49 protein-coding genes and 1 pseudogene (2 of these 50 cut by a window edge) are annotated in these 57671 nt (G+C 43.5%); 25 read left to right on the top strand and 25 right to left on the bottom strand.

The features are described 5' to 3' along the window. A protein-coding gene (locus F0364_RS16430; protein ID WP_153798895.1) for an ABC-F family ATP-binding cassette domain-containing protein crosses the window boundary here: on the top strand, positions 1 to 1099 show its 3' portion. 524 nt of this gene lie to the left of the window's left edge; 1099 of the gene's 1623 nt are visible here — the last part of the coding sequence; the start codon falls outside the window, past its left edge; it ends in the stop codon at positions 1097 to 1099. 824 nt (positions 1100 to 1923) lie between these two features. Then, the gene (locus F0364_RS16435) at positions 1924 to 3795 is read left to right on the top strand and encodes a tail fiber domain-containing protein (RefSeq protein WP_207632725.1); all 1872 of its coding nucleotides are present in this window, start codon (positions 1924 to 1926) and stop codon (positions 3793 to 3795) included. 335 nt (positions 3796 to 4130) lie between these two features. Here F0364_RS16435 and F0364_RS16440 read toward each other — a convergent pair whose 3' ends face one another. Next, positions 4131 to 4367, bottom strand: coding sequence for a hypothetical protein (locus F0364_RS16440; protein WP_153798897.1), 237 nt, complete (start codon positions 4365 to 4367; stop codon positions 4131 to 4133). 167 nt (positions 4368 to 4534) lie between these two features. Beyond that, complete coding sequence (locus F0364_RS16445) at positions 4535 to 5161, bottom strand: Zn-dependent protease (protein WP_153798898.1); 627 nt, start codon at positions 5159 to 5161, stop codon at positions 4535 to 4537. Positions 5162 to 5232: 71 nt separating this feature from the next. Between F0364_RS16445 and F0364_RS16450 the strand changes: the two genes are divergently transcribed. Further along, positions 5233 to 5964 (top strand): class I SAM-dependent methyltransferase, encoded by a 732-nt coding sequence (locus tag F0364_RS16450; protein WP_153798899.1) that lies wholly within the window; start codon positions 5233 to 5235, stop codon positions 5962 to 5964. Positions 5965 to 6338: 374 nt separating this feature from the next. Here the strand turns inward: F0364_RS16450 and F0364_RS16455 are convergent, their stop codons facing one another. Next, the gene (locus F0364_RS16455; RefSeq protein WP_153798900.1) at positions 6339 to 6659 is read right to left on the bottom strand and encodes a hypothetical protein; all 321 of its coding nucleotides are present in this window, start codon (positions 6657 to 6659) and stop codon (positions 6339 to 6341) included. A gap of 85 nt (positions 6660 to 6744) precedes the next feature. Then, entirely contained in the window at positions 6745 to 7017 is a 273-nt protein-coding gene (locus F0364_RS16460; RefSeq protein ID WP_153798901.1) for a hypothetical protein, read from the bottom strand. A 368-nt stretch (positions 7018 to 7385) separates the two neighbouring features. Between F0364_RS16460 and F0364_RS16465 the strand changes: the two genes are divergently transcribed. Beyond that, complete coding sequence (locus F0364_RS16465; protein ID WP_153798902.1) at positions 7386 to 8165, top strand: SseB family protein; 780 nt, start codon at positions 7386 to 7388, stop codon at positions 8163 to 8165. 72 nt (positions 8166 to 8237) lie between these two features. Next, positions 8238 to 9020, top strand: coding sequence for a PLDc N-terminal domain-containing protein (locus tag F0364_RS16470; RefSeq protein WP_235921132.1), 783 nt, complete (start codon positions 8238 to 8240; stop codon positions 9018 to 9020). Between the two features lie 403 nt (positions 9021 to 9423). Here F0364_RS16470 and F0364_RS16475 read toward each other — a convergent pair whose 3' ends face one another. The 14 genes from F0364_RS16475 to F0364_RS16540 all read right to left on the bottom strand — a co-directional run bounded on the left by F0364_RS16475 (position 9424) and on the right by F0364_RS16540 (position 29310). Continuing rightward, on the bottom strand, positions 9424 to 10551 hold the full coding sequence (locus F0364_RS16475; RefSeq protein ID WP_153798903.1) for a TIGR03364 family FAD-dependent oxidoreductase: 1128 nt from the start codon (positions 10549 to 10551) through the stop codon (positions 9424 to 9426). Beyond that, positions 10544 to 11809 (bottom strand): DUF5690 family protein, encoded by a 1266-nt coding sequence (locus F0364_RS16480; protein WP_153798904.1) that lies wholly within the window; start codon positions 11807 to 11809, stop codon positions 10544 to 10546. Before F0364_RS16480 ends, F0364_RS16475 begins: the two co-directional genes overlap by 8 nt. 271 nt (positions 11810 to 12080) lie before the next feature. Continuing rightward, positions 12081 to 12773 carry an HAD-IA family hydrolase gene (locus tag F0364_RS16485; RefSeq protein WP_153798905.1) on the bottom strand — a complete coding sequence of 231 codons (693 nt, stop codon included), beginning with the start codon at positions 12771 to 12773 and terminating at the stop codon, positions 12081 to 12083. A gap of 464 nt (positions 12774 to 13237) precedes the next feature. After that, positions 13238 to 13819: an HD domain-containing protein gene (locus tag F0364_RS16490; RefSeq protein WP_153798906.1), complete on the bottom strand. Its 582-nt coding sequence runs from the start codon at positions 13817 to 13819 to the stop codon at positions 13238 to 13240. Positions 13820 to 13823: 4 nt separating this feature from the next. Further along, the gene (locus tag F0364_RS16495) at positions 13824 to 14897 is read right to left on the bottom strand and encodes an alkaline phosphatase family protein (protein ID WP_153798907.1); all 1074 of its coding nucleotides are present in this window, start codon (positions 14895 to 14897) and stop codon (positions 13824 to 13826) included. A 111-nt stretch (positions 14898 to 15008) separates the two neighbouring features. Next, positions 15009 to 16541 (bottom strand): SusD/RagB family nutrient-binding outer membrane lipoprotein, encoded by a 1533-nt coding sequence (locus F0364_RS16500; RefSeq protein ID WP_153798908.1) that lies wholly within the window; start codon positions 16539 to 16541, stop codon positions 15009 to 15011. A gap of 32 nt (positions 16542 to 16573) precedes the next feature. After that, positions 16574 to 19831: a SusC/RagA family TonB-linked outer membrane protein gene (locus tag F0364_RS16505; RefSeq protein ID WP_207632726.1), complete on the bottom strand. Its 3258-nt coding sequence runs from the start codon at positions 19829 to 19831 to the stop codon at positions 16574 to 16576. A gap of 207 nt (positions 19832 to 20038) precedes the next feature. Further along, a complete protein-coding gene (locus tag F0364_RS16510; protein WP_153798910.1) occupies positions 20039 to 20611 on the bottom strand; it encodes an XRE family transcriptional regulator in 573 nt (190 codons plus the stop codon). Positions 20612 to 21093: 482 nt separating this feature from the next. After that, positions 21094 to 22539 carry a TolC family protein gene (locus tag F0364_RS16515; protein ID WP_153798911.1) on the bottom strand — a complete coding sequence of 482 codons (1446 nt, stop codon included), beginning with the start codon at positions 22537 to 22539 and terminating at the stop codon, positions 21094 to 21096. 638 nt (positions 22540 to 23177) lie between these two features. Next, positions 23178 to 26333, bottom strand: coding sequence for an efflux RND transporter permease subunit (locus F0364_RS16520; protein ID WP_153798912.1), 3156 nt, complete (start codon positions 26331 to 26333; stop codon positions 23178 to 23180). Between the two features lie 259 nt (positions 26334 to 26592). Next, positions 26593 to 27720, bottom strand: coding sequence for an efflux RND transporter periplasmic adaptor subunit (locus F0364_RS16525; RefSeq protein WP_207632727.1), 1128 nt, complete (start codon positions 27718 to 27720; stop codon positions 26593 to 26595). A 100-nt stretch (positions 27721 to 27820) separates the two neighbouring features. Further along, complete coding sequence (locus tag F0364_RS16530; protein ID WP_153798913.1) at positions 27821 to 28213, bottom strand: hypothetical protein; 393 nt, start codon at positions 28211 to 28213, stop codon at positions 27821 to 27823. A gap of 132 nt (positions 28214 to 28345) precedes the next feature. Next, positions 28346 to 28945 carry a 5'-methylthioadenosine/S-adenosylhomocysteine nucleosidase family protein gene (locus tag F0364_RS16535; protein WP_153798914.1) on the bottom strand — a complete coding sequence of 200 codons (600 nt, stop codon included), beginning with the start codon at positions 28943 to 28945 and terminating at the stop codon, positions 28346 to 28348. A 20-nt stretch (positions 28946 to 28965) separates the two neighbouring features. Beyond that, complete coding sequence (locus F0364_RS16540; protein ID WP_153798915.1) at positions 28966 to 29310, bottom strand: Rieske (2Fe-2S) protein; 345 nt, start codon at positions 29308 to 29310, stop codon at positions 28966 to 28968. A 392-nt stretch (positions 29311 to 29702) separates the two neighbouring features. On the opposite strand from F0364_RS16540, the gene F0364_RS16545 reads away from it, so the two are divergent. Continuing rightward, on the top strand, positions 29703 to 30392 hold the full coding sequence (locus tag F0364_RS16545) for a DUF3800 domain-containing protein (protein ID WP_153798916.1): 690 nt from the start codon (positions 29703 to 29705) through the stop codon (positions 30390 to 30392). 2 nt (positions 30393 to 30394) lie between these two features. Here F0364_RS16545 and hflX read toward each other — a convergent pair whose 3' ends face one another. Further along, complete coding sequence (gene hflX / locus F0364_RS16550) at positions 30395 to 31582, bottom strand: GTPase HflX (RefSeq protein WP_153798917.1); 1188 nt, start codon at positions 31580 to 31582, stop codon at positions 30395 to 30397. Between the two features lie 376 nt (positions 31583 to 31958). On the opposite strand from hflX, the gene F0364_RS28995 reads away from it, so the two are divergent. Then, positions 31959 to 32210, top strand: a complete 252-nt coding sequence (locus F0364_RS28995; RefSeq protein WP_207632728.1) for a hypothetical protein — start codon at positions 31959 to 31961, stop codon at positions 32208 to 32210. Positions 32211 to 32217: 7 nt separating this feature from the next. Further along, entirely contained in the window at positions 32218 to 32388 is a 171-nt protein-coding gene (locus F0364_RS16560) for a hypothetical protein (RefSeq protein ID WP_153798918.1), read from the top strand. A gap of 152 nt (positions 32389 to 32540) precedes the next feature. Here the strand turns inward: F0364_RS16560 and F0364_RS16565 are convergent, their stop codons facing one another. Continuing rightward, positions 32541 to 33293 carry an outer membrane beta-barrel protein gene (locus F0364_RS16565; protein ID WP_153798919.1) on the bottom strand — a complete coding sequence of 251 codons (753 nt, stop codon included), beginning with the start codon at positions 33291 to 33293 and terminating at the stop codon, positions 32541 to 32543. Between the two features lie 235 nt (positions 33294 to 33528). Between F0364_RS16565 and F0364_RS16570 the strand changes: the two genes are divergently transcribed. From F0364_RS16570 to F0364_RS16595, 6 genes are all read left to right on the top strand, one after another. After that, positions 33529 to 34311 (top strand): response regulator, encoded by a 783-nt coding sequence (locus F0364_RS16570; protein WP_153798920.1) that lies wholly within the window; start codon positions 33529 to 33531, stop codon positions 34309 to 34311. Between the two features lie 46 nt (positions 34312 to 34357). Beyond that, a complete protein-coding gene (locus tag F0364_RS16575) occupies positions 34358 to 34729 on the top strand; it encodes a response regulator (protein ID WP_153798921.1) in 372 nt (123 codons plus the stop codon). 130 nt (positions 34730 to 34859) lie between these two features. Beyond that, positions 34860 to 35234, top strand: a complete 375-nt coding sequence (locus F0364_RS16580) for a response regulator transcription factor (RefSeq protein ID WP_153798922.1) — start codon at positions 34860 to 34862, stop codon at positions 35232 to 35234. 306 nt (positions 35235 to 35540) lie between these two features. Continuing rightward, positions 35541 to 36635, top strand: coding sequence for a HEAT repeat domain-containing protein (locus F0364_RS16585; protein ID WP_153798923.1), 1095 nt, complete (start codon positions 35541 to 35543; stop codon positions 36633 to 36635). Beyond that, positions 36632 to 38068: a glycosyltransferase family 2 protein gene (locus F0364_RS16590; RefSeq protein ID WP_153798924.1), complete on the top strand. Its 1437-nt coding sequence runs from the start codon at positions 36632 to 36634 to the stop codon at positions 38066 to 38068. The genes F0364_RS16585 and F0364_RS16590 overlap by 4 nt, the downstream gene beginning before the upstream one ends. Positions 38069 to 38071: 3 nt before the next feature. Further along, positions 38072 to 40123: an LTA synthase family protein gene (locus F0364_RS16595; protein WP_153798925.1), complete on the top strand. Its 2052-nt coding sequence runs from the start codon at positions 38072 to 38074 to the stop codon at positions 40121 to 40123. Positions 40124 to 40334: 211 nt separating this feature from the next. Here the strand turns inward: F0364_RS16595 and F0364_RS16600 are convergent, their stop codons facing one another. Both F0364_RS16600 and F0364_RS16605 read right to left on the bottom strand, forming a co-directional pair. Beyond that, the gene (locus F0364_RS16600; RefSeq protein ID WP_153798926.1) at positions 40335 to 41651 is read right to left on the bottom strand and encodes a MutS-related protein; all 1317 of its coding nucleotides are present in this window, start codon (positions 41649 to 41651) and stop codon (positions 40335 to 40337) included. Positions 41652 to 41669: 18 nt separating this feature from the next. Continuing rightward, on the bottom strand, positions 41670 to 43010 hold the full coding sequence (locus tag F0364_RS16605; RefSeq protein WP_153798927.1) for a dihydroorotase: 1341 nt from the start codon (positions 43008 to 43010) through the stop codon (positions 41670 to 41672). A gap of 4 nt (positions 43011 to 43014) precedes the next feature. On the opposite strand from F0364_RS16605, the gene F0364_RS16610 reads away from it, so the two are divergent. From F0364_RS16610 to F0364_RS16620, 3 genes are all read left to right on the top strand, one after another. Then, entirely contained in the window at positions 43015 to 44721 is a 1707-nt protein-coding gene (locus tag F0364_RS16610) for a capsule assembly Wzi family protein (RefSeq protein ID WP_235921133.1), read from the top strand. Positions 44722 to 44798: 77 nt separating this feature from the next. After that, positions 44799 to 45149, top strand: a complete 351-nt coding sequence (locus F0364_RS16615) for a DUF6934 family protein (protein WP_153798928.1) — start codon at positions 44799 to 44801, stop codon at positions 45147 to 45149. A gap of 4 nt (positions 45150 to 45153) precedes the next feature. Beyond that, complete coding sequence (locus tag F0364_RS16620; RefSeq protein WP_153798929.1) at positions 45154 to 45318, top strand: hypothetical protein; 165 nt, start codon at positions 45154 to 45156, stop codon at positions 45316 to 45318. Positions 45319 to 45394: 76 nt separating this feature from the next. Here F0364_RS16620 and cysN read toward each other — a convergent pair. The 3 genes and pseudogenes from cysN to cysC form a co-directional block, all read right to left on the bottom strand. After that, positions 45395 to 46681: pseudogene (gene cysN / locus F0364_RS16625) on the bottom strand (sulfate adenylyltransferase subunit CysN); the annotation flags it as partial. Positions 46682 to 46893: 212 nt separating this feature from the next. After that, entirely contained in the window at positions 46894 to 47799 is a 906-nt protein-coding gene (gene cysD / locus F0364_RS16630; protein ID WP_153798931.1) for a sulfate adenylyltransferase subunit CysD, read from the bottom strand. A 5-nt stretch (positions 47800 to 47804) separates the two neighbouring features. Beyond that, positions 47805 to 48440, bottom strand: coding sequence for an adenylyl-sulfate kinase (gene cysC, locus F0364_RS16635; protein ID WP_306452330.1), 636 nt, complete (start codon positions 48438 to 48440; stop codon positions 47805 to 47807). A gap of 287 nt (positions 48441 to 48727) precedes the next feature. Here cysC and F0364_RS16640 point away from each other — a divergent pair, with 287 nt between their 5' ends. The 8 genes from F0364_RS16640 to F0364_RS16675 form a co-directional block, all read left to right on the top strand. Then, the gene (locus tag F0364_RS16640) at positions 48728 to 49675 is read left to right on the top strand and encodes a class I SAM-dependent methyltransferase (RefSeq protein WP_153798932.1); all 948 of its coding nucleotides are present in this window, start codon (positions 48728 to 48730) and stop codon (positions 49673 to 49675) included. Positions 49676 to 50120: 445 nt separating this feature from the next. Beyond that, positions 50121 to 51017 (top strand): NAD-dependent epimerase/dehydratase family protein, encoded by an 897-nt coding sequence (locus tag F0364_RS16645; RefSeq protein WP_153798933.1) that lies wholly within the window; start codon positions 50121 to 50123, stop codon positions 51015 to 51017. Between the two features lie 192 nt (positions 51018 to 51209). Continuing rightward, positions 51210 to 52019 (top strand): polysaccharide biosynthesis/export family protein, encoded by an 810-nt coding sequence (locus F0364_RS16650; protein WP_153798934.1) that lies wholly within the window; start codon positions 51210 to 51212, stop codon positions 52017 to 52019. A 23-nt stretch (positions 52020 to 52042) separates the two neighbouring features. Then, positions 52043 to 54427, top strand: coding sequence for a GumC family protein (locus F0364_RS16655; protein ID WP_153798935.1), 2385 nt, complete (start codon positions 52043 to 52045; stop codon positions 54425 to 54427). Between the two features lie 195 nt (positions 54428 to 54622). Continuing rightward, positions 54623 to 55540: a phosphoglycerate dehydrogenase gene (locus tag F0364_RS16660; protein WP_153798936.1), complete on the top strand. Its 918-nt coding sequence runs from the start codon at positions 54623 to 54625 to the stop codon at positions 55538 to 55540. An 8-nt stretch (positions 55541 to 55548) separates the two neighbouring features. Next, on the top strand, positions 55549 to 56541 hold the full coding sequence (locus tag F0364_RS16665; RefSeq protein ID WP_153798937.1) for a Gfo/Idh/MocA family protein: 993 nt from the start codon (positions 55549 to 55551) through the stop codon (positions 56539 to 56541). A 316-nt stretch (positions 56542 to 56857) separates the two neighbouring features. Beyond that, positions 56858 to 57460, top strand: a complete 603-nt coding sequence (locus F0364_RS16670; RefSeq protein WP_153798938.1) for an SIS domain-containing protein — start codon at positions 56858 to 56860, stop codon at positions 57458 to 57460. Positions 57461 to 57469: 9 nt separating this feature from the next. Further along, positions 57470 to 57671, top strand: the start of a protein-coding gene (locus F0364_RS16675) for an SDR family NAD(P)-dependent oxidoreductase (RefSeq protein WP_153798939.1). 560 nt of this gene lie beyond the right edge of the window; only the first 202 of its 762 coding nucleotides appear in the window; its start codon is at positions 57470 to 57472; the stop codon falls past the right edge of the window.

A 57671-nucleotide genomic window follows, 5' to 3' on the forward strand; every position in this document is an offset into this window, starting at 1 on the left:
TATACTGCTGCTGGATGAGCCCACCAACGGCCTGGATATTGAAACCATCGGCTGGCTGGAAAACTTCTTGGCCGATTACCAGAATATTGTACTGGTGGTTAGCCACGACCGTCACTTTCTGGATGCGGTTTGTACCCACGTTGCCGATGTTGATAAACGGAAAATAAAAATATACACCGGTAACTATACCTTCTGGTACGAAAGCTCTCAACTGGTAGCCCGCCAGTTAACAGATAAGAACAAGAGAACGGAGGAAAAACGCCAGGCATTGCTTGATTTTATTGCCCGCTTCAGCGCCAACGCATCCAAATCCAAGCAGGCCACATCCCGTAAGAAGGCCCTGGAAAAATTAACTATCGAAGAAATAGAACCCAGCAACCGCCGTTATCCCGGCATTATCTTCCAGCCCCTGCGTGAAGTGGGCAACCAGATACTTAATGTTGAAAACCTTAGCAAAAAGGTAGATGGCAGGCCGTTATTCGATAAAGTAAGCTTCAGCATAAACAAGGGCGAAAAAATTGCCATCTTAAGCAAAGACCCGTTAGCTGTTACCAGCTTTTTTGAAATAATCAATGGTAATGCTGTGGCAGATGCCGGGAAGTTTGAATGGGGTACCACCATTACCAAAGCCTACCTGCCGGTAGAAAACAGCGAATTTTTTAAAGAGGGCCTAACCCTTATTGAATGGCTGCGCCAGTTTGTGCCTTCGCATGTAACAGATGCGGATGAGCCATTCCTGCGCGGGTTCCTGGGCAAAATGCTGTTTAGCGGCGATGATATTGTTAAGAAAACAAACGTGCTGAGTGGTGGCGAAAAAGTTCGCTGCATGATTAGCCGCATGATGTTACAGAACCCTAACCTTATTGTTCTTGACCAGCCAACCAACCACCTTGACCTGGAGAGCATCCAGGCGTTCAACGATGGCTGCCAGGTGTTTCCGGGTATTGTGTTGCTTACATCGCATGACCATACTTTTATGCAAACAGTGGCCACCCGTATTATAGAGCTTACGCCTAAAGGCATTATAGACCGCCTGATGACGTTTGATGAATACCTGGAAGATGCACGGGTAAAACAACTGAGACAGGAAATGTATTAATATGCGCAATTGCCAGCTTTAAGCATGGCATAGATGGATGAATATATATAAAGCGCCTGCTGTTACAAACGGCAGGCGCTTTTTTGTTTGCTTCTAAGATGCTGTCCGAATTCAGTTTTGAAGATTTTGCATAAACCTGGAGCCGCCATTATAACTGAAAGATGAAGTGCTTGCGACGCAATCCCGAAGTTTCGGGACCATGAAAAACCGCTGCTGGTATTTGAATGAATTGTCTTTAGAAAACTTATATCCGATTGAATAACGGTAAACCCGGATACTGTAAAAAGCAAAGGAGAAGCATAAAAATACTCCTCCTTCTAATTTATTAACCCCCGTTAATATGATGGAAAGATAAGCTATTTATTATTACTGCGAAGTAATTGTAAACAGCACGTTTATATAAATGCTCCACGCCTATTAGTATTAAGCCCTTAAAACCTTATAGCCAGGCCGTTGGCACTGCAAACGGTATGGCTAAATGTAAACCTTTGCATTACATTTTTATGGGTAATTATCAACAAGTTAGTTATTCCTGTTATATGCGGTAAAGCATGCCCAACCGGCTGTCTTTTATATGTACGTACGTTATTATTAAAGGATATTTTTAGTTTTTTTTAATCCATTTAAAACTGCTTCGTTAAATTTTTACTGCCCTCTGGCGGTTAATAACAGTATTTATTATTTTGTTCGTTCCCCCCGTGCATTAGTTAACCTTTAATTCAATAACCATGTATACCAGGAAAACGCTTGCAAGTATTGCATTTTTCTTGATTTGCTTTACAGCTAATGCCCAGCTTTGCAATCGGCCATTTAAAATTGTAGTGATGGGTTCATCTACCGTATTAGGTATAGGCGCTGAACCCAGGGATAGTGGCTGGGCCCGAAAGTTCAATTTTTATGTAAAAGCAATTAACCCGGGTGCTTCAGTCACCATTCTTTCAAGGTACAGCACCTATATGGTGCAACCTACAGGCTATGTTCCACCTTTGGGCAGGCCTGCTCCGGAGCCTGATTACAACATCACCAAAGCTTTGTCATTACAACCGGATGCGATAATTATCAACTTCCCCTCAAATGATGAAGTGGAAAACTATACCCAGCAGGAACGCCAGGATAATATAAGGCGGCTTACGGATGCAGCGGATAACGCTAATGTACCTGTTTGGGTGGCTACCCCGCAACCGCGTAACTATTTTACTGCGGAGAAAGTGGCTAACCAGTATACCATGATTGCCTGGACCAATAATACCTATGGAACAAAAGCGGTGGATTTTTTCACTGGTTTGGGATCATCAAAGGATAGCATAGCTTACACCTACAATAGCGGGGATGGCGTGCACATGAACAATGCCGGACATGATGTGCTTTTTCAAAGGATACTGGCAGAAGAAATTCTTGATTCTGTTTGTATCCGCAACGGCTCAACCCCGCCACCGGCAGGCCCGCCTGAGGCTCTTGTTGACTCCAGCCTTGTACCTGCCTACAATGATTCTTTAAACCTGGGCAATAGCGCTAAACAGTGGCAAAACCTTTACCTGGGCAACAGCCTTTATTTACAGGATAAGCCGGTATTATCTCTTGGGGGCCTTAATAGTTTCTTTACCGGTCCGGATGCAGGCAGCGCTGCCTCCACCGGTAGTGCCAATACGGCTGCGGGTTATGAAGCGCTTAATGTGCTTGGTACCGGTAACAACAATACTTCTGTGGGCTTTCGCTCTTTGTATAATAATAACAGCGGCAGCAATAATACGGCAATTGGTTACAATGCCCTCTTAAGTAACAGGGGGGCCGCCAACAATACAGCCCTGGGTTACAATGCAGGTTCACTGTATACGGGCAATTCTTACAATTTGTTCCTTGGGGCAAACACACAGGCTTCAGGAACAGGCATCAGTTATTCATCAGCTATTGGGTATGGCGCGGTAATTAACGCCAGTAACAAAATGCAATTGGGCACTTCCGCCACTACGATTGCCACATCGGGTGGGGTAACCATTGTAAGCGACGGCAGGTTTAAAGACAACATTAAGGATAATGATGTGCCCGGGCTTGATTTTGTTAAGCAGTTGCACCCGGTTACTTATAATATGAACTATACCAGGCTGGAAAATTTTCTTCGCAGCAAAAACCCTGGTGAAGCAATGCAATTAACAACGGCTTATACTGCTGCGCTTGCAGAAAAAAGCAGGCAGCGGCAGGCAGGTTTTATAGCCCAGGAAATTGAGGAATTGTGTAAGAAAAAGGGCTACACTTTTAATGCTGTGTATGCGCCACAGAATGAGAATGATAATTATGCCATTGATTACAGCCGGCTGGTGGTGCCGCTGGTAAAAGCTGTGCAAGAGCTGTCGGCAGCAAATGAAAAGTTAAGTGAACGCATTACCCGTCTCGAAGCTGCATTGGAATCAGCTAATTATCATACAGCAATAGCCACAACCGCCACACTTGAGCAGAATATACCCAATCCTTTTAAAGAGGTTACAACCATCAGTTATCACCTGCCCCAAAAATATACTTCCGCTAAAATATTTGTGTACGATGCTGATGGAAAAACACGGCAGCAAATAAACGTAAATGGCTATGGCGCAGGCAACCTTAAGCTGGATGCTTCTTCTATGCCCGCAGGCGCTTACAGTTATGCACTTGTGGTTAATGGAAAACTGGCAGGCGCTAAAAAAATGCTGGTGATAAAGTAGGCAACTAAAGATGTTCTATGTAAAATACGAGATGTACGTACTTGCTTTAGAGGGCAAGCTGTGTAAGTGGCCGGACAAAACTGCTCATCCTCCGGCACAAGGTCCAGGCGTAATACCTCACCGGGGTATCCGCTGCAATCCCTCACCCTAAAGTGTAACACGCTGCTAATCAGTATCATTAAGTTAAGCAATAGACGTCAGGTTGAGCTTGTCGAAACCGTTTTATAGGCCTTACTTTTTAGGCATACGCCTTCGACAGGGTCAGGCTGACATCCTTAACTAAATTACATTGGCGTTAAGCCTGCGGTGAACTGTGCTTAAGGATAGTGAGTTTTTTACAGGCCCTTATTTTTCTCTTTGTAGTCGAGATACTCTTCAATAAGGCAATCGGTGTTTAAAATGGCATAGATAACAAGTAGTAATAGGCTTAAAAGCTGTACGGGAGGTGTGCTTACCGGGCCAATACTTATGGAATTTGTCCTGATGATTGCTGTAACAGCAATGATATTAAATGTTGCCAGCAAAAGATATACGCCCAATAAAATTCTTGCCGCTTTTAAGCGCTTAAACAAAAAGAAACTCACAACTGTAAAAAGCGCAAGACCAATATAATGTCGCCAGGTTGGGGAATAAAAACCAGCTATGAAATTGTACCAGCAATAGGCTAATACAGCGGAAATGATAATGTATGGTATGAGAAGCCTTAAGTTGTTTTTTTGTCATTTGAAGATCAACTTTACTATTTCAGGTTCCAGCCCCGGTTACTCAAAAATAGCTTACAGGAAGCACAAAAGGCTGTTTCTTCGTCCAGGGGGTTGCCGCCTTCCGCATCCCGCATAAAGCAGGTTTTTACAGAACAATGGGGCAGCCCCTGCGTATGCCCCAATTCATGCACGGCCAGCTTATACAACTGGCTGTGCATCTTAGGTTTGGAAACCCGGAAAGCAGATACCACACAGGCATGCCCCGGCAGGTAACCCAGGCCCATTATGCCCCAGTCTGCTTTGCCGTTTTTGGTGGTACTTATGTCTTTGGTGGTAAGGCCAATCAATACCGTATCTGCATTGCCAAATGCACTAAGCCATCGTATCAGCGAATCTGCCCTGTACCTGTGGCGTGGCGCATAATAGGCACTGGCCGGAAGGGCTACAGGCTTGCGGAGGATGGCGCCGGGGCAAACAAGCTGAAGTTGCCGGTAAACCGCTTGTGCCTGGCCTGGTGAAAAATCAGTGAAAGGTTGTATAACCACAACCCGCTTTTTATGTACGGTTACATGCCGGCAGGCAGGTACTAAAAGCAGGAAGAACAAGCCGTATAAAGCATGGCTAAGGCGTAAGTTGCCAGGTTTGGTTGAAACTATTTTCATAACGGATAATTGCTAAGGCTGTAACAAGCCTTATTAAAACTAAAAAAGCTGACATTTGTTGTTCACCATCTATGAAATTCATTCTACTGCCATATTTTTTCCTGTTTACCGGCATGGTGGCCTGCCAGGGACAAACCGGCGTTAAGCCCGGGGGTGCCAAGGACTCGGGTTATGTAAAAGGCCCCGCATCCGCAGGTGGCACCGGCAAGTTTTACCTGGGCCGCGAAATAGCTAAAGTTATGGGCGCATCAGGCTCTGCCTGGCTTGACAGGGAAAGCCGGCCGGATGAAGAGAATACCCAACTATCTATTGACAAAATTAATGTAGGGGATTCCGGCGTTATTGCAGACATTGGAGCAGGCACAGGCTATTATACCTTTCAGCTTTCGCCAAAAGTGCCGCAGGGCAAAGTATACGCGGTAGAAATACAGAACGAGCTGATAGATGAACTAAAGAAACGCAGCCGGCAAAAAGGGGCAACCAATGTTGAGGTTATAAAGGGCAGTGAATTTTCTCCCAACCTGCCGGAGAACAGTGTGGATCTGGCCATTATGGTAGATGTGTACCATGAGCTTGAGTACCCGAGGGAAATGTTGCAGGCCATTAAAAAGTCATTGCGCAAAAAAGGCAGGCTGCTGCTGATTGAGTACCGTGGGGAAGATGATGCCGTACGTATAAAACGCCTGCATAAAACCACTGTTGCCCAACTGACAAAAGAATTAGCCGCCAACGGCTTTACCCTTGCTTACCGCGGCGATTTTTTGCGCATACAGCATTTTTTACTATTTGAGAAAGCTGAATAAACCTGCCCGCAAAAGCAACAGCCTGTTACACTTTCCGGTGAGGGATTGAAGCGGATACCCCGCTGAAGCCTTCGCAGCCCGGCTTTGTGGCGGAGTATGAGCGGAAAGCCCGGCCCGAGGTACGAGGGACACCCCCCATGTGCGAAATTTGAAGTACGAAGTACTTACTTATGTTAGATGTTTGATGTGGGATGTACGATGTAAACAAGTACGAAATTTGAAGTACGAAGTACCTGTAATATGTTAGGTGGATGATGTACGATGTAAACAAGTACGATTTACGAAGTAACTGTAATATGTAAGTGTTAGATGTGGGATGTAATCAAGTACATGTAGGGCTAAATGGATGATAAGTAAAAATGCAGCTTGAAAACTTAGCCTTTAATAAACAACCTTGCACCCTGGTTTGTGGAGGCTACCGGCATATCCGGCCCATGTTTGGTACGCAATTGTTTCAGTTTTCTGATAACATGCTTAATCATTTGGCCATCCTTAAATTTAAGCTGCCGGTATTGCTCCAGTATCAGTTCATAAATTTCGATAGCAGCCATAAACTCTCCATTGTCTTCGCAATGCTGCGCCTCTTTGAACAATTGGTAAACCGGCCTGTCTTTACGGTAGCTGAATAGGAACAAAACCACTACCAGCAGCAGCAATACAGGAACAAGAATATGCATCAACTCAACCTTAGCCATAGTAATTAAACACGGCGGTAAAAATAGTGCTAAGGCTGTAATAAGTTTTTTTTTGTTTTCAAAACATATATGTATATACCTGTAATTACCGGGCGGAGGCAAAAAAGCTGTAATGGCTGTTGATATCCGGAACTTCTGACAGCAAAAAGTTGCGTAACTGGTTGGCTTTTACTTCTTCTTCTGGCGTGCAGGCATTAATGACGGGGGAGATGGTATCGGGATAAATCTTATAGGTATGTACTTCCCCTTCGTAGGCAGGGCTGGTAAAAACGTGCACCTGGTTGGTGTCTTTATTAATCTTGTAGGTTACAGAAAAATCTTTGTTCCTGAAGTTCCATTTGCTTTTAATGTGCATCATAGTGTTTGCAGTTGTATAATTTGTTTAGGTAGTTTTTACGGTTTTAAAATAAAAGGGGCTTGCATGGAAATGCGGCCCCGTTTTTAATCCAATATCCTATGAAAAACCTGCAGAGGTATTTTCAACTGTTGTGCCAGACATAAACAAACTGGCAGCCAATGATTTACAGAGATAAATAAATGCCATGTTTTTCATAAGTGGAAAGGATTGTCTAAAATTGAGACAACAGGTAGTTAACCTGGGTTGTTGACGCTGCTGAAAGCCTTATAAATCATCGGTTTAAGGTTTAATTAAATTGGCCTCGCTGTTTGCAAACAATGCGGCCGAAGGTTATATTTGTAAGCATGAGCAATCCTTAAATCCGTAGTATGGAATTCCTTAAAAAATTATTCGGCTGGGGTAACGCCGCCATAGAGAACACCAAACTTAACTACCTGCTTGATACCTGGCAGCAGTATCCATCTGACATTAATTACAATGCTGTTATGCTGGAATTACTGGCCGGAAATTCTTTTTTGCTTTTACCTTCTGCCCAAAATGATGGCCCTGCCGGCTGGCAAACGAGTGAAACCGGTACTATGCTGCAGCTTTCTTCGCTGTTTTTGCTGGATGGCATTAAAGCCCTGGGCGCTTTTACCACAGAACAATCGCTTATTGCCTGGTCTGCAAATAAAAAGGCCCCTTATACTGTTATGCGGGCGCAGGATGTATTTACCGTGTGCCAGCAAAATGATATCAGCAGGCTGGTAATTAACAGCGGGCAACCCACCATGTTTGTGCTTGACAGAAATAACAGTACCCCCGGCTACGCCAAGCAGGCCCAGCCCACCAAAGTGTTGATAGGCACACCGGTAACGCCGCTTTCGCCAGGTATTATTCAAAAACTTATTGATGCTTTTAACAGCAATCAAAATGTTAGCGAAGCGTACCAGTACGGGCAGTTTAAAAATGATAAACCCGGCATTGTAATCGGAATAAAACTTATAGATAATTCCCCCCTGGCCAAAGCTGCCGCTTTAAGCATGCTGCAAAGCGTGCTGCAGGAACAACCCGTAGCACCCAACCTGGAAGTTACCATACTGGAAACAGAAGAATGGCTGGCAAGTGTTAGAAAAGTAGAGAGTGCCCTGTTCTACAAAAAGCCATAGCCAACTATAACTTATTAAAACTTGCTCTAAACTGTCCTTCGCCTGTACACGGCAAACGTCAAAACTTTATTTTTGGCCTGTAAACACACCAAACCTTTAGAGAATATGTTTTTCGGCGGCAATTACTTTTATTATCTAACAATTGGGTTGCAGGCAATTTGCGTTATACACTGTCTTAAAAAAGGCACCCAGAACAAATGGATATGGCTAATTGTTTTCCTGCCCGTTATAGGCTCCCTGGCTTATATTTTTATGGAAATGTTCAGCGGCAACGAGCTTAAGAATGTGCAATCCGGCATTGGATCGGTAATTAACCCGGGCGGCAGGGTAAAAAAACTGGAAGAGCAACTGCGCTTTTCTGATACGTTCAATAACCGTGTAATGCTGGCCGATGCTTACCTGCAAACCGGTAACACCAACCGGGCCATAGAGTTGTACGAAAGCAGCCTTACCGGCGCCTTTACCGAAAACGAGCATGTGCTTACCCAACTTATACTGGCTTATGCAGAAGTGCAGCGATACAACGATATTCTGAAAATTTATAAAAAAGTACATAACCTGCCACAGTTTGCCCGTTCAAAAGCGCACATGTTGTATGCCATAGCACTGGAAAAAACAGGCAACAGCCAGCAGGCCGAAAAAGAGTTTATTTTCATGAAGGGCCGTTATGCTTACTTTGAGCAGCGTTACGAGTACGGCATGTTCCTGCAGCGTGCAGGGCGCACAGATGAAGCCCGTAACCTGTTTAAGGAAATGCTGGACGAGGCCCCTCACCTTAGTGCCAGAGAAAGAAAATACAATTACCAGTGGTTTTCTAAAGTGAGGGAAGAATTAAGAAAAATGCAGGCAGCCTGACGGCTGTATAAAAAGACATTTTGGTAACCAGCAACAGTATTTCATGGCATCGCCTGTTGTGTCACTCACTTGTACGTCCGGTTTTTCATGGCGGCTTTTTCCACCATGTAGCATCCCACAATTACCCCTGCTTAAGTAAACGTGAGTTTTGGGCTGATATTCAGATATATAAAAATAAAAATCAGATAGGGTATTCATTTAACTGCATCATTAAGTTTAGCATGCCTTGTACAAGAACATTCTACTGTTGACATAACAGTAGTACAAGAGCTTAATCAGGGCGAATGGAAGAAACGTGCTGTATATCGTTTCTTCCTTGACTTTTTTTGTTACTTTTTTGTGTCAAGACAAAAAAGTAAGTAAGGGTATTCAATATAGGTATGTGCGATACCCAAAACTTACGTTATTTAGCTTTTTCTACCACTTCTTCGGCCAGGCCAAAACTTAGCGTCATGCCTGCGCCGCCAAGGCCGTTAACAATGGTAACACCCTGTTCCGGGCTGTGCACAAAATCTGTTTGGCCATCTGTTTTTTTAGGGTAAATGCCATGCCAGCTTTGCGCTATGGTCCAGTCTTTAAACACCGCAAATTTTTTAAGGTAATCAACAATTAACTGGTTAATAAATTGCTTGTCAAACGGGTCAAAAACCTGGGCATACTCATGGCTGTCACCAATGGTTAGCTCGCCCTCGGCATTTTGAGATACCATAACATGAATGCCCCATTTAATATAGTCTGGCAGTGTTTTTTTGAAATGGTCTTTTAACTGCGGCAAAGAAACCGCGGCTTCAAAACCTTTGTAGTGTATAAGCGATAAGCCGCCACAAAGTGAAGGGCCAATGCGCCAGCCATTGGGTTGCGCAGTAATACGCATCATCTGCAGTTTACACTTGGTAAAAAAGTTGGCTGCAAAAATTTCGGGGTACAGCGTTTCAAAATCTGCACCGTTGCAAACATATATTTCGTCGGCGTTGTACACTGCCCCGGCAGCGGTAACGGCTGGATGCCGGATAGCTGTTACGGCTTTTCCAAAATGAAAAACAACACCATATTTTTCCGTTAAGTAGGCCGGTATTTTTTCAATAGCCACCCTTGCTTCCACAATCATTTCATCGGCGCTCCACAAAGCGCCCAGCAGGCCATTGCTGTTAACAGCTCCAGACTTTTTAACCGCTTCCGCAGGGCTGATGGCTGCTACACTACGTGTGGGTCGATAGGCTTCAGCAAATTCATTGATGACCTGCCACTCCAGCGGGTGGTGGGCAAGGTGAAGGCTGCCCACTTCGTTGTACCAAAGCCCGGCGCCATCGCATACCTGTTTCCAGATGCTTTTGCTGCGCAATGCCCTGTCATATAAGTATCCGTTTGGCTGGCCAATGGGCCATACCATTCCAAAATTGCGGATAGAGGCACTAACAGCTTTTTCATTTCTTTCAAAAACTGTTACCTTGTAACCCCTCTCGGCAAGGCTTTTTGATACTGCCAGGCCCACAATACCGGCCCCGATAACAATCGCTTTTTTTTCAGGCATAAGTTGTTTGTTGTGTTAATTGCATAGATGAATATTTTTTCCTGAACCAGGCTGCCGCTACTGCGGTACCGGCAATACCCACGATGCAAATAATGATAATCGCGGTTGAAAAAAAACTTGTCCACGACAGGCCGGTACCTATTTGTTTTTTAAGAAACAGGAACAATACGCTGCCGAGATAACCAAATGAATCTGCGATGTAAATAATAAAGCCCACATTGCTTTTTACCTTGTAACTGGCAATCATTCTTTCAAAGTATAAAGCGTTAAAAGGAACGTAACTTAAGTAAAGCCCGGTGCCAATAGCTGTCATCCATAAAACCGGGCTGATGGATTTGTTTAAGAACAGAAGGGTAGATACCAGCGCCAAAGCATAGCCACCCATGATAATGTAGTGGTTAATTAAAAAAGCTTTCATGTTGTTCTTAACCAGGATGAGCAGGCTCATACAAAACAGCACAATCAGGGATACCGGTATTTCAGTAGTAGTAAAAATGGCGGCCTGGTTACCAAAGCCAAGTTCTGTCCATAGTTCGTTGGCAAAGTTGTCTCTGAAATCCCGTAAAATGGTTAACAAAACATAGGTGGTAACAATAATAACAATGCCTGGCAAGAAAATAGAAAGAAAATTCTTACGGTCGCTGGCTGTCATAGGATGGCGTATGCCCCGGTTTTGAATATCTTTTGCTGAAGGCAGCGGTGTATGGTTAAGCAACCAGGTACAAACCACCAGCGGAACAACAAATAAAGCGCCGGCAACAAATGGCATCCACGATTCTGATATGTGCCAGTTTAAAACTATTGATTTACCAATACTTTTGGCCACGCCCGATGAAAAAATGAAGTTAACACACAGTACCGCGCCGATAAACTCTGTAGCCCTGCGGCCTTCTACATAGCCGAATACAAGGCCCCATATTATACCTAACGGAAAGCCATTCATTACAAAAAACAGGATGTTGTACGGCGCTGGTGTAACAGCAAACAGCAACAGCGATGCCCAGCTTGCCAGGATGAGTTTTAGGATAGACGCTGCCCTCTTTTCCCCTTTCATGCCGGCAATTAATTTAATACCATAGAACTTGCCCAGCATATAGCCGATTGTTTGCGCCGATACCAGCCATATCTTATAATCATCGCCAAGAAAATGCATGCCTGTAAAACCTGCTGCTGAAAAAGGCTTCCGGTAAATGTACATGCAGAAGTATACTGCAAAAGAGCAGAGGGCAGCATATACAGATATCAGCCAGGGAGGCATACTATCCAGTTTTCGTTGGAGGCGGTTTGATTTTGTCATGTGTTGAGTAGTGAATGATGAATTTTGCATCAATGACGTTTGGTTAAGAAACCAATGTCAGGTTGAGCTTGTCGAAACCGGTTTATAACTTTTGCTTTTCATGCATGCGCCTTCGATTCCGAAGTTTCGGAACTTGGGCTGACATCTTTACTAACGATATTGAATTGTCAATGCTCAATAATATTCTCTGAGACCAGCATTTCCTTTAGCTTAACATAACCCATATACAAAATCAGTTTTCCAGGATGTTTATTAATTCTTCCAAATCATCAATGATAAAAGATGGTTCATAGGGTTCAAGCTCCTGCCGGGTAAAGGCGCCGGTGGTAACCGCAATAGAATATAGGCAACCTGCATTTTTACCTTCATTTACATCTACCTCTGTATCGCCGAGCTTTATTACTTTTTTGCTGTCTTCAATGCCGGCTTCTTTCATCATCTTCTGTATCATGAATGGTTGCGGCCTGCCGGCAGGTACTTCGTCGCTGGATACTACATAGTCTATCTTGCCATCGGCCAGCCAGCCCAGCCTGCTGATAATAACATTGGTTATTTCTGTTGAAAAGCCTGTATCAAGCCCGATTTTTATGTTGTTCTTTTTCAGGTAATCAAATACTTCTTCCGCATGTGGCATGGGCTGCAACTGCTCTGTGGTTTTGTAGTGCTCTACCATCAGGTAAAGAAAGCGATCGTGTATGCTGTTGATGTACGCTGCATTGATGGCTGCAATATCGCTTTCATATTCTTCCAGCATAAGCCTGATGGCTTCGGGCTTTTTATAACCCATCAGCGGGTTAATTTTTTCAACAGGTATATTGTAACCGTTTTCGGCCATTGCCTTTTGAAAGGCAATGGCAATTTCACCATGGTCTTTTACAGTAGTACCGGCTATATCGAAGACTACTAACTGGATGTCATGCTTCATGTATGTTGGTTTTGCTGAAACGTATTTTAAAAATTTTTGGAACAATAAATTCTGGCTACAATTCGCGTTATAGAAAGCTAAAACGCTGTTTTACTTTTTTGTACCCGGAACAAGTCCGGGACAGGCTTGACCAAAAAAGGCAACCGAAATCGTAGGTTGCGTAAAAAAAGTCAAGAAAGAAACGATATACAGCACGTTTCTTTCTTACGCCCTGATTAGGCTTTTGTACTACTGTGGCTTCAGCAATAGAATTTCCATCAGCAGCACTTACCAATCATGAAGGGGCACTAAAATCAGTTATTTCTAAAGGTTTACGGGGCAGGTTGACGATGTTTTGTTACGCTGCTGCACCCCCGCGCCAGGGATTGAAGCGGATACCCCGCTGAAGGCATTGTGTGCGGCCTTGTGGCGGAGTATGAGCGGAAAGCCCGGTGCCTTCGGCAGGCGCCCTGACAAAACCCCGTTTAGTATTTGTTTTTCAAGTAATCAAGAATGAGGCCGGTGAAATGCTGCAGGGGCAGTAAAACCGCATCCTGCTTTTTTGCTTCCTCATCCCAACGGCGCACTTTAATGATGTCTTCAAAGAACGGGTGCTGCTGAAAGGTCTGCACCTCCTGCGGCGACATTAGCCCGCCCTGCCACTGCATCATTGTTTGCAGGCTGGCTTCGGAAAGTTTATGCCGGTAGGCGGGATTGGTGGTGACAAGATAGCGTTTTGCAGGCACATGCATTTCTACCATAGCGCAAATTCTGCCGGAAAAGCCTTTGCCGGCAAGCCATGCGGCGCCCACGCCTTCGTGATTTACCACGCCGTAATTGCCCATGGTTTCTGTATGTTGTTTGTGCCGCAGCAAATGGCCCACATCGTGCAGCAGTGCGCCTAAGATAAGCTCTATATCAGAACCTTCTGACATGGCTTGCATGGCGCATTGCAACATGTGTGAAGTTTGTGTTACGGGTTCTCCGTCGTAATCTTCGCTGCCATGCTTTTCAAACAGCTCTTTTATTTCTGCCGTAACAGTTTGCGGGTTGATGATAGCTGCCATAAGGCTATTTGTATATTGATTCAATGGGTTTCATTACTTCGTGTGCCGGTTTGAAGTTAAAGCCCAGCAAAGCGGCAAGTGTGGTAGCTATCTGGCGTTGGTATAACTGGCCTTGTTCTTTTACTTCGCCAAGTGGTTTTGTATCCGGCCCTAATGCCACCAGCCATATTTCGTTGGAATCGGCCACTTTCTCGCCATGGGATGTCCATTCGGATTTTACTTTATCACCACGGCCATGATCGCAGGTGATGATGAGGGTTGTTTTGTTTTTGTATTGCGGCATGGATTGGATGGTATTCCACAGGTCTTCTATCATACGGTCCTGCGAATAAGCGCTCCTTAGATATTGGTCGTACATGCCGCCATGAGCAAAATCGTCTGTTTCGTCGAAAGCTATGTACAGCACTTTGGGCTTATATGCTTTGAGGTATTCCCTTGCGGCGAAGTAGGTAATAACATCGGGCCTTACACCAATGGGGCGGGTTGTCAGGAACTGCCAGTCGTTAATGAGTTTAAGATGGTCGTCTTTAAACTTAAGCGTATCTACATCTGAGTTAACATATATGCCGCTGCGTGGCGCATTTAAGATGTATGGGAATACGCCCCAGGTTGAAAAAGCCGCCACTTTGTTTTGATAACCGGGCTGCTTGTTGATGAACTCCAGAACGTTTTCGTTTTTGTTATAAACCTTATCGTTGCTGTTAACAGCCTTATCAGGGTAGCCGGTGAAGATTTCATTGTAACCAGGATAAGAAAACTGGTAGGGGTTGGTGATGTTTACGAAGTTGTTGTATGTTCTGTTGCCATAAATCTGTCCGTGGTTGTTTATGGCCGACCAGATAAATGGGAATATCTTTTTCCTGCTCTCTTCAGGAGCAGGGGCGTAGAAGGATTGCGCAACATACTCACTGTCTCTTGTATATTGTTTACTGTTCATTAAGGCGGTGTCAACGCCTTTCATTACTTCCTGCCAGCGCATACCATCCAGGGTAACAATGATGATGTTTTCTGTTTTGTGCTGGGCGGAAAGTGTAGCTGAGATGGAAATGAGCAAGCCAATCAATAAGCGGAATTTCATGATGAAAATGTTTTGCGGTTAGCGAAAAAAATTTACTGTAATGGCTGGGTGCTAATAAGAAAGAATGGCGCACAATGCATGCGCCATTCGTCTTATAACTGTATAATAACTCTATTGCAATACCCAGGGTTTGGTATTAATGTCATCGGTTCCACCCTGGCGTGATACGGCTTCTGCGCGGTTATCGCCATTAAGTGTTTGCTCAGATTGAGGATAGATGTACCTGATAGGTACCTTGCCATTGTTAAGGTTAGCGGGACCAGGCACCACAGCAGGCATACCTGTCCTGCGCCAATCGTACCAGGCTTCCAGGCCGTTGAAGTAAAGTGATATCCATTTTTGCAGGGCTATCTTTTCCAGCCTTTGTTGCGTAGTGCCTGTATAGGCAACGCTTGCCTGTTCTAGATAGCCGGCAGGCATGGCAATATCCAGGCCGTAAGCGGAGGGTACAACGGCCAGCCAGTATTCGAAATTGGCGTTAATACCGTTTTTATAATAGGTTTCTGCAGTGCCAGTGGTAATAATGTTTGCTTCTCTGGCTTCGGCAAGAATGAACTGAAGTTCTGCGTAAGTCATCAGTAATGCCCGTGGCGCTGCGGGGTCTGGAGGGGCCTGGCCAACATCGTTACAAACCAGGCAGGCAAAAGTGTAACCTACCCTTGACACACCTTGTACACCGCCATTGTAGGCCAGCGCATCCACATCGCTAAGGCCATTGGGGATGCCCTGTATTTCCGGTGTTCCGGCAGCCACTGATTTTTGTGTGGGCCTTGCAAAAATATTCAAACGGCTATCACCGAGGGTTTTAAGCCTGTCAACCATTGTTTTGCTTATGCGGAACTCGTCAAAAGAACCCACACGTGCACCATACAGCGGCCACTGGTTGGGCGCCGCAGCAAGATATTCCAACTGTGCATTGTCATCGTTGCTTTCAAAAATGGGGTTGGTGGTTGTATTGCCAATAATTTCCTGCATCTGGGTTTTTACATCCACCTTTTTTGAAATGCGCATCAGGTAACGCAGGCGCAAAGAGTTGGCTAGTTTACGCCATTGTATGATGGAGGACGCACCACCGCCAAACAAAATGTCCCCACCAAGTGTAGCTCCGCTGCTGGTGGCTAAAACTTCATTGGCTTTTTTCAGATCGGCCAATATGCCTGTATAAATATCCTGTTGTGCATCGTATTTGGCCTGGTATATTTCTTCCAGCTTGGCTTTGCCAGCTTCAGAGTAAGGAATGTCACCATAAGCATCTGTAGCCTGGGCGAACATCCATGATTTAAGAATAAGACCTACTCCATAGTACGGGTTGCTCTCATCACCGCCAACAGCAGTAAATATGTTCTGCAGGTTGCGGTAATTGCCATACACGTTATTCCAAACATCATTACGCTCTCCCCATTGATAACGGTCTTCGTTTACGAACTGAATTTTGGAGTGGTGCTGGATAACTATGTTACCAATGCCCCAGGCTTCATTTACCTGCAGGTTCATCATATTGCGGATGATGCCGCTTAACAATAGATCCGGAGTAACGTTGGTGGGGTTATTTTCGTTGGTGTTGACTTCTGCAAAGTCCTTGGTACAGCTATACAGCAACGTAATCGCCAGTACCGGTAAGAGAAATATCTTAATGCGTTTCATCTTTTTGTATTTAAGATTGGATGAAAGTTGGTTTACAGTTTAAAGCTCAGGTTAATGCCATAGCTGCGGGTGGTAGGTATGCTCATGTACTCAATACCCGGTAAAGCTGTGCCACCGGAGTAAGACATGTTTTCAGGGTCAACATGCGGTACATTATCCCATAGCAGCAGGTTACGGCCCACCAATGAAACGGTTACCCCTTTAAAGGGAAGTTTGCCGAACACTTTGTCGCTAATCGTGTATCCAATCTGTAGTTCACGAAGCTTAACAAAAGAGGCGCTGTACATAACACCTTCCGCTATATTACGGCCTGCTGTCCAGGCGGTATGCCACTCACGTGCAGTAAGTTTGGTTGTGTTTTCAGTAAAGCTACCATCATTGTTCTGCACTACCCCTTGGCCTATTACGCCATTGCCGGGTTTGCTGAGGTCGTAGCCATCGGCACGGCCTTCCAGTGTTTCCGCAATAATGCCACCTTCGCGGCCAACGGTTTGTGTTAAGGAGTACAATTCACCACCCTGGCGTATATCGAAGAGGAAGCTAAGGCGTACACCTTTGTAATTAAAGCTATTGCCAATACCCATCAGCCAGTCAGGGTTGTAGTTGCCAAGTTTCATAACGTTTGTAGTAGCTACAGGACGGCCATTTGCAGCGAATACCATCTGGCCTGCGAATTTACCTGAGGCATCATAGTAAGGTGCGGAAGCATCGCTGCTTTGCACCCTGGCGAAGCCAATACCGTAAAGGTCGCCCATTCTTTCACCTACTTTGGCAAGTACCTGAACTGATCGGCTGGCCATTTGGTAGGTAGTTAGATCGTCACTTAGCTCAACCACTTTGCTGCGGTTAGCTGAGAAATTGATATATCCATCCCAGCTAAAGTTTTTGGTTTTAACCGGAGTATAGTTCAGCATTACTTCCACACCATAATTGCGGATAAGACCGGCGTTGATTACCCTGCTATCGTAACCGCTGGTATTGGAAAGCGGTATATTCAAAATTTGGTTTTTGGTGCTGCTACGGTAATAAGTAACATCAATACCTAACCTGTTATTCAGAAAACGCAGGTCTGCGCCAAATTCGTAAGCTGAGCTGATTTCAGGCTTAAGCCTCAGGTTGGCCAGGCGGCTGGTTTCGCCATATATCTGACTGCTGCCAAACGGGTCGCTCCTGTTGAAAGTTTGCGTAAATGCAAATGGGTCTGTGTCGTTACCCACTTGTGCAAAACTGGCCCTAACCTTGGCAAAACTGATTGCGTTTGGCAATCTAACCATATCGCTAACCACTGCGCTCAGGGCAACAGAAGAGTAGAAGTAAGAATTGTCTTCTGAGCCCAGCAGTTTAAGATCATTGGGTAGTGTAAGGGCACTGCTCCAGTCGTTACGGCCGGTAATATCCAGAAAGATCATATTCTTGTAAGCAAGGCCTGCAGAACCATACAAACTGTTGATTCTTTTAGCAACATTACTTTGATCTGCCACCAATGCAATACGTGAGTTGGTAAGCCTGTAAATGTTAGGAATATTTAACTGGCCTGCTACTGCCTCATTAAACCTGGAGGACTGGCGCATTTGGTTGCCGCCTGCTGTGGCTGTTAAGCTGAAATCATTATTGATGGGTTTATTTACAGTAAACAGAAAGTCGCTGTTGCGTTCTTCGTTAATGATCGTTACTTCCCTGTACTCACCAAAAGGAAAGCGCTGGGTGCTGAAGGCCCTGCGGTATTCACGGCGCTCATTGCTCCAGTCGGTGGCTGTACGCAACTGCAGGCTAAGCCAATTGGTAAAATCATATTTAAGGATAACGTTGCCAATTAGACGGTCATAGTACTGGCCGTTGGTATTCTGGTAAACGGTAAGATAGGGGTTATCGTGATAGTTGTAGTTCCAGCTATATTGCCTTTGATTTTCCAGGCCATTTTGCCATAGCCGCATCATATCCCTCACCTTTACAGAAGCAGGCAGCCAGCAATTAAACAGGTACATAATGCTTTCTGTGCCATAGCTGATGGAAGGGCGGTTATCGCTTTCGCTCTTGATGTAGCTTACGAATGCCCTTGCGGAAAGTTTGCTGGTAAAGTTGTAGCCACCAGATATTGAAACCGTATGCCTGGCAAGGTCTGTATTGGGAACAATGCCTTTTTGATTAAGGTTGGTATAGCTAAGGCGGAAGTCACCGTCTTTGTTACCTGCTGTTAAAGCCACATTGTTGGTAAATGTGCGGCCGGTTTCTAAAAAGTTTTTGAGGTTATCAACGTCCGGCTCCCATAAAGTTGGGGTAATTATACTTCCGGCAGGGGCATTTAAATCGCCCCCGGTGTAGGGTATGGTTTCTCCGTTTAAAGTACGTGGAGAGTTATATTGCGGAAACAATTGGCCTCTAAAAGCAGGGCCCCAGCCTTCGTCAGTGCCATCGGCGAGACCACCGCCGCCGCCATTAACAAAAGCAAAGTCTCCGCCGCTGCCATTACCCTGGCCGTATACCTTCTGATAGTCGGGCAGTTTTAAAGCTTTTTCCATTGTTGCGTTGCTGTTAACTTCAACGCCAATGCCACGCTGCTTTCTGCCGCCTTTTGTTTTAATAAGAATTACACCATTAGCAGCCCGTGAACCGTAAAGGGCCGCTGCAGCAGGGCCTTTTAAAACGCTCATGCTTTCAATATCATCTGGATTTATAAAGCTTGCACCATTACCGTAATCCACCTCCATATTTCCCCTGCCCGAAGCGCCGCTGATTGAATTGCTGATGGGCACACCATCGATTACATAAAGCGGCTGGTTTTTATTCAGGTCTACAGAGCGCTCCCCACGTATGGTAACCCTTGCAGAACCGCCAATGCCAGATGGACTACCCACAACGGTAACACCAGCTACTTTGCCAGCCAGTTGGTTAACCACATTACTTTCGCGGGCTACGGTAAGTTCATCGCCTTTCACTTCCTGGATAGCGTAGCCCAATTTTTTCTTTTCACGCTTAATACCTAATGCCGTTACAACCACTTCATTTAACTGGTTGCTGCCCTGTGTAATTTCTATTTCCATAAAAGCTTCACCGGTAACCTTTACCAGTTGTTCATTGTAGCCAACATTGGAAATCAGCAGGTCGCTGCCTTTGATTACATTAATGCTAAACTCACCATTTTCGTTGGTTAAGGTTGCCTTAGAGCTGTTGTTTACAGCAATAGTGGCGCTAGCTACCGGCTTTTTGGTAGCCGCGTCAACAATGCGTCCCTTTAAACTATACTCCTGTGCAAACAAGTAAGCCGAGAAAAAAAATGCTGCTATGAACATAACACAGCATTTTGTGTAATGGGGTAATCGCTGCTTCATAATAGTTAGTATTTAGGTGTCAAAATTAGCAGGGTGGGCAGGCAAAAGAAGGAATCACGCATTAACAAATAGTAAAGTAATTGTAAACTTATACGCAGTTCTGGTTAGCGATTTTTACAAATACTAAACTTTAACGGAAATTATTTAACATTATGGAAACGGGCAAAATTATTTTTCTTCAAAAAAATATACTACCAGCATCGTGTAATAATCATGTGTAAGACATTGAGAGAGATGGGGCTTGCGGGCATCGTAATAAAAAGAGTCGCCTTCTTCCAGTATATATTCCTTGTCATCAATGGTGTACTTCATGGTACCCCTGATCATATAATTATACTCAAAAGCATTGGTGGATACGAAACCTCTTTCTGCATTATGATCCTGGCGGTACAGAACAATATCCACCAGTTTACCATCAGATTTAAACGACATAATGCGGTTGTAATAGGAACCCTTGGTATATTCTTTTTCAAATGGCTGCAATGCCGTGGCCTTTACCAGCACAGGTTCATCGCTTTCCTTATTACCCAGGTTATCAAAAAAATCATTCAGGTCAACATGCAAGGCCCTGATGATGCCCAGCAAAACACTTAGCGAAGGGACCGTACGGTTATTTTCAATTTGAGAGATAAGGCCCTTGGTAACGCCAGCCTCATTAGCCAGCGCCTGCAACGTAATGTGTTTTTCTTTGCGTTTTTCTTTAATGCGGCTGCTTATCTGAAGAAGGATATCGTTTTGCATGGCTTGCCCAAATAATGTGTGAATGTAGGCAAAACCGGCAACTACAGCTACTGCCCCGTAACGCCGGCCAGCGGAATGCCAGAACGTAAACCGCTACAAAGCAGGCCTGTACAGGGTTTTAGCCAGGCAGGCCAGTTTTTGTTGGCTTATAAAATAACAAAAGGGTAAAATAGCGGCAGGGAAGTGGTGGGTGGTGAGTGGTGAATGGTGAGTGGTGAATAGTGAATAGTGAATGGTGAATCGATGTCGTTTAGTTGAGAAACCAATGTCAGGTTGAGCTTGTCGAAACCGTTTTACGTCTATTGCTTTCCACGTATCCGCCTTCGACAGGCTCAGGCTGACATCCTTAATTTAAACGACATTGAATACAAAATGGTGAGTGGGGCCCTCTCCCAAAAGCAACAGTGGTAACTCCGGTTTAAGTTGGTTGCTTTCTCCTTCGCTTCAACATTCAAAACTCCTTGCTCCCTGTTCAGTCTCCGCTACTCCCAGCCGCCGCCCAGGCTCCTGTATAACCCAATGACAGATTGAAACAATTGCTTCTTGTTGCCATTTAATTGTAACTCGGCTTCCAGCACACCTTTTTGGGCGCTGATAACTTCCAGGTAGTTGGCATAACCGGTAAGGTATAAATCTTTGGCGGTGGCTACGGCGTTGGTTAATTCTCTTACTTCCTGCTCTTTCAGTTTAAAAGATTCACTGCCGTTTTCTATACTCTTAAGACTGGTAACCACTTCACTGAAGCTGCTTAACAATACTTTCTGGTAGTTGTAAATGGCTTCTTTGTTTTGCGCATTGGCTATGGCATAGCCCGCCTTTAATTTATTTTGGTTAAAAATGGGGGCGGTAAGGCCGGCAACGGCGCCATAAGCCACAGAGCCTGAGTTAAACAGTACATTAGGTTTAAAGGCGTTTAAGCCAATGTAAGGGGTTAGGTTAAGCGATGGCAGAAATGCTTTTCTCGCAGCCAGTACGTTGGCCTCTGCGGCTTCCAGTTCCAGTTCTGCCTGCTGAATATCCGGCCGGCGGGTAAGCAGCGTAGAGGGCAGCCCTGTTTGTAAAGATGCCGGCAATTGCTGGTGCATCAGCGATGTATCGCGGCTAATGGTTTGCGGGTACCTGCCGCAGATGAGGTTTATTTCATTCTCTGCCTGCACTATCTCCTGCTTTACTGAATATTCAATGGCTTTTGTGTTAAGCAACTGCGCGGCAAACTGCTGCACCGCCAGCTCTGTTGCACGGCCGCCTTCCTTCTGTACTTTAACAATGTCCAGCGCTGTTTCCTGCAGCAGCACGTTCTTTTTAATAATGTCCAACTCGTTATCCAATGCCAGCAAATCGTAATAGAGCATGGCTATATCCGCCACAATAGATGTAGTTATGTACTGCCTGCCTTTTTCAGTTGCCAGTAATTGCGCAATGGCCGCTTTTTTTTCATTTTTCAGTTTGCCCCAGATATCTATTTCCCAATTGCTGCGAAAACCAACGAACAAATCAGGCGTAAAGCTGGTAGGTATTTTTTGCTTGGAGTTAATGTTGGGGGAAAGGTTGGTGTCAAAATTACCTACGCCATTCATGGTGTAGTCGCCATACCTGTCGCCTGCGGCGCTAACAACACCGTTTAGCGATGGCAGTAAAGCGCCCCTGCTCATAGCTACCTGTGCCCGGGCAGCTTCTATCCGTTGCAGCGCAATGTATAAGTCGGGGTTATTGTGCAGGGCAGTGTCTATTAAGGCCACCAGGTGGTCATCGGTAAAAAATTGTTTCCACGCAATGCTGGCTATGCTGCTGCTGTCTTTAGCGGCAGGAAAAGAGTCCGGCAGGTTTTTTACAGGTGGCATTGTTACGGGCCGGGCCACTTTACAACTGCTGAAAATAAGAATGCTTACAGCAAGTATTGCGAAGCTGTGCTTTAAAAGTTGTTTCATCTTTTTAATTAATGCTACCGGGCTGATGAATGGTACAGCCTTTTTCAATATTCTTTTTGGTTAACGTATCATTTTCTGCGCAGTAGCCACCCGTACAGGTACAGCGGGCAAACCCGCAACCTTAAAACATTATAACCTTACAGGTGGCCTCTACGCTGAATTTTTTATGAATAAAAGAGCTAAACCTTTTTACAGGTTGTTGCACATTGGCGAATAGTGTTACTGAACGTACAAGTGAGTGACACAACTAAAGCCTCATAGTAGCTATAGCGGCCGTCCCAAAAAAGTCCCGCCTGGAAGGCTGTTTTAAAATGACTGATTTAGATACCAACACCGTAACATGTAAGATGTTTGATGTACGGTGTATGATGTATTTGCCACTCGCAACTACCTTTTGCCACCATCTTTTTTTTTAGATACCAGCCACATAATTTCATGGCGACTTCGTTGCGTCGCAATCCTTTCATCTGCATATCATTGGGCGACATTTACGCGGGTATTAAACATGTCGCACCTACGGCGCTCCTGGTTTTCCCGGCCGGCCATCTACTAACATGCCGCCCGTACAGGGCTTTGCCATCACTTCAGTTCTTACATTTCATCCAACCAGCTACCAGCATCCGGTAACCTGCATCCAGCTACGCCGGTTCCAGCTCTTCATGCTTTACAACTGTCTTCTTCTTTTTGCCCTTACGTTCTGCCAGTTGTGCAAATACCACATACAGGCCAGGTATCAGAAATATGCCGAACACTGTGCCTATCAGCATGCCGCCTGCGGCAGCGGTACCAATAGAACGGTTGCCCATAGCGCCTGCGCCGGAGGCTATGCAAAGCGGTATTAGACCTGCAATGAATGCAAATGAGGTCATAAGAATGGGGCGCAACCTGGAAATGGCGCCCTCTTTGGCAGCTTCTAATATGGATAACCCCTGCTTGCGCCTTTGTATAGCAAACTCCACGATAAGAATGGCGTTTTTGCTTAACAAACCCACCAGCATTACCAGCGCCACCTGCGCATAAATATTATTTTCAAGGCCTGCCAGTTTAAGGAACATGAACGAGCCAAACACACCCGTGGGCAACGACAATATTACCGGCATGGGCAATGCAAAACTTTCGTATTGCGCTGCCAGCAGTAAATACACAAACACCAGCACGATAATGAAAATGACAACCGCCTGGTTGCCTGATAAAATTTGTTCTCTTGTCATGCCGCTCCATTCATAATCAAAGCCACGGGGTAGCTTTTCTGCCGCCAGTTTTTGAATGGCTTCAATGGCCTGGCCGCTGCTGTAGCCCTCTGCTGCATCGCCTGTAATCATTGCCGAAGTGTACATGTTGTAGCGTGTTATCTGCTCAGGGCCAAATACCCTTTCCAGCCGTATAAAGGTGGAGTAGGGCACCATTTCGCCCTTATCGTTTTTAACGTACAGGTTAAGTATGTCTTCCGGCTTGCTGCGGTAAGTAGGGTAGGCCTGCAGCATAACCTTATACATTTGCCCGAAGCGTATAAAGTTGGTAGCGTAATAGCTGCCCAGCAATGTTTGCAGGGTGCTCATCGCATTGTCTATGGTAACACCTTTCTTGGCGGCCATCTCCTGGTCCACATGTATCAGGTATTGCGGAAAGTTGGGGTCAAAGCTGGTAAAAGCGCTGCCGATAATTTTATCGTTGCGCATGGCTTCGATAAAGTCTTTGGTTACTTTGGCTGTTTCATCCAGGCTGTTGCCCCGGTTTTTGTCAAGCAGGCGCATTTCAAAGCCACTGGCATTGCCAAAACCGGGCACCGTTGGCGGGGCGAAAAATTCTATGGTGGCGTCTGTAATGTGTTTGGTTTTATCCTGCAGTTTTTTAATAAGCGCATTAACTGTTTCATCGCGTTCTTCCCACATTTTCAGGTTAATCATGGCCATGCCGTAAGAAGCGCCGGATATGTCGCTCATTAAACTGTAACCAGCCAGGGTGCTGATGTTTTCCACTACTTCAAACTCAGCGGCCGCGGTTTCTATTTCATCCATCACCTTTTCAGTACGGTCAACTGTAGAGCCGGGCGGGGTGGTTACATTTACGTAAATCATGCCCTGGTCTTCGGTAGGTATAAAGCCCGAGGGCAGTATAGCACTCATGCCCCAGGTTGCCAGGCAAAAGCCAACGAACAAAATGAGTGTTACCATTTTGCGGCCGGCCATCCAGGCCACCATGCTGCCGTATTTCTTCTCTGTTTTATTGTACCCTTTATTAAAGGCGCCATAAAAACGCTGCAATAAATTCTTTTTCTTTTTGCCGGTATTGTGCTTAAGCATTAATGCGCAAAGGGCCGGTGTAAGTGTTAACGCGTTAATACCCGATATTACGATGGATATGGCCAATGTTAAAGAGAACTGCCGGTAAAACACACCCACCGGCCCGGAAAGGAATGCTACCGGAATAAACACTGCAGACATTACCAGTGTAATGGCCACAATGGCGCCGCTTATTTCTTTCATGGCAGAAATGGTTGCTTCCAGCGGCGGCAAATGCTCCTCGCTCATTTTTACGTGCACTGCTTCTACCACCACTATCGCATTATCCACCACTATACCAATGGCAAGCACCAGCGCAAAAAGTGTAAGCATGTTAATGGAAAAGCCGAGCATCTGCATAAAGGCCAGCGTACCTATAAGCGCTACGGGTACCGCCAGTGCCGGTATTAAAGTAGAGCGGAAGTCTTGCAGGAAGATAAACACCACGATAAACACCAGTATGAATGCTTCAACCAAAGTGCGCAGTACCTCGTGTATACTGGCATCAAGAAAACGGGAAACATCATAGGCATAGTTTACATCCATGCCAGGCGGAAAAGTTGTTGACTTTAACTCTTCCATTTTGTTTTTGATATTTTCTATCACTTCCTGCGCATTACTGCCGGGTCTTTGTTTAATCATGATGGAAGCAGAGGGCTTACCATCTGTTTTGGAGGCCATGTCATAGCTTACCGTTCCAAACTCTATGTCTGCAATATCTTTTAAGCGCAGTACAGAACCGTTGGCATCGGCTTTCAGCACTACATTCTGGTATTCTTCCGGCGTATTGAATTTGCCGGTATATTTCAGTACATACTGTTTTACCTGTTTGTCTTTACCGGAGTTTTCGCCGGCCACACCGGGCGCCGCTTCTATGTTCTGGGCACGCAGCGTAGCAATAATTTCTTCGGTAGATATATTGTAGGCAAGCATACGGTCTGGCTTAAGCCAGACACGCATGGAGTATTCCCTGGCGCCCATGATGTCGGCAAAACCAACTCCGTTAATGCGTTTTAATTCGGGCAGAACGTTTATGTCGGCAAAGTTGTAAATAAACTCTTCGTTCATGCTGCTGTCTTTGCTGATGAGGTTTAGGTACAGCAGCATACTGTTCACCTCCTTTTCTGTGGTAACGCCGGCTTTTATTACTTCTTCCGGCATTTCGTCAAGGGTAGTGGTAACACGGTTTTGCACGTTAACGGCGGCGCGGTCGGGGTCGGTGCCCACTTCAAAAAAAACCTGCACCAATGTAGTGCCGTTATTGCTGCTAACGCTGTTCATGTAAGTCATGCCGGGTACGCCGTTAATGGCTCTTTCCAAAGGGGTGGCAACTGCTTTGGCGCACACTTCTGCATTGGCGCCGTTATAGTTAGCGGTAACCACCACGCTGGGCGGCACAATATCAGGAAACTGCGTAATAGGTAAAGTAACCAGCGCCAATACGCCAAGCAGGGTAATAATGATAGAGATAACTAATGATAAAACCGGGCGTCGTATAAAAGTTTCAACCATTTTAGATAAGTAGGTTATATGCAAAAAGCATAGCCAGCATTCATTACCATAAGCAATGAGCTACGTATTATGGGTTAATCCCACGAAATGGCCATGGTTAGAATAATTATGTACTTAGCAACAGAATTGCTATTAAACTTCGTTGTGCAATCTTGCGTGTCGAAGCAGCAAGATTGGAACACTTGTACGTTCGGTCCTTAAGGGAGGAACACACGTTAACAAATGCTCTTTAAACATTGAACAACCAAACATTCAACAATTACAGCTTTGCAGCCACAAGGCTATCACTTTGTACATACCGTGGTGTTATACTGGCGCCGTCACGTATACTTTGTATACCTTCGTAAACAATGGTATCACCGGCAGACAAACCGGATTTGACAATGATAAATTCATCAATCCTTGTTTGCGGGGCAAAGTTTTTCATGGTCACTTTATTGTCTTTGCCAACCACAAATACGTAGTTTTTGTCCTGTATTTCAAACACCGCTTTTTGAGGGATCATTAAGGCGGAAGATACTTCTGTAGTAAGTTTTACCTTGCCGGAAGCGCCATGCTTCAGTATTTTTTCCGGGTTGGGAAATTTGGCCCGGAAAGCGATGGAGCCGGTATTCTCGTCAAATTCGCTTTCCATTGTTTCTATGTCTCCTTTGTAAGCGTATTCTGTACCATCGGCTAACACCAGCACAACATCATCCATAGATGGTTTATTGCTTTTCTTGGTCTTCATATAACGCAGGTATTCATTTTCCGATACATTAAAGTAAGCGTACATGGCTTCAAGGTTAGAAACTGTAGTAAGCAGGTTACCTTCTGTAACCAGGCTGCCCACTTTAAAGGGAATACGGTCTATCACCCCGTTGAAAGGAGAGCGTATGTAAGTATAAGACAGCCGTATTTTAGCGTTTTCTTCCAAAGAGCGGGCTTCGCTTATTTTGGCTTCCGCGGATTTTATTTTTGCCTCGGCCAGTTCCAGCTCCGTTTTAGAAATAATGTTTTTTTCAACAAGTATTTTTACGCGTTTCATTTCCAGTTCAGCCGTTTTGGCTTCAGCTACGGCGCTGGCCAGTGCCGCCTTTGATTGTGAAAGCTGGGTTTGGTATTCAGCGTCGTTTATAATAAACAAGGGCTGCCCTTTGGTTACAGCCTGTCCCTCGTCCACAAGTATTTTATCGATAAAGCCGGGCACTTTGGCCCTTATTTCAACATTCTGTAAGGCTTGTATATCTGTTACGTACCCTTGTTGCAGAACAGTGTCTTTTTCTTCTAATCTAACTACCGGGAGTGTGATAGGTTTTTCGCCTGTATTTTCCGTGCCCCCTTTAACAGTACATCCCGTTATCGCTATCAAAAAAATCGCCGTTAAGTATAAATAATATTTCATCATGCTAATTTTTGGTTGTTAAAAATTGGCAGGCAATCCAAAGTCTCAATAAAGTAAAAAGTGTAATGGCTGCGTGGCGCAGCATGGCAAATTGGGGGAGTAATCAGAATGGGGTAAGCCTGAAAAGGAAGGCGTAGTAGTACGGAAGCGCATGCGCCCCTCTATCGTTGTTGAAGTCGTGGTGTTCGGGATAACAAGCTATTTCATACTTCCAGCCGGGTGTTTTGGTCACCTCTACACTGGCGGTACGTACCTGCCTGAACTTAAGGCGGTATTTGTTGGTAAGTTTTTTTTCGGAAGACGGTTTATAAAAACTAATATCTTCCTGGAACCTGATGCGTTCAGAACATTCCCGTTTAATGTCCGATGCCTCAGAATGCATCTCCAGCGTGGTGAATGTATGGTCTATTTTTTCCGCTGAAAGTTTGTTAGCGGTACAGAGCATGAAAAAGCAAAAGATAAACAGAACGATATTTTTCGCTTTTCCTAACGGCATTGTTACAGGTTAAACATTTGGTGAGGCCTAAAATTACAGCTTATAAGGCAATTTTAATGTGAATTAAAAGTAATATTCACATTTTATTTAAATTAATGTGAGACACTTTTAAGGAATCTGGGTTACGCATATTTACAGAAATTGCTGGATTATTTTTTTGAACGCCGCTGCTGCGTTGTGCACCTGTACAGCCCAGTCGTCAGCCGCCATGCCATCAGCCCCGTCAGATATATATTTAAGGCACAAAAAAGGAATTTGTTCTTTCATTGCAATCAATGCAAGGGGGTAGGCTTCCATGTCAATGATATTATAGTCTGAAGCGGAATGTGCCATTTCAAAACTGTCACCTGTGCCACAAATGCCTTGCTCAAAGCCGTCAATGGTTAGCCCGTACTGCAAAACCGGTGCTACGCCAGACAGCGGGGTTTCATATTTTTTGAAACCAAGGCCACGCACATCCATATCCCGTTGTATAAAGCTGGTACAGCATATTACCTGCCCACGTTTAAAACTATTACTGCCTGCCGAGCCGAGATTAATGATAATGCCTGGTCTTAGTTCCTGTATTGCTTTGGTAAGATGATAGGCCGCGTTTACTTTGCCAATACCAACGATAAGTGAATTGAACTCTTCAAATTCCCCGGCTGCCTCAGAGCTTAGTGCGAACACAAATAATGGATGGTATTCTAAAAGGTTTTTTTGTTGGAGAAATTGCTGTAACGATTGCTGCATTATTTTAATGTACTTAAGTGTTAGCCAAATAACCCTGACGACTCAATGCCAATGTAAATGCCGTCTTCCTTTTGTTCTATGTGGTAGGTTTTAAGATAATAACCCTCTCCGCTGGTATTGCGGCCATTTTGCATGTTAAACCTGTAGCGGTGCAGCGGGCAAACTACATTACCAAGCGCATCCATAAAACCATTTGCCAGTACGCCGCTGGCATGCGGGCACTTGTAGGCAAAAACAAACAATTGCTCTTTAAACCTGGCAACGGTTATTTTTTTACCTCCCGCTTCCACAATAGCCATATTATTGCTTTGCCAGTTAAGTTCAGCAATATCTTCCGCTACTTTGTGCCAGTTTATTTTACGCATGTAAACAAAAATTGTCTTGTAAGCAAAGCTTCTTTTAATGGCTTCGCCATTCAGGATGATTTTTTGGGCCCGGCTGCATGAACTACTATGAGGCGCCGCTTGCGTCGCACTCTTTTGCGTTCAGTATTTCTATTCGCCACTGTGCAACAACCAGGTTATTTGCGGTTTTGTAATTTCGGCAGCTAGCGATTCACTGTATACTCCGCTTCTGCACTATTGAAAATATACCCCGTCCCTTATATCTAAAAAGATACTTGAGCGCAAATTAAGTGGGGGGAGCCAATTTTTTAATAAAACCATGTAATTTTGCCTTACAGTCGGGAGGCCTGCCTTTCTGCAGGCCGCGAGAACATGGTTTCTCCTTGGCTGTTTTTTTATTTAATACGATCCCTATGTATTTGCTCTATGCAGATGAATCCGGTAGCTCAAGCGATCCTAAACAAATTCATTTTGTCTTGGCTGGAATATGTGTTTATGAAAGACAAAGTTTTTGGCTTGCAAGCGAATTGGACAAAATAGCATCAAGATTTAATCCTTCTGATCCTCTATCTGTTGAGCTTCATGGAAATCCTATGTTTGGAGGTAAAAATTATTGGAGAAGAATTCCCAGGGATGAGCGTGTGCAAGCTATAAAGGATAGTCTTTCATTAATAGCAAGTCACAACTTAAACCGTGTTTTTGGCTGCGTTGTCAGGAAGTCTGTCGTATCTCCAAAAGATCCTGTTGAGTTCGCTTTTGAACAATTGGCAAGTCGTTTTGATTACTTTTTAAGACGATTGCACAATTCTGGAGATACTCAACGCGGCATTATCATTTTTGATAAATCCACTTATGAAAGTACCATACAAAACCTGGCTACCTATTTCAGAACTACCGGCCACTCCTGGGACATACTGCGAAATCTTGCGGAAGTTCCATTATTCATAGACTCTAAAGCTTCCCGCCTTATACAATTGGCAGACCTGGTTGCTTATGCGATACTCAGAAAATATGAACAAGGCGACGACCAATTTTTCAACATTATTGAAAACAGGTTTGATGGTAAAGGCGGTATCCGCCATGGTCTTTACGAAACGGTATAAGCCTAAAAATGCACCTCTCTATACGGATATCTCACCTTATACATATCTCTTACTTTTTGCAGTATAAAATTGCGCAACTCATCAATATTCAACCTTTCCGTAGCGGATATAAATACGGCGTTGCCGTCGGTAATGTTATTCCAGCGATCTTTCAAATCAAGAAGGATTTCTTTTTTTACATCTTCTGCAAGCCATTCATCAAATGTGCGTTCTTCATATAAATCCATTTTATTGAAAATGGTAAGAATGGGTTTGTCGAATGCGCCGATTTCCTGCAGCGTTTTGTTTACCACGCCAATATGTTCCTCATGCTGGGGGTGTGCAATATCAACCACATGCAGCAGTATGTCTGCTTCCCTTACTTCGTCTAAAGTGCTTTTAAAGCTTTCCACCAGGTGGTGCGGCAGCTTGCGGATAAAACCAACCGTATCGCTCAGCAGGAATGGAGTGTTCTCAAAAACCACTTTACGGGTAGTGGTATCCAGAGTGGCAAACAGCTTGTTTTCGGCAAAAACATCGCTTTTGCTCAACAGGTTCATAATGGTGCTTTTGCCAACATTGGTATAGCCCACCAGGGACACCCGGATGAACTCTCCACGTTCTTTACGCTGGGTAAAAGACTGCTTGTCAATTTCAGCCAGGCGCTTACGTAACAGGGATATTTTGTCACGAACAATACGGCGGTCAGTTTCTATTTCCGTTTCCCCCGGCCCCCTGGTGCCAATCCCGCCACCAAGGCGCTCCAGGTGTTTCCACATACCGCGCAGGCGGGGAAGGATGTACTGGTATTGGGCCAGTTCTACCTGCGCTTTGGCCTGTGCCGTGCGGGCACGCCGGGCAAAAATGTCAAGTATAAGGTCGCTGCGGTCAATGGTTTTTACGTTTAAAGCTTTCTCTATATTGCTTATTTGCGAGCCGCTTAATTCGTCATCAAAAATTACCACATCGGCGTTCTTAGCCTGCACATAATCCCGTATTTCTTCCAGTTTGCCTTTGCCTACAAAGGTTTTGCTATCCGGGTGAGGTAGCTTTTGCGTAAACCTCTTAATGGTGTTGGCGCCGGCGGTGGCTGCCAGGAAAGCCAGTTCATCCAGGTACTCCTGCACCTGTTCATCGGTTTGTTCTTTCTGCACCAGGCCTACCAGCACTGCTGTTTCTTCCGCACTTATTTTCTGTTTCTTATCAATCAAAATGAAAAATTTTTGGCAAAAATAAACGTTGCAGCAAAAAGGCCTCCAAATTATATCGAATTCAATGATTCTGACAGTTTGGGTATATTCAGTAAATTAGCATTGTGAAATTAAAGAAACTCGTACCCCTTGATTTTTTTGTTGATAAATTGACTAATTCAATTGAAAAAGTTGATACCGGTGAAAGTTTTCAAACGCTGGTTTTGCCCCTTCCGCGGTAGACATTAAGGTGACAACAAAAAAGGCGGGGTGGTTGTTTAACTGGAAGTATGAATGTAAGTGCCCGGGACGAGAGGTTTATAAATTAACAATAGCGAATGATGCTTCTACAATTCAGGGGCTTATAAGTTTGGAAGTAAAAAGTGATCATATTTATATGCACCTGGTAGAAAGTGCACCTTTTAATAAGGGAAAGAGTAAGCTTTTTTCGGGTGTACCCGGCAATCTTGTTGCTTATGCATGCCGGCTATCTTTTGAGAGAGGCTTTGATGGAAATGTATCCTTTATCTCAAAAACACAATTAATTGGCCACTACGAGAAAACACTGGGCGCAGTTCATTTTGGTGGCCGGTTAATGATTATTGAAACAAAAGCAGCAAAAATGCTGATTGAAAAATATTTTAAATGATGCAGTCATGAAAAAGAAGAAAAATGAGCTTGATGTTGACTTTATCGGCGGCCAGGGACCATTAACGATGGATGAAGAAGCCGCTATAAGCAACTATCTTAAATCTGTTAGAGATCGGGAAGCGAAAGAAAGGAACCGCAAAATCAGAACAATGTCAAAGCAGAAAGCAAACTTTTAAGTTTGCTTTGCTTTGAGAACTATTTTGAATTGAAATTGGACACTGTTAGAAAAGTACCCGGGCTGCAAAGCTGCATAGCGAATCTGGACGTACAAGAGTGCGACGCAACGAATGCCTCATGCTTATTCCTCTGCCGGGCTCAAAAAAAATCGCTACAAACCGCTGAGTGTTAAACCGATAGAATAGGGGCGGATGGTTGGGCCCGCACCGTCTTTCAGCAAACCGGTAAGCTGGTAAGAGCCATCCAGCGAAAAGTGCCCGAGCCCAATGCGTACCGTGCCGGCAACTTTAGTGCTGTTAAAAAACTGTTTGCTTTGTTCTTTAATAATGTACGAACCGCCGTATATTGATTTGCCGGTGGCATCAAGGGCATTTTTGCCTTTGGTCCAGGCTTTCATCAACAAGCCAAATTTAGCGCCAACAGCAAACTTTAGCCCCCTGTTAGGGTTTTCGGCATTGGCAACCCATCTTAATTCCAGCGGCACTTCAAGGTAAGATGTAACCAGCTTGAATTTTTTGTAGTGATTGCTGGCAGATGTGCTTACATCTGTTATGGGAAGTGTGGATTGTGTTGACTTAAGATCCAGGTAAACATCTTTAAAGAAAATATTGCTCCATCCCATTCCTATGCCGTAAGCAACACTCATGTGCGGGTTGCTTTTAAAAGGCTTATCAAAAAGAAAGTATATATTAAAATGCCTTGAAAAACCTGATGGTTTAAGATTAGAGGCAAGGCCGCTGGTGCTCCAGCCGTCAACGCCAAACTGTATCAGCAGGTGGTCGTTGGCCCTGTTGGAAAGGTCAATTATTTTTTTTTGAATAGGGGCGGCGCCTGAAGAGTCTTGGGCTTTTGCCCCGTTTATAGCAACGAATAAAACCGCGGCTACTAAAAATTTTTTCGTCATGCAGTCTAAATTATCAATATGTTTTATGTGTACGTTTGTTAAAACGAACAAAAATAAAAGAATTGGGCTGTAGCGTGTGGTTAAAAATATGCCAAAACAAGATTACCTGAACCACATTAAAATTCAATAATTTCACCAATAGAACACCATTATCCTATCTATGCAGTTTTACTGTAATTACACATGGGTATAAGTGAAGGGTTTACAGCTTTATAAACCAAATTCAGGCAAATCTATGCAGGAAGAACCAGTAATTTTTAATAGCGTACTTATTGCGGAAGACAGCGTAATTAACCAAATTTTCATTAAACGTGCCTTACAGAAAGTATGCGCCCGTATTGATGTTGCTGAAAATGGCGCTGAGGCGGTAGCGTTTGCAAGCAATAATAAGTACGATCTTATTCTCATGGATCTTTTTATGCCGGAATTAGACGGTTACACTGCTACGGAAAAGATTCGCAAAGAGCTGGGAGTTAATACGCCTATTATAGCTATTACGGCGGTATCGCTGCCTGGCGAAGAACAAAAATGTATTGAATGCGGAATGAATGGCTATTTTATAAAACCTTTTACCCAGGAAACCATTGCTATACTTACCCGAAGTTATGGGGTAAAACAGCCTGTTAGGTTTAAAGAAGAGCATGTGTTTGGAGATGCCGATCTTATAGTAGACCTTACCATATTGTATGCCCTGGGCGATACCACCCCCGAATACATTGGAATGATGATAAACGTATTTACTGATAATATGGAAAAAACCATAGATGAGCTTAACCAACTGCTACGGCAACAAAAGTGGGACGAACTGCAGAAGAAAGCCCATTTTGCCAAATCTTCCTTATCGGTTATTAAAATAAATGCGCTTTTTGAAATTGCAAAGGATATTGACATGAGTTGCCGTTCTGGTAAGGGTCTTGAGCTGATACCCTCTAAAATAAGCCGTTTTGAAGAGTTGTTTAACAGGTCAAAAGAATATTTAAAGCACTACATTGAAAATTTATTAGCGCATAAATCTTAATTTAGCCGTAAACCTGAAATAAACTAAAATACTGGAGTGCAACTCTATGAAGGTACTGATAGCAGAAGATGAACCGGTTATGCTAAAGGCCATCCAAACCAGGCTGGTAAGCGATGGCTACGAGGTGGTTATTACTACTGATGGTAGGGAAGCGCTACAGGCCCTGGAAACATTTGATCCCGACCTTATTATTACAGACATACTAATGCCCTATACTTCAGGGCTGGAATTGATTGGTGTTGTAAAGTCAAACCCTTTTAAAAAGATACCTATCCTGGTATTATCCGCCTACGGCCAGGAAAACACGGTAGAAGAAGCGTTCACACTTGGGGCAGACGATTTTCTTACCAAACCTTTTAACCCCACCGAGCTTTCTATGCGGGTAAAGCGCCTGTTAAGCGATGTTACAGAAAATTAAAAAGCGCATTAAAACATATTAAATACGCTATAAAACTCTCACTTACAATTTTTTGCTGATTAACGAAGAGATAAAGATTTATCTTTACATACTTCAATTAGCGTATATATTAAAAACACCAATATTCCTGATGAGAATACTTATTGCTGAAGATGAGCCGCTTATGCTCAAAACACTTGAACTTAAACTTAAAAAAGAAGGTTACGACGTGTTAGGGTGTCCCGATGGAAGAGACGCCCTTAATAAGATAAGCCATTTCATGCCCGATATGGTTATTACCGATATTATGCTGCCCTATGCTTCGGGCCTTGAAATAGTAAACGCTGTAAAAGCCATTGGCGAAAAAAATATTCCGGTTATCGTACTCTCTGCAATGGGTCAGGAAAACACGGTAGAGGAAGCTTTTACACTTGGCGCAGATGATTACGTAACCAAGCCGTTCAGCCTTACAGAGCTGGCCATGCGCATAAAAAGGCTGGCAAGGTCATCCGTAAAAACAGCGTAAACGCAGCATATAACCGTCTTTTAAGCTGTTTAGTCCCTTCTTATTGGTATTTTAATAGGTGCAGGCTAAAGCATCAGGTAGCTTTGCACTAATTAATATTCATCATGAAAAACACCATCTGCGGCTTAATGCTTCCGGTTTTTTATGAGCCAGGCCATATTACTGCTATCGGGCTTTGGTTGTGTCACTCACTTGTACGCCTTGTTCGCTACTCGCCGTGGGGTAAATGCCCGCCTGGGTGCATGCAGGTAGCCTTGTAAAAACAAATTCCGATACAATCATTTCATCACCATATCCAATATCACGTTGCCTTTTCTTCTTAATATATTCTCCGGTTTTCTTCAGCCAGGTGTGTTATATAAGGTAATTGTATTTTTTACCTCTGCTACTATACTATTCGTAGGTCTTACTTATCTGCACCTGTACAGGAAGAAGAAGGGTTTTTTTACCCGTAAAAGCATAGAGAAAAGCCTTGAGCTTTGGTTGAGCAAAGTAATGCTGGAAGATGAGGATGCAGAAAAGCCTATCATAATACCCGCCAAGTTTACCAAGCACTTTCGTAATCCCGCCAAAAGACAGTTTGCCATAAATGAACTGCTGAACATGAAGCGCAATTTTACCGGTTATACCGGCGACAATATTATTAAGCTGTACCTGCAAAGTGGATTTAAAAAAGACTCCATGAGCAAGTTCCGGAGCACAGTATGGCATAAAAAGGCAAAAGGCATTAACGAGTTGTACGTAATGAACCAGCAGGATATGATTCCCAAAATATTTAAGCATACCAATCATTACAATGAAATAGTACGCATGGAAGCCCAAACAGCCATGATTGGTTTTTTGGGATTTGAAGGCTTAAGATTTTTGGATGTAGTTACGCAGCCGGTATCAGACTGGCAGCAGGTAAAAATACTGGAGCAGTTAAAAACGCTTGACCCCGGGGAAATGAAAAACATAGGAGCCTGGTTACAGTCGCCAAACGATACCGTGGTAATTTTTGCCTTAAAGCTAACTGATGTGTACCAGCAGTTCCAGGTGTATGATGAAGTGGTAAGCTGCCTGGCGCATACCAATTCCAAAGTGCGTATGCTGGCTGTAAAAACACTGGTGCGTATTGATAATGAAACCACAGCGGCTGTATTAACAAGTCAATACAGTAAGGAAGCAGGGGTTAACCGCTACGCTATACTGGGCGCCATTAAAAGGGTAGCTACGGAAAATGAGCAGTCATTTTTAACCACGCAGCTTAGCGACGAAGATGATTTGATAAAATTGGAGGCAGCCAAAGTGCTGGCATACTGTTGTGTGGATGGATTGGATATTCTCAAGCAAAAAGCAGCAGAAAATGCTGAACCCTATGAGCAGATTTACAGGCATGTAAAACGGGAGTTGCAGCGATGAACATATTGCTTATCATATTAAAAGTTATTACTTTCTGCATACTTGCCTATTCTACATTGCTGTTCTTTTTTTATTTGTGGATTGGTATTTACGCCATTGGCGAAACAAGAAGGTATGTGCATAAAAATGGTTTTACAGATTACCGTATGCTGGCATCATCCCCGCATGCTCCTTCCATCAGCATTATAGCACCTGCTTATAACGAGGGTGCAACCATTGTGGAAAATGTAAGATCGTTATTGTCTATTTATTATAGCAACCTGGAACTTATTGTGGTAAATGACGGCAGTAAAGACGACTGCCTGCAAAAACTGATAGATACCTATAACCTGGAAAAAATTGATTTTTTTGTACGTTACCAGTTAAAAACCAAAACTGTAAGAGGTGTCTACAAAAGCCGCAACCCGGTATTTAAAAAGCTGATTGTGGTGGATAAGGAAAACGGCGGCAAGGCTGACGCGTTGAACGTAGGGATTAACATTGCCAGCAATGATTTTACTATTTGTATAGATGTTGACTGCATATTGGAACAGGATGCCATTCTAAAAATGGTAAAGCCCTTTATCGAGGAAACGAAGATGAGGGTAATTGCATCAGGAGGGGTGATACGCATAGCCAACTCCTGTGAAGTAGAGGATGGCCGCCTGGTAAAAGTACACCTGCCCAGGCAATACCTGCCCCGCATGCAGGCCTTGGAATATATAAGGGCCTTTTTGCTGGGCCGTATGGCATGGAGCCGGTTGAACGGGCTGCTGTTGATATCCGGCGCTTTTGGCGCTTTTGATAAGGAAATAGTTATTAAATGCGGCGGGTACGACCATAATACAGTAGGTGAGGACATGGAACTGGTAGTGCGGATGCGCCGCTATATGGAAGAACAGAAAGTACCTTATAAGGTTACATTTATTCCGGACCCGTTATGCTGGACGGAAGCACCGGCCTCTTATAAAATATTAGGCCGCCAGCGCAACCGGTGGACCCGCGGTACCTACGAAACACTTAAGTTTCACAAGAAGCTTTTCTTTAACCCGCGTTACGGTTTGCTGGGTATGCTTAGCTACCCTTACTGGTTCTTCTTTGAAATGCTGGCGCCCGTTATTGAATTTTTCGGGTTTATTGTATTTCTTTTTCTTGCCGGCTTTGGCATGATTGAATGGGATACATTTTTTGTACTGCTTTTGTTTGTGATAAGTTTCGGTTACCTGTATTCTTCATTCGCGGTATTTATGGAAGTAATAACGTATAACCAGTACAAGCGCAAAACAGAAATAGCCAGCCTGCTGCTTTCCGCCCTTACAGAGCCATTTAATTTTCACCCGTTTGTGGTATGGAGCGGTATACAGGGGTACATCAATATCATCAGAAAAAAGAAAGCCTGGGGCGATATGACCCGGCAGGGTTTTCAAAAAACGCAACCTGCAAAAACGGCCTGATAAATGGACAATCATCCTAAAAAAAATTTTTGGCAAACAACCGTGCTGGCGGTTAAAGATTTTACACCACGTTACCTGGTGTTGCTGTTGCTTTTTGTGTTGTTACGTTTGGTTGAGTTGGTTTACGACAGCATAAATCACGGCCTTAACAGCGATTTTGTGTCTGTCTTTTTAAATGGCGTGCTAAAAGATATTGGTTTTGTACTTTCTGCCGGGTTGCCCTTGGTGTTGATATACTTATTGCTTTTCCTGCTAAGCAGGCGTGCAGCAAACATTTTTTTTATCATTACTGCAATCCTGTTATGTGTTATACAGGCAGCCCTGCTGTTATATTTTCAAAATACACTGGTACCGCTTGGCGGAGATTTATGGGGATATACCATGGCCGATATTAAGCAAACTGTTGGCGCCGCAGGCATTGGCTTTTTACCTGTACTGATATTGGTTTTGCTGATAGTAGCAGTTGTTTTCTTGATGGTATATGTTCCCGGAAAATTAAAGTTGCCGGCTGTTGCCCCGGCTGTTGTGTTGGTGGTATTCATTCTTTGCCGTTTGCTGAATGTAGCAGCTTTAACATCATCCATTCAATTAAAAGCGGAGTATGCCAATAACCTGGCGCTTAATAAATCTTACTTTTTTTATACGGAAAGTTTCCGGCATTTTTTTCCTGTAGAAGATGCGGGGCCGGATATTTATGCAGATAGTTATATTGGAGATTATGGTAATGAAACAGGGCCTGCGCCTGTTTTAAAGCAATTTGCGTATGTGAATGAGGGTGAATATCCGTTTCTTCACAAGGAAGAAACGCAGGATGTATTGTCAGCATTTTTCAGTAATGCATCCGGCCGGCCAAACATTGTGGTGCTGGTTGTGGAAGGCCTGGGCAGGGCGTTTAGCAATGAGGGTGCTTACCTGGGCAGTTATACGCCATTTATTGATTCTCTTTCGCAGCATAGCCTTTATTGGGAAAACTGTTTAAGCGGTGGTGGAAGAACTTTTGCTGTATTGCCAACTTTGCTGGGCTCTTTGCCATTTGCAAAAAATGGTTTTGCCGCCCTGGGCAATGTTATGCCGCAGCACAATACCTTGCTAAGCCTGCTGCAGTTTAATGGCTACAGCACATCATTTTATTATGGAGGCGATTCCCGTTTTGATAACATGGATTTATTCCTGAACAAGGGGAACATCAACAGTATTTACGACGTTAAGACTTTCCCGGCAGGATATAGCAGGCTACCTTCCGGTGCGGCAGGGGAAAGTTGGGGATATGGAGATAAAGAATTGTTCAGGTGGTATTTTAATTCAACACCGCAAGCAAGGCAAAAGCCAGGGGTATCGGTATTGCTTACACTTGCCACACATAGTCCTTTTTTGGTTAATGACCAGCAGAAATATCTTGACCAGTTTGAGAAGAGAATGGATGCGCTGGCTTTTAGCGAAACAGAGAAGAGCAAGGCCCGTAATTTTAAAATGCAATATGCCAGTGTGCTTTTTACGGATGATGCCATCCGATATTTTTTTGAAGAGTACGCCCGGAGAAATGATTTTGCCAATACCATTTTTGTAATTACGGGAGACCACCAGATGCCGGAACTGCCTATGAACAACAAGGTTGACCGGTATCATGTGCCATTGATGATATATTCGCCGATGTTGAAAAGAACAGCTAAGTTTTCATCCATCGTTTCGCATTTTGATGTGGCTGCATCGTTGCTGGCAATGCTTAAAAGCACCAGCAACATAAAAACACCTTCATTAGTAAGCTGGATTGGCAGTGGGTTGGATACCGCCCGTGGTTTCAGGAATGTTCATGCTTACCCCATGATGCAAACCAAGAATGATTTGCTGGATTTTACAATGGGCAATAATATGATCAATGGCAGCACCCTGTACGAGATGAACAATAGCCTGGAACTATCAATACAAAAAGATGACGCTGCTTATAACCGCCTGAAAGGCATGTTTGACAGGTTTAAGCAAAAGAATACTGCAATGGTGGGAGGCGCTAAGTTGTTACCTGATTCTATTTATGCTAATTACCGGCCCACCCGGTAGTTAATGCTTTTCTACCCGGGTCTGAAAAGCCGCCCAAAGTACCGGACGATGAACGGATTGCGACGCAACGAAGTCGCCACGAAGAACTATCGCTGGTATTATAATCGTGAATGGTGAATCAATGCGGGGTTCTATATCCCCCCTATTCGACAAGCTCAGACTGACAGCACTAAGGGAACAACATTGGAGGTGAACAGTTTGATAGGTGTAACTACAACTCTTCCAGCATTTTTACCACGCCCTCTTTACGGAGTATCAGGTAACCAAGCCTGTCGTTACTGATGCCTTCTTTTAACTGATAACTGAACAATAACTGATCGTCTTTAACCTCTGTTTCAAAATACCGGAACTGGATATTGGGATATTGTTTAAGGCCTTCGCCAATTTCGTATAAGTGGGTGGAGAGCACAAACAAAGCGTTTTTCATTTTACGCAATCCTTCCACAACTGCTGTGCTGCACTTCATGGCATCCTGTACATTGGTGCCCTTGAATAATTCGTCAATCAGTATCAGCCATTTTTTGCCATCGCTTATCTTTTCGATAGTCTTGCGTATGCGCTGTACTTCGTTGAAGAAATAACTTTCTCCCTTAACAATATTATCGGCTACTTGTATGTTGCTCAGCAAGCCATCAAACAGGGTAAGTTGCATAGCCGCTGCCGGTACCGCCATGCCTATATGGGCAAGGTAAACGGCAACGCCAACAGCTTTTATAAATGTGCTTTTGCCGCCCATATTGGCGCCGGTAAGAAATAAAAAATTCTTGTGCGGTGTAAGGCCTATGGTATAAGGTACAGGCGACCGCAGTAACGGATGAAACAATCCTTCTACAGTAACGAATGGCTGCTCCTCTTTGCTGAATACCGGGAACTGGTAACCAAACTGCATGCAGGCGGTGGCCATACTGTAATAAGCATCAAGCCTGCTGTAAATGCTTACAAGTTCATTAGCCTGCTCTTTATACCTTGTTCTTAAAAAAGCACCTGTTTCCAGTATTTGCGAAGGAGTAAGGCCTTTGGCTTTATCAAGGGCCAGCATATTTTGTATATCGGGCAGTTGCAGCAGCCTGCTAATGCGGTCCAGCATGTTTTGCAGCAATGTTGGAGTATCGCCTGCGGATAGCAAAGTATGTAGCTGGTACATGCCTTTTACAAAATCCAGGAAATGGTTAACGGAGTAACGGATGATACTGTAATCAGGCCCGCTGATGAGCTTATAGTACAGGCTGCTGATATAATTAGGGTGCGATGGGATATCATCCAGTGCGGTTTCATAATAGCGTTGAATAACCATCACTGTTCCGTTGGAAATAACCTGTGGCCACTGGGTGTGGATGCCGATGATTTTTTGAATGGTTTGCTGGGTTTCGGTAATATCCTTAAGGTTGTCAAGGGGGCGGCTTATTAACTGGTGCAGCATATCTCTGCCGCCATTGGTACGGGCGAAATCAATATGATGAGCTACGGACTGTTCTTCATCATGTGTAAAAATAGATAAATCGCTGATGGTGGTTTTATCTGCCTGCATTGGTATTGTTTAGTTGGATTAGTGCCGTTCGAACTGAAGCCTTAAACCAGCTTTAGATTCATCAACCACCCCATTTCCATAAACCTTATGGCCATTCACAAAAGTATTAACGATTGTAGCGGGAAAGCTGAAGCCTTCCAGCGGGCTCCAGCCACATTTGTATAAGATGTTTTCTTTTGAAACGGTATAGGCTTTATTAAGGTCAACCAGCACAAGGTCGGCATGGTAATCTTCACGTATGTAACCGCGTTCTTTAATGTCAAAACAATCGGCTACAGCATGACTCATTTTTTGCACTACTTTTTCAAGTGAAATTTTGCCCTGCTGTACATAATGTAACATGAGCAACAAAGAGTGTTGAACCAGCGGCAGGCCGGCATGCGCTTTTTCGTAGGGCTCATCTTTTTCGGCCCAGGTATGCGGGGCATGGTCTGTAGCAATAACATCCAGCCTGTCGTCCAGCAAGGCTTCCCACAAAGCTGCCCTGTTATGTGGTGCCTTAATAGCGGGATTGCATTTAATACGGTTGCCAAGCTCGGCATAATCGTTGCTGGTAAAATGCAGGTGGTGTACGCAAACTTCTGTAGTAATGCGTTTATCTTTCAAGGGAAGCATGTTGGTAAAAAGCGGCAGTTCTCTTTCCGTAGATATATGCAATATGTGTAACCTGCTGTTGTATTTTTTTGCAAATTGTATGGCCTTGAAAGACGATTCAAAACAGGCCTCTTCGTCGCGGATGATAGGGTGGTCTGATGGTTCCAATGTGCCCTTTTCAGCCTTCAGCCTGGCCAGGTTGGCCTTGATGATAGATTCTTCCTCGCAATGCGTGGCTATCAGTATTTCGCTGCCTGCGAAAACCTTATCCAGTACCAGCGGGTTATCAACAAGCAGGTTACCTGTAGATGAGCCCATGAACATTTTTATGCCGCATACCTCATTTTTCTTTTTGTTGGTTTTAAGCACCTCTTCAATGTTGTCGTTAGAGGTGCCCATGTAAAAGGAATAGTTGGCAACAGATGTTTTAGAAGCTATGCTGTACTTGTCTTCCAGTAATTCCTGTGTAAACACCGGCGGATTGGTATTGGGCATTTCCATAAAACTCGTTACACCGCCTGCTACTGCTGCCCTTGATTCCGTGTGTATGTTTGCCTTATGGGTAAGGCCGGGCTCCCGAAAATGCACCTGGTCATCTATAGCGCCGGGCAGCAGGTGCAGGCCGGTGCCATCAATTTCTACTACATTAAAACTGGTGTTTATACTACCTGCTATTTGCTTAATTTTGCCGTTCTTTACAAGAACATCTCCATGAGTGATTTTTCCCTCGTTAACTATACCAGTATTTTTAATCAAATAATCCATATCTATGCTTTTGAGACAATGGCTAAAGTTGCAAATTATTAAATCTGTACTCTTATCTGCTATTTATATTATCCCATTTGCACTATGTGCCCAAACAAATTATATATATTATGGCGATAAGGGTAATATTATCTTAGACCGGCTGGAAATTAAAACAGGTAACGACCAGTTGCGTTTTTCTACCCTTAAACCCTACGCAAGAAGGTCTTCCGTAGCAGTGGTGGAGTCGCTTGACAGCCTGGTACAGGCTAATGACCCTTCCGTAGCCCATCTTACCCCCACTGACCGTTACAACATGCAGCGCCTGTTGATGAATAATGCGGAATGGAGCAAACCCAGGGATTTTTACAAGAACAGGAAACCCTGGTTCTGGTCGCTCTATAAAACCCATGCCAACATGGTAGAAGTAAATAATCCCGATTTTTTCATGGCTATCAACCCAGTTTTTCAATTGGGGCTGGGTAAAGAAAGCGGATATGGCGAAAAAATGTTTATTAATACCCGCGGTATTGCCATACGTGGTATGATATCCAAAAAAATTGGCTTTAACCTGTACGCTACGGAAAACCAGGAGCGTGACCCTCTTTATGTACAGGCATTTGAAAGAAAATTTACTGCCGTGCCTGGTGTAGGTTTTTACAAAGATTTTAATGGCACCGGCTATGATTATTTTGATGCCCGTGGATCCGTAACCTGGAATGTTGCCAGGTTTATTGACATGCAGTTTGGATACGATAAAAATTCCATCGGCAATGGCTACCGCAGCCTGTTCCTGAGCGATTTCTCTAATAGTGCTTTATTCTTCAAAATCAACACACGCATCTGGAAGCTTAATTACCAAAGCCTGCTTACGGAACTGTATGCAGACCATGGCCGCGGCGGCGCCGAGTTGTTCAACCGTAAGTATGCCCGCATTAACCACCTTAGCGTTAACGCTACTAAATGGCTTAATGTGGGTTTGTTCGAAAGCATCGTATTCGGCAGACCCAACCATTTCGATTTTCAATATATGGTGCCCGTTATGTTCTTACGGCCTGCCGAACAGCAGACCGGCAGTGGCGATAATGCCATGCTGGGTTTTGATGCCAAGGTTAATCTTAAACAACGGGTGCAGTTGTACGGTCAATTGCTGTGGGATGAATTTGTACTGAAAGAAATGACCAGCAGCAGGGGCTTTTGGGCCAACAAATACGGTTACCAGTTAGGGTTTAAATATATTGACGCGTTCGGCCTGAAAAATGTTGACCTGCAGGTAGAAACCAACAGGGTGCGACCCTATACCTACGCCCATTATGATACCAGCGTAGGCAGCTATACCCACTACAACCAGCCACTGGCACACCCGCTGGGCGCCAATTTCCAGGAGTTGATTGCTATTGTAAGGGCGCAGCCTATGGAGCGTTTGTACCTGCAGGCAAAGGTTATCCATTACTTCCAGGGGCTGGATAGTGCCGGCCTTAACTTTGGCAGCAACCCGTTTCTTGATTACACCACCCGCCCCCGCGATTATGACTTTAAAGTGGGTACCGGCGACAGGGCAACCTGCAATTTCCTGGAGTTCTCCGCCTCTTATGAGTTATTGGAAAACCTGTTTGTTGATCTTACTGCGTTACGCCGAACTTATAAAGTACAAAGCGGTTTCAAGCAAAATTCAACCATATTTAATGTGGGTGTGCGTATGAATATAGCCCGGCGGGCATTTGATTTTTAGTAGCAATTTTATGAGCCCGGCTGAAGGTATTTCATGGCGTCGTTCCTTGCGTCGCACAGCGTGTACTGTAGCTTTTCATGGCGGCAGTTAAGCGGGTATTAAATATCCAAATCCACTACCCTATTGTTATGTTCAAAGAGCGATATGATGTTATAGCATCTCCCAATCTCAATATTTTTGAGTTTGAAAGTACTGGGCCAAAAGGAGTTATTAAAAAAGTGGTTTTGTACTCAAGAATTAGAAATAGCAAATTTTATAATCTTGGCTTTGGAGATAAGGAGCCCCAAACAGGCTTAATTAGCGATGTAGTAATAACTAACAACGGCGATAGTAAAAAAGTACTTGCAACTGTTGCCGCAACACTACTTGTTTTTACAAATCAGAATCCGGATGCTATTGTTGTAGCAACTGGCAGCACTTCAGCATGAAATCATGAAAACAAAAAAACAGCCGGAAGCGAATACGGTGAAGCTACCTAAAGGGTTTGTGATTGACGAAAATCTAAATGAAAAAAGATATGAGGGTCAGCCCTTTTTTAAAAAAAAATCAGAACAGGCAAAGCATATTTTAAAAATAGCGCCACTCCCAAAGCTTTAAACTTGCTAAATAATTGTATTACATAAACGACAAAACCCGCTGCACAGCGGGTTTTGTCGTTTATGTACGATACCTGTTAATTATTAAATGAATCCACTACCATGCCTGCGGCAACGGTTTCGTTGGTGGATTCATCAACCAGTATCAGCGAGCCGGTACTGCGGTTTTTACGGTAGGCATCCAGCATTAACGGCTGTGTGGTGCGCAGGCGTACACGGGCAATGTCGTTCATTTTAATTTCCTTGTCGCCTTCCATGCGGTGCAATGTATTAATGTCAATTTTATACACCACTTCCTTTATCACAGAACGTACTTCGCGGCTGGTATGGCGCAGGTAATATTTGGCGCCCTGCTGCATGGGCCTGTTGTTAAGCCAGCATACCATCATATCCACTTCCTGGCTTACATGCGGCTGGTTGTTTTGTTTAACTATCATATCGCCGCGGCTGATATCAATATCATCTTCCAGTGTAATGCTTACACTCATAGGGGGGAAAGCTTCTTCCACAGCTCCGCCAAATGTGTCTATTGATTTTATTTTGGACGAAAGGCCGGAAGGCAGTACAGTAACTTTATCACCGGGGCGGAAGATGCCACCGGCTACACGGCCGGCGTAGCCACGGTAATCATGGTATTCATCGCTGTGTGGGCGTATAATTGTCTGTACCGGAAAACGGCCATCTATATGGTTATAATCACTGGCAATGTGTATTGTTTCTAATGTATTCAGCAGGGTGGCGCCCTGGTACCAGTCCATATTTTCAGAGCGGTTTACTACGTTATCGCCATTGAGAGCGCTAATGGGTATATAGCGGATATCGGTTACGTCCAGCTTACTGGCAAACTCAGTATATTCTTCTACAATCTGGTTAAAGCGGTCTTCGGCATAGTCTACCAAATCCATTTTGTTGATGCAGACGATAAGATGCGGTATTTGCAGAAGCGAAGCTATAAAGGAGTGGCGGCATGTTTGTTCTACAATGCCGTTGCGTGCATCTACCAATATCAATGCAAGGTTAGCTGTAGATGCGCCGGTAACCATATTTCGGGTGTATTGGATATGCCCAGGCGTATCGGCTATAATGAATTTGCGTTTGGGCGTAGCGAAGTAACGGTAGGCAACGTCTATGGTTATGCCTTGTTCCCTTTCGGCACGAAGACCGTCAGTTAGCAGGGACAGATCAACGTGGCCGAGCCCTTTTCTTTCGCTGGATAGCTGAACTGCTGCCAACTGGTCTTCGAAGATGGATTTTGAATCGTATAAAAGGCGCCCAATTAAAGTGCTTTTGCCATCGTCAACACTACCCGCGGTTGTAAAACGTAAAAGTTGCATACTATTCAGATTCCTGGATATGGCCAGGCTATTTTTTTTATCAACCCGTTGTAAAGCCGGTTGATGATTTTATAAATAATAGTCTTTTTTTAAACCAGTCAACTTACGCGGTGGACTAATACCCGCTTAAAAGTTGCCATGAAAAACGGAACGATGAAGTGATTGCGACGCAACAGGCGATGCCATGAAAAACCGTCGCTGGTATTATAACCTCACCCCATCTTTTTTGAAAGAAGAGGGGGTTAAAAATATCCCAGTTTCTTCCTGTCTTCCATAGAAGTTTCGCTGCGCTTATCATCGCCACGATTGCCACGTTCGGTGCTGCGGACAGCGGCAACTTCGGCCACAATTTTTTCCAGCGTATCAGCATCGGATTCAATGCCGCCCGTAATAGTAATATCGCCTAAGGTGCGAAAACGGATTTGCTTTTCTTCCACCGATTCGCCCTGGCGCAGAGTAACAAACTCAGAAAGCGGCAGCCAGGTATTGTCTCTATAAATTACCTGCCGCTGGTGAGCAAAATACAAAGATGGAATGGCAATGTTTTGTTCTTTGATATAGTTCCAAACGTCCATCTCTGTCCAGTTACTGATAGGGAAAACACGAAAATGTTCGCCCATTTGTTTGCGGCCGTTGAAAATATTCCAGAGTTCGGGACGCTGGTTTTTGGGGTCCCACTGGCCAAAATCGTCGCGGTGAGAAAAGAAACGTTCTTTGGCACGGGCCTTTTCTTCGTCCCGGCGGGCGCCACCAATAGCGGCATCTATTTTATGTTCCTCAATAGCATCAAGCAAGGTTGTTATCTGCAGCGCATTACGGCTGGCATTGATGCCCGTTTCTTCCTTTACGCGGCCCTTACGCAAGGATTCTTCCACGGAGCCTACGATGAGTTGCACACCTAATTCTTTTACCAGGTTATCCCGGAAAGCCATGGTTTCCGGAAAATTGTGGCCGGTATCTATATGAATAAGCGGCATGGGAATTTTAGCCGGCCAGAAAGCCTTTTTGGCCAGGTGGGTAACCACGATAGAATCTTTGCCACCAGAGAACAGGATGCCAGGCTTATCGAACTGCGCCACCACTTCGCGTATTACGAAAATGGCTTCAGCTTCCAACTCCTGTAAATGATTCAGATAATACTTATGCATGTTGCCTAATTGATTTTAAGCCGGGGCGAAATATAGTCTAAAATTCTGCACACCGACTGTTCTATATGTTCATTTTGCGTTTCTATATGAATTTCAGGATGTTCCGGTTTCTCGAAAGGGGAGGATATGCCGGTAAAGTTACTGATCTCGCCCCGACGGGCTTTTTGGTAAAGGCCTTTGATATCGCGTTGCTCGCAAATTTCCAGTGGGGTATCCACAAAAATTTCGATGAAGTTTTCACCGATAATGTCACGGAGCATTTGCCGGTGCTGTTTTAGGGGCGACACAAAAGCAGCCAGCACAATGAGACCAGCATCGCACATTATTTTAGCTACTTCGCCCATGCGGCGCATGTTTTCCTGGCGGGAGTGTTCGGTAAAATCCAGGTCTTTGTTGAGGCCTTTACGGATATTATCGCCATCGAGGGAATAGGTAAAGAAACCGGTGGTAAAAAGCTTCCACTCCACAAGGTTGGCCAATGTACTTTTTCCTGACCCTGATAACCCCGTAAACCACAGGCATGCAGGCTTATGGCCGTATTTATACATACGGTCGAACCGGCATATGCCATAAGCATGTTCTGTAGTATGGGCATTTTGGCTCATGGTAGGCGTGTCAACAGCTTTTACAGGTTGAATCAATTGAATATGAGCAGATTAACAAAGTAAAGTATGTAGCCGGCCTGTACCGGTAAATACTTTTATGTAATGGTAAAACTGCCAGGTGGTTCACTTCTCTATAGACTTTACAGGAATTCGGCTGCAAGATACGGCTGAAAAATGAGAGGCGGGGTAGAAACGGGAATGCAATTTTACAGGGGTATCCCCTATCTGAAATTTAATTGCCGAATTTGTTAGGCAAAAACCTGGTTATGCGATAAAAAACACTATTTTGAGATGGTCTATTTTAAAATTTAAACAATATCTTGATGCTTAGCCATTTCGTATCTCTGACAAACCAAATTAACGATGCCTGCACTTATGGTGTATTAAATGAATCTGAAGTGTTAACAGGCTTTTCCGGAAAAAAATTAATCGGGACCTTACAGCGATTTTCTAACTACCTGGTAAACGAAGACAACTGCTATCTTGAAGTAGGTGTTTTTCAAGGATTAACATTGCTGTCAGTGGCCATGAGCATCCAGAGAGGAGAAGCTTATGGGATTGATAATTTTGCCTATTTTGATAAGGATAGCAAAAATTTCTCTATTGTAAAAGATAGGATTGCCAGGCTGAAGTTAACCAACGCTAACATTATCAATATGGATTATGAAGATGCTTTGGAAGGCTTGAATGACCACATCAAAGGCCGGAAAGTTTCTGTTTATTTTGTTGATGGCCCGCATGATTACCGTAGCCAGTTAATGTGCCTGGAACTTGGGAAGCACTACCTGGCGGATAATGCAGTTGTAATAATAGATGACTGTAACTATAATCATGTAAGGCAAGCCAACAGGGATTTTTTAGTAGCACATCCTGAATTCAAATTATTATACCAGGCATATACTAATGCGCACCCGGGTAATATGACGCCTGAAGAAAAGAAAGATGCAGAAGAAGGCTGGTGGGACGGGGTAAATATCCTGGTAAAAGACCCTGAAAATCTCCTAACGCCAATTTATCCGCCTTGCAGGAGGGATAAAACATTGTTTGAAAATGAATCAACGCTGCATTCCTTAAAGTATCCCTATGCCTATATGAACAACCTGGGATTAATTCAGCGGATTGAAGGATGGAAAAGAAAAATATCCTCAAAAAAAGCCACCAACGAAATTGAAGGAAAGTTTAAAAGGCTTAACACCTATTCAAGCGATTTAACCAAAGGGGAGTTGAACCCATCTGCTGAAAGCCTGTTAAAAAAGGCAATACAACAATAGAAAAACAGGCTGTCTCAAAAGTAAAATGAAGGGTTTAAGAATGGCCTAAACGAAAATAGATTCCATCAGGGGATACAAATAAAAAGAGGCTGCTCAATACCATTGAGACAGCCTCTTTTTGGTTGATTTAAATAATTATTAACGTTGCAAGAAATCAAGTAAAACCAAGAGTTTGGCTTTTAATTTGCAATTTATTCACAGTTTTTTTGATAATTTATATACTTTTTTCAGTATATATAGATTATACCCTTATATTTGTAAAAACCAATAACACCATACCCAATTCTAATTATTCTTGCCTTAATGCATCAGGTATTTAATGCCTTTAGCGATGAAAAACCAGAATTCATAAAAAAACGAATGCATTACTTATGATAATCTATTTCCTGTAGAAGGATAGTTGTTATAGTATTTGCTAACCTGTAAAATAAAAACTACATACAGTATGAAAATTGCAGTATTTGGCGGAAGCGGCTTTCTGGGCCTTTACCTTGTACAGGAACTGACCAGCCGCGGTTATCACGTGACCATATTTGACAGGCTGGCGCCGGTTGAAGGATTTGACAATACTGATTTTTATGAAATGGATATTATGAAGAGAGAAGAGGTTATTGAAGCCATTGTTGCGGGAGGGTTTGATATTGTATATAACCTTGCGGGCTTTGCCAATCTTGACAAAGCGATTAAATATCCTTACCTGACCATGCAACTTAATGTAATAGGAAATATCAACGTACTGGATGGTTGTGTAAAAGCAAAGGTAAAACGCTTTGTTTACGCAAGCAGTGCCTATGCCATGAGCGACAAGGGTTCTTTCTATGGCATAAGCAAACTTGCATCTGAAAAGACAGTTGAAGAATATGCGATAAAATATCATCTGCCTTTTACGGTGCTGCGCTACGGTTCAGTATATTCTGAAATGAATTTTGATAATAATTATATCTATAACCTGGTAGCCAAAGCAATACAAACCGGAAAAATTGAACACGGTGGAGATGGAAGTGAAATAAGAGAATATATACATGCATCTGATGCAGCGAAATTATCTGTTGATGTAATAGAATCTGAGGATTACAGAAATGAGCATATTATTTTTACCGGTACCGAAAAGATGAAAAGAGTAGAGCTTTTCGAACTTATTAAGGAAATATTGGGCGATAAAATAGAAATCTCTTTACAGGCAGGGCACTACCATAACCATTACAAGTTTACGCCTTATTCTTACACACCTACGTTAAGCCGTAAATTAGTGGCTAACCCCCATATTGATATGGGGCAGGGAATTTTGGAATGTATAAAAGCAGTTTACAGGCGCCAGGAAGAACTTCAGGCAAATAATTAATATTTACTTTTGATATACAATTAATTATAAATTATAATTTTTTAAAATTAAAATTGGCATCCTTTTCGCTTCTGGGGCTGGCTGAACGAAAAATAAGGGGTATATTAAAGTAAAAAGAAATGTAATCCGCAAAAGAAAGTTTAATATTATGAACTTATATTTGCGAAATTGTAAAATATATTAAAAAACAATATGAAATATCCTTCCAGGGTAGTTATAAGTATTCTCTTGGTATGTGTTTTTCTTTCTTCTGTTACTTCCTGTACAACTTATAAAAATGTTCCCTACTTCATGGACTTTTCGGATTCCGCTGCTCCCACAACCGTAAAGACCATAACCTATCAAGACCCTGTTATTAAAACTGACGACATCCTGAATATAAACGTGCAAACCCTTGATACTGATGCTGATTTGCTGTTTGCAAGGGCAAATGCCATATCTCCTACCGTTGGTGCAAGCTCCATGGGAAATATTTTAGGCAACCAATCTGTAAGTGGTTACCTGGTAGATAAATCAGGGAATGTAGAATTACCGCTGATTGGAAAAGTATACCTGCAAGGTTTAACAACCGGCATAGCCCGTGATACTATACGCAACAGGGTTAACCTGCTATATAAGAATCCATCTGTTGATGTTCGTTTTTCCAACTTCAGAATAACACTTATGGGAGAAATAGCGCGGCCTGCTACATACACTATCCCTAATGAACGGGTATCTATTATAGATGCCCTGGGTATGGCAGGGGACATGACTATTTTTGGAAAACGTGAAAACGTTTTGCTCATACGAGACTCGGCAAATCAAAAACAACTGGTTCGGTTAAACCTTAATAAAAAGGATGTAATAAGCTCTCCTTATTTTTATTTAAGGCAAAACGACATTGTTTATGTTGAGCCTAATAAATACAAAGTAGCCAGCGTTGATGCTGTGCGTAACCGTAATATCACTATCGCCTCTGCTGTACTATCTGTAGTATTAGTTGCTTTAACCCGAATTAGATAATCTTGACAATTACGAACACATCAATGGATACTAACCAAACTAATATACAAACTGAGACCGACCAGGATTTTGACGTAAAAAAAATAATTGCTTTATTCTTAGACAACTGGAAACTTTTTGTTTTTAGCGTTACGCTTTTTGTATTCGCAGCTTATCTTATTGTATTGAACAGTGATCCGCGTTATAAAATACATGCCAAGCTGCTGATACAGGATGAAAGCGGGAAAGGAAGTTCGTCCCTTTTTGGAGCGGCTTCAGGAATGATGACCGACCTTACTGGCGGTTTGTTTGGCGGACAAAGCAATGTTGATAACGAAATAGAGGTAATACAAAGCCGTGATCTTACGGTAAAAGTGGTAAAAGACCTTATACTGAATGTAAGATATTTTAAGCAGGCCCAGATAAGCAGCGATGAAATTTTCCAGCCGCCATTTAATGTGCACAGTTTACAACTGAATTCCACTAATGTTACCCCTGTTTTGTTTAACCTGGAGTTGCAGGCGGATAACAGTAAGTACAAAATTTCCAGTTCAGATCTTGACGACAGCTCCTATACAGGGCGTTTTGACGATACCATTCAAACCGCGATAGGTAAGTTCAGTATTAGCAAAACCGGCGTTCCGTTTGAGCAAGGCGAAAATTATACTTTTAGTGTTGGATCAGTAGATGAGGCCGTTGAAGCGATGGTAAATAATCTTGAAGTGTCTGTTACCAACAAACTGGCCACGGTAATAGACATGCAGTATAAATCCAATAACTCCAATAAAGGCGAAAATATTTTAAACAGCCTTATCTCTGAATATATTAAGGGAAACCTGGAAGAAAAAAACCGGATAACGGATAGCGCCATTGCCTTTATAGATGAGCGTATTGGCATTGTAAACAGGGAATTGGGCGGAGTTGAAAACGATATACAAGGTTTTAAGCAACAGAATAATATCGCTGATTTACAGGAACAATCACGTGTTCTTATTGAAAATGCCAGTGAATATGTAAAACGTTTAAATGAAGCTGAAGTACAGTTAAACGTGGTGGATATTTCGTTGCGCTACATTATGGACCTGAAAAATGTTCACCGCCCTGTACCCGCGATAACCACGGAAGATCCAAATTTTATCGCTGTTCTGGAAAAATATAACCAGATGCAGATGCAGCGTGATAAGCTGATGCTTTCAAATACAGAATCGAACCCGGCTGTTAAAAGTCTCGATGCTCAAATGAACAACTTGCGGAATGATATGATTATCAGTTTGCAAAATCAAAAAAGGGCTTTATCCGTAGCAAGGGATAAAATCCTGAGCGAGAATAATAAGCTTACCAATTTTGTACGTAAAGTTCCGGCGCAGGAAAGGATTTACCTGGATTTGGCAAGGCAGCAACAGGTAAAACAGGAACTTTACCTGTACCTGCTGCAGAAAAGAGAAGAAAGCGCTATTGCCAAAGCTTCCAATATTGCAAGTGCACGTGTGATTGAAACCCCTAAGTCAGAATTTTTACCCTATTTCCCCAAAAGATCTATTTTTCTCGCAGGTGGTTTTTTACTGGGTGTCATCATACCTTTCGCAATACTATACATACGCAGTACTTTGAACAATAAGATTATTTCCCGTAAGGATATAGAGCATGCCACAACATGTTCCATACTTGCTGAAATAAGCCATAATGAAGACAAGAGTGTGCTGGTGGTAAAAGAAAAAGCAAGGTCTGTGCTTGCTGAACAATTCCGTGCATTCCGTACCAATCTGCAGTTTGTGCTGGGGGATAAGGATACGCCTGTTATAATGATGACTTCCAGTATGAGTGGTGAGGGTAAATCATTCATTGCCTTAAACTTATCTCTTGCTTATGCACTTGCCGGTAAAAGAGTGTTGCTAATGGAGATGGATTTGCGCAAACCCAAAATTTCTCAAAATATAGGATTGTCCAATAACATGGGCTTTACCAACTATATTATCTCCAATCTTAAAACAAAAGATGTAATACAGCCTTCAGGTATAGATCCTAATGTATTTGTGTTAAGCTCAGGCCCCATACCGCCCAATCCTGTTGAGTTGCTGATGAACCCTAAGATGACAGAAATGTTTAAAGAATTAAAAGCGGGGTTTGATATTATCATAATTGACTCGGCTCCAATAGGACTTGTTACGGATGCACAGGTATTGTCTGAACATGCTGATGCCAGCCTTTATGTAGTAAGGCAGAACTACACCTTTAAGAATCAATTAGGTATCGTAAGCGAACTGGCGGCTTCAGACAAAATAAAGAACCTTTACCTGGTTGTTAACGATGTTAAGAGAAATACTTCTTATAAATACGGTTATGGCTACGGCTATGGCTATGGTTATGGATATGGTGAATATCATGATGAAAAACTAAAGAAAAAGAAGAAGTCTTTATGGAAAAGATAACTGGTATTTTTCATTTATCTTTTACCCTGTGCCCAATTGTAAGCAATTTTATTTTAGTGGATTAAGGGAATTTGCTAACCCCATAAATCTTCTGAAAAACCTTATACCTGCGCTGACGCGTTAGACTGTTAATTCAATAACTGAAGATCCTGTATTATATTTTACAGAAAGGATACTGTTTCTAAAATATCAAATATGCTAGTATTAACCTCACCATCCTCTTTTGGAGAAGTTGGTAAAGAACCATTCGAGTTGTTAGAACAAGCTGGTTACAAGGTAATTAATAACCCTTATGGCAGAAAACTAACCGAAGAAGAAGTAATTGACCTGGCAAAAGACTGTGTTGGTATTGTTGCCGGCCTGGAGCCTTTAACGCCAAAAGTTATGGATGCGTTGCCTGCGCTTAAATGTATTAGCCGTGTAGGCATTGGTATGGATAATGTAGATATGGAATATGCCAAACAAAAGGGCATTGCTGTAGTTAATACACCCGATGCGCCCACACGCAGCGTAGCCGAACTAACTGTAGCCATGACTTTTTCTATGCTGCGCAAAATACCGCAGGCCGATGCTGCCCTAAAAAACAAACAGTGGAAAAAACAGATCGGTAACCTCATTTTCAAAAAAACAATTGGTGTAGTTGGCCTGGGCAGGATAGGCCGCATGGTTGCCGAAATGTTCAGAGGACTGGGTAACCCTGTTATCGGTTTCGACCTTTACCCTGATACCGCCTGGGCAGAAAAAAATAATGTGCAACTGGGCGATTTTGATACCGTTCTTCAACAGGCGGATATTGTAACTTTGCATGTGCCCGGCAATAAAGACAAAACTGCGGTAATTGGCGAAAAAGAAATAGCCTTGATGAAAAATGGCGCATTCCTGGTAAATATTTCCAGGGGAGAGGTAGTTGATGAAGCGGCCTTATATAATGCCCTGAAAAGTAACAAACTCTCTTCTGCTGCCGTGGATGTGTTCTCCAAAGAACCTTACGATGGCCCGCTTTGCGAATTGAACAATATCATACTTACGCCCCATTTAGGTTCATACGCACACGAGGGAAAACTACAGATGGAAATAGACGCAGTGAATAATCTAATTCAACAACTAAAATAGCACTTCTTATGAGTTACAAAATTGGTATAATAGGCTATGGTAAAATGGGCGAAATACGCCGCGAGGCTATCGAAGAAGTGGGCAAGGGAAAAGTGATCGCCATTTCCGAACCTTATCTTAAAGAAGAAGTACCGGGCATTCCAAATGTTAGTCATGATGAGATCATTAATCATCCTGATATTGATGCCGTAGTAATTTGCACACCTAACTTTTTAAACAAACCGCTTACCATAAGGGCGCTTAACGCCGGCAAACACGTTTTTTGCGAGAAGCCACCGGCATTTACCGGTGCAGATGTTGCTGAAATAAGAGCTGCCGAAGTTGCCAGCGGTAAAAAGCTGATGTATGGTTTTAATCACCGTCATCATGATAGCATCATCCGCATGAAAGAGATGATTGACAGCAACACCTACGGAAAAGTTTTGTGGATGCGTGGCCGTTACGGTAAAAGTGTAACCGCAGATTATTTTAATGAGTGGAGGGCAAAAAAAGAACTGGCCGGCGGCGGCATCCTGTTAGACCAGGGCATTCACATGCTGGATTTGTTCCTGCACCTTTCCGGGGATTTTGATGTGGTGAAAGCAGAAATATCCAACCTTTACTGGCACATGGATGTTGAAGACAATGCCTTTGTAATATTGAAAGATTCCAAAACAGGTAAAGTTGCATCGCTGCACTCTACCATGAGCCAGTGGCGCCATTTGTTCTCTCTTGAAATTTTCCTTGAGAAAGGTTATATGGTATTAAACGGTATGATTACTTCATCCATGAGCTATGGCGAAGAAGTGCTGTCTGTTGCAAAAAACAGGTCAACCGCGCCTGCCGCTACCTGGAAAGACGAGGTAATAACCAAGTACACCAATAACAATAGCTGGCGTTACGAAATGGATCATTTCTTCAACTGCATTCAGAACGATACACCGGTAACCATTGGCAATTCTGAAGACGCGTTAAAGCTGATGACCATTATTGACGAAATATACAAGCAAAAGGATTTCTAATGGTAAACATGCCGGGCGAAATTTTATGAGCCGGGCTGAGTTACAACTATTAGTCTTTCGTTGTGTCACTCACTTGTACGTTCTGTTCTCTACGCAGCAATGTGCAACAGGTTAACAACAGCAAACAGCTCTTTTAAAAATAAGCTTTGCAAGTAATCAACGGGCATCAGCCGCAGCCGGAACGATGCCACCTGTACTGCAGATGAAGTGATTGCGACGCAAGGGACGATGCCACGAAGACCATAGCTGGTATCGTAAAAAATGCAAACCAAAGTATATAGTATAAACCATTTTCATAAACTTTAAAACCAATGTTATGAGAAACGTTGAAAAAGTAGGAGACTACCTGGTAGATTATAAAACACGCCTTACAGCTATTCTTGACCTGATTGATCCTGAAGTATTGAAGCAGGTGATAGATGCAATGGTTACCACGTTTAAAAACCGGAAAACTGTGTATGTAATAGGCAATGGCGGCAGCGCTGCAACAGCATCGCACATGCAGGCAGACTTTAGCTTCTTTGTACGTTACTTCACAAAGTTCCGCCCCAAAATTTTCGCACTTACCGATAACGGCCCTATTATGACTGCTGTTGGTAACGACACATCTTTTGATGATGTTTTTGTTGAGCAAATGCGTGGCCGTTTTGGTGAAGGAGATACACTGATTGCTATTTCCGCAAGCGGTAACTCGCCCAACCTGGTAAGGGCTACAGAATTTGCCAACAGCCTTGGTGGAACAACCATTGCTTTTGTTGGCTTCCAGGGTGGTAAGTTGAAAGAAACAGCTAAGATTCCTTTGTATACACCTAATCCTGCAAAAGATTACGGACCAATAGAAGATGTGCACATGATAATAAACCATATCATCGTAAACTATCTTTCTAAAGACGAAGAATTTTTAGCCATACCAGCATAATACAGTAACATGAGCAGTACATCCACGGTAAGTATAGATTTAACCGGCAGAACGGCATTAATTACAGGCGGCACGAGAGGTATAGGAAAGTCAATAGCAGATAAGCTGGCAGCAGCCGGCGCTACACTTATTCTTACCGGAACCAAAGCCGCCGAAATAGACAGGCTTAACAGCGAAAAAACTACCGGGAATATAAGCTATATGCAGGTAG

This window comes from Foetidibacter luteolus, assembly GCF_009650435.1.
GTDB lineage: Bacteria > Bacteroidota > Bacteroidia > Chitinophagales > Chitinophagaceae > Foetidibacter > Foetidibacter luteolus.

Excerpts from the sequence above, each read along its gene's own strand:
- F0364_RS16435 (WP_207632725.1), top strand. The coding sequence starts at position 1,924 with ATGGGTTCATCTACCGTATTAGGTATAGGCGCTGAACCCAGGGATAGT.
- F0364_RS16445 (WP_153798898.1), bottom strand. The coding sequence starts at position 5,161 with ATGAAAATAGTTTCAACCAAACCTGGCAACTTACGCCTTAGCCATGCT.
- F0364_RS16450 (WP_153798899.1), top strand. The coding sequence starts at position 5,233 with ATGAAATTCATTCTACTGCCATATTTTTTCCTGTTTACCGGCATGGTG.
- F0364_RS16455 (WP_153798900.1), bottom strand. The coding sequence starts at position 6,659 with ATGGCTAAGGTTGAGTTGATGCATATTCTTGTTCCTGTATTGCTGCTG.
- F0364_RS16460 (WP_153798901.1), bottom strand. The coding sequence starts at position 7,017 with ATGATGCACATTAAAAGCAAATGGAACTTCAGGAACAAAGATTTTTCT.
- F0364_RS16465 (WP_153798902.1), top strand. The coding sequence starts at position 7,386 with ATGGAATTCCTTAAAAAATTATTCGGCTGGGGTAACGCCGCCATAGAG.
- F0364_RS16475 (WP_153798903.1), bottom strand. The coding sequence starts at position 10,551 with ATGCCTGAAAAAAAAGCGATTGTTATCGGGGCCGGTATTGTGGGCCTG.
- F0364_RS16480 (WP_153798904.1), bottom strand. The coding sequence starts at position 11,809 with ATGCCTCCCTGGCTGATATCTGTATATGCTGCCCTCTGCTCTTTTGCA.
- F0364_RS16485 (WP_153798905.1), bottom strand. The coding sequence starts at position 12,773 with ATGAAGCATGACATCCAGTTAGTAGTCTTCGATATAGCCGGTACTACT.
- F0364_RS16490 (WP_153798906.1), bottom strand. The coding sequence starts at position 13,819 with ATGGCAGCTATCATCAACCCGCAAACTGTTACGGCAGAAATAAAAGAG.
- F0364_RS16495 (WP_153798907.1), bottom strand. The coding sequence starts at position 14,897 with ATGAAATTCCGCTTATTGATTGGCTTGCTCATTTCCATCTCAGCTACA.
- F0364_RS16500 (WP_153798908.1), bottom strand. The coding sequence starts at position 16,541 with ATGAAACGCATTAAGATATTTCTCTTACCGGTACTGGCGATTACGTTG.
- F0364_RS16505 (WP_207632726.1), bottom strand. The coding sequence starts at position 19,831 with ATGTTCATAGCAGCATTTTTTTTCTCGGCTTACTTGTTTGCACAGGAG.
- F0364_RS16510 (WP_153798910.1), bottom strand. The coding sequence starts at position 20,611 with ATGCAAAACGATATCCTTCTTCAGATAAGCAGCCGCATTAAAGAAAAA.
- F0364_RS16515 (WP_153798911.1), bottom strand. The coding sequence starts at position 22,539 with ATGAAACAACTTTTAAAGCACAGCTTCGCAATACTTGCTGTAAGCATT.
- F0364_RS16520 (WP_153798912.1), bottom strand. The coding sequence starts at position 26,333 with ATGGTTGAAACTTTTATACGACGCCCGGTTTTATCATTAGTTATCTCT.
- F0364_RS16525 (WP_207632727.1), bottom strand. The coding sequence starts at position 27,720 with ATGATGAAATATTATTTATACTTAACGGCGATTTTTTTGATAGCGATA.
- F0364_RS16530 (WP_153798913.1), bottom strand. The coding sequence starts at position 28,213 with ATGCCGTTAGGAAAAGCGAAAAATATCGTTCTGTTTATCTTTTGCTTT.
- F0364_RS16535 (WP_153798914.1), bottom strand. The coding sequence starts at position 28,945 with ATGCAGCAATCGTTACAGCAATTTCTCCAACAAAAAAACCTTTTAGAA.
- F0364_RS16540 (WP_153798915.1), bottom strand. The coding sequence starts at position 29,310 with ATGCGTAAAATAAACTGGCACAAAGTAGCGGAAGATATTGCTGAACTT.
- F0364_RS16545 (WP_153798916.1), top strand. The coding sequence starts at position 29,703 with ATGTATTTGCTCTATGCAGATGAATCCGGTAGCTCAAGCGATCCTAAA.
- F0364_RS28995 (WP_207632728.1), top strand. The coding sequence starts at position 31,959 with ATGCACCTGGTAGAAAGTGCACCTTTTAATAAGGGAAAGAGTAAGCTT.
- F0364_RS16560 (WP_153798918.1), top strand. The coding sequence starts at position 32,218 with ATGAAAAAGAAGAAAAATGAGCTTGATGTTGACTTTATCGGCGGCCAG.
- F0364_RS16565 (WP_153798919.1), bottom strand. The coding sequence starts at position 33,293 with ATGACGAAAAAATTTTTAGTAGCCGCGGTTTTATTCGTTGCTATAAAC.
- F0364_RS16570 (WP_153798920.1), top strand. The coding sequence starts at position 33,529 with ATGCAGGAAGAACCAGTAATTTTTAATAGCGTACTTATTGCGGAAGAC.
- F0364_RS16575 (WP_153798921.1), top strand. The coding sequence starts at position 34,358 with ATGAAGGTACTGATAGCAGAAGATGAACCGGTTATGCTAAAGGCCATC.
- F0364_RS16580 (WP_153798922.1), top strand. The coding sequence starts at position 34,860 with ATGAGAATACTTATTGCTGAAGATGAGCCGCTTATGCTCAAAACACTT.
- F0364_RS16590 (WP_153798924.1), top strand. The coding sequence starts at position 36,632 with ATGAACATATTGCTTATCATATTAAAAGTTATTACTTTCTGCATACTT.
- F0364_RS16595 (WP_153798925.1), top strand. The coding sequence starts at position 38,072 with ATGGACAATCATCCTAAAAAAAATTTTTGGCAAACAACCGTGCTGGCG.
- F0364_RS16600 (WP_153798926.1), bottom strand. The coding sequence starts at position 41,651 with ATGCAGGCAGATAAAACCACCATCAGCGATTTATCTATTTTTACACAT.
- F0364_RS16605 (WP_153798927.1), bottom strand. The coding sequence starts at position 43,010 with ATGGATTATTTGATTAAAAATACTGGTATAGTTAACGAGGGAAAAATC.
- F0364_RS16610 (WP_235921133.1), top strand. The coding sequence starts at position 43,015 with ATGCTTTTGAGACAATGGCTAAAGTTGCAAATTATTAAATCTGTACTC.
- F0364_RS16615 (WP_153798928.1), top strand. The coding sequence starts at position 44,799 with ATGGCGGCAGTTAAGCGGGTATTAAATATCCAAATCCACTACCCTATT.
- F0364_RS16620 (WP_153798929.1), top strand. The coding sequence starts at position 45,154 with ATGAAAACAAAAAAACAGCCGGAAGCGAATACGGTGAAGCTACCTAAA.
- cysD (WP_153798931.1), bottom strand. The coding sequence starts at position 47,799 with ATGCATAAGTATTATCTGAATCATTTACAGGAGTTGGAAGCTGAAGCC.
- F0364_RS16640 (WP_153798932.1), top strand. The coding sequence starts at position 48,728 with ATGCTTAGCCATTTCGTATCTCTGACAAACCAAATTAACGATGCCTGC.
- F0364_RS16645 (WP_153798933.1), top strand. The coding sequence starts at position 50,121 with ATGAAAATTGCAGTATTTGGCGGAAGCGGCTTTCTGGGCCTTTACCTT.
- F0364_RS16650 (WP_153798934.1), top strand. The coding sequence starts at position 51,210 with ATGAAATATCCTTCCAGGGTAGTTATAAGTATTCTCTTGGTATGTGTT.
- F0364_RS16655 (WP_153798935.1), top strand. The coding sequence starts at position 52,043 with ATGGATACTAACCAAACTAATATACAAACTGAGACCGACCAGGATTTT.
- F0364_RS16660 (WP_153798936.1), top strand. The coding sequence starts at position 54,623 with ATGCTAGTATTAACCTCACCATCCTCTTTTGGAGAAGTTGGTAAAGAA.
- F0364_RS16665 (WP_153798937.1), top strand. The coding sequence starts at position 55,549 with ATGAGTTACAAAATTGGTATAATAGGCTATGGTAAAATGGGCGAAATA.
- F0364_RS16670 (WP_153798938.1), top strand. The coding sequence starts at position 56,858 with ATGAGAAACGTTGAAAAAGTAGGAGACTACCTGGTAGATTATAAAACA.